At 56.8% G+C, this 57,671-nt stretch carries 52 protein-coding genes; 25 read left to right on the top strand and 27 right to left on the bottom strand.

What is annotated here, in order from left to right; genetic code table 11:
* Positions 1-458: 458 nt before the first annotated feature.
* Together moaC and NZ823_13905 are read right to left on the bottom strand one after the other, a co-directional pair.
* Positions 459-983, bottom strand: coding sequence for a cyclic pyranopterin monophosphate synthase MoaC (gene moaC, locus NZ823_13910; GenBank protein MCS6806221.1), 525 nt, complete (start codon positions 981-983; stop codon positions 459-461).
* A gap of 11 nt (positions 984-994) precedes the next feature.
* Positions 995-2,305 carry a molybdopterin molybdotransferase MoeA gene (locus tag NZ823_13905; protein ID MCS6806220.1) on the bottom strand — a complete coding sequence of 437 codons (1,311 nt, stop codon included), beginning with the start codon at positions 2,303-2,305 and terminating at the stop codon, positions 995-997.
* A 9-nt stretch (positions 2,306-2,314) separates the two neighbouring features.
* Here NZ823_13905 and hisE point away from each other — a divergent pair, with 9 nt between their 5' ends.
* The 3 genes from hisE (at position 2,315) to NZ823_13890 (ending at position 5,582) form a co-directional block, all read left to right on the top strand.
* Positions 2,315-3,022, top strand: a complete 708-nt coding sequence (gene hisE, locus NZ823_13900) for a phosphoribosyl-ATP diphosphatase (GenBank protein MCS6806219.1) — start codon at positions 2,315-2,317, stop codon at positions 3,020-3,022.
* Positions 3,023-3,045: 23 nt separating this feature from the next.
* Entirely contained in the window at positions 3,046-4,263 is a 1,218-nt protein-coding gene (locus NZ823_13895; protein MCS6806218.1) for a peptidylprolyl isomerase, read from the top strand.
* Positions 4,264-4,424: 161 nt separating this feature from the next.
* A complete protein-coding gene (locus NZ823_13890; protein MCS6806217.1) occupies positions 4,425-5,582 on the top strand; it encodes an AAA family ATPase in 1,158 nt (385 codons plus the stop codon).
* Between the two features lie 159 nt (positions 5,583-5,741).
* Here NZ823_13890 and NZ823_13885 read toward each other — a convergent pair whose 3' ends face one another.
* From NZ823_13885 to rplM, 7 genes are all read right to left on the bottom strand, one after another.
* The gene (locus NZ823_13885) at positions 5,742-5,975 is read right to left on the bottom strand and encodes a hypothetical protein (protein MCS6806216.1); all 234 of its coding nucleotides are present in this window, start codon (positions 5,973-5,975) and stop codon (positions 5,742-5,744) included.
* A 542-nt stretch (positions 5,976-6,517) separates the two neighbouring features.
* Complete coding sequence (gene frr / locus NZ823_13880; GenBank protein MCS6806215.1) at positions 6,518-7,078, bottom strand: ribosome recycling factor; 561 nt, start codon at positions 7,076-7,078, stop codon at positions 6,518-6,520.
* A gap of 16 nt (positions 7,079-7,094) precedes the next feature.
* Positions 7,095-7,835, bottom strand: a complete 741-nt coding sequence (gene pyrH / locus NZ823_13875) for a UMP kinase (protein MCS6806214.1) — start codon at positions 7,833-7,835, stop codon at positions 7,095-7,097.
* Positions 7,836-7,890: 55 nt separating this feature from the next.
* Complete coding sequence (tsf, locus tag NZ823_13870) at positions 7,891-8,541, bottom strand: translation elongation factor Ts (protein ID MCS6806213.1); 651 nt, start codon at positions 8,539-8,541, stop codon at positions 7,891-7,893.
* Positions 8,542-8,580: 39 nt separating this feature from the next.
* Positions 8,581-9,438, bottom strand: coding sequence for a 30S ribosomal protein S2 (gene rpsB, locus NZ823_13865; GenBank protein MCS6806212.1), 858 nt, complete (start codon positions 9,436-9,438; stop codon positions 8,581-8,583).
* Positions 9,439-9,628: 190 nt separating this feature from the next.
* Entirely contained in the window at positions 9,629-10,024 is a 396-nt protein-coding gene (gene rpsI / locus NZ823_13860; GenBank protein ID MCS6806211.1) for a 30S ribosomal protein S9, read from the bottom strand.
* Positions 10,025-10,032: 8 nt separating this feature from the next.
* The gene (gene rplM / locus NZ823_13855) at positions 10,033-10,479 is read right to left on the bottom strand and encodes a 50S ribosomal protein L13 (protein ID MCS6806210.1); all 447 of its coding nucleotides are present in this window, start codon (positions 10,477-10,479) and stop codon (positions 10,033-10,035) included.
* 354 nt (positions 10,480-10,833) lie between these two features.
* Between rplM and NZ823_13850 the strand changes: the two genes are divergently transcribed.
* The 14 genes from NZ823_13850 (at position 10,834) to NZ823_13785 (ending at position 27,606) form a co-directional block, all read left to right on the top strand.
* Complete coding sequence (locus NZ823_13850; protein MCS6806209.1) at positions 10,834-13,860, top strand: TonB-dependent receptor; 3,027 nt, start codon at positions 10,834-10,836, stop codon at positions 13,858-13,860.
* 107 nt (positions 13,861-13,967) lie between these two features.
* A complete protein-coding gene (locus NZ823_13845) occupies positions 13,968-14,099 on the top strand; it encodes a hypothetical protein (GenBank protein MCS6806208.1) in 132 nt (43 codons plus the stop codon).
* Positions 14,100-14,398: 299 nt separating this feature from the next.
* Complete coding sequence (locus tag NZ823_13840) at positions 14,399-15,565, top strand: acyl-CoA dehydrogenase family protein (protein MCS6806207.1); 1,167 nt, start codon at positions 14,399-14,401, stop codon at positions 15,563-15,565.
* 98 nt (positions 15,566-15,663) lie between these two features.
* A complete protein-coding gene (locus NZ823_13835; GenBank protein MCS6806206.1) occupies positions 15,664-16,086 on the top strand; it encodes a MaoC family dehydratase in 423 nt (140 codons plus the stop codon).
* A 39-nt stretch (positions 16,087-16,125) separates the two neighbouring features.
* Positions 16,126-17,880, top strand: coding sequence for an alpha/beta fold hydrolase (locus NZ823_13830; GenBank protein ID MCS6806205.1), 1,755 nt, complete (start codon positions 16,126-16,128; stop codon positions 17,878-17,880).
* A 66-nt stretch (positions 17,881-17,946) separates the two neighbouring features.
* Positions 17,947-18,651 carry an HAD family hydrolase gene (locus NZ823_13825; protein MCS6806204.1) on the top strand — a complete coding sequence of 235 codons (705 nt, stop codon included), beginning with the start codon at positions 17,947-17,949 and terminating at the stop codon, positions 18,649-18,651.
* A 137-nt stretch (positions 18,652-18,788) separates the two neighbouring features.
* Positions 18,789-20,006 carry an iron-containing alcohol dehydrogenase gene (locus NZ823_13820; protein MCS6806203.1) on the top strand — a complete coding sequence of 406 codons (1,218 nt, stop codon included), beginning with the start codon at positions 18,789-18,791 and terminating at the stop codon, positions 20,004-20,006.
* Positions 20,007-20,112: 106 nt separating this feature from the next.
* Positions 20,113-21,591, top strand: a complete 1,479-nt coding sequence (locus NZ823_13815; protein ID MCS6806202.1) for a CoA-acylating methylmalonate-semialdehyde dehydrogenase — start codon at positions 20,113-20,115, stop codon at positions 21,589-21,591.
* Between the two features lie 20 nt (positions 21,592-21,611).
* A complete protein-coding gene (locus NZ823_13810) occupies positions 21,612-22,949 on the top strand; it encodes an ABC transporter substrate-binding protein (protein MCS6806201.1) in 1,338 nt (445 codons plus the stop codon).
* An 8-nt stretch (positions 22,950-22,957) separates the two neighbouring features.
* Complete coding sequence (locus NZ823_13805) at positions 22,958-23,830, top strand: sugar ABC transporter permease (GenBank protein ID MCS6806200.1); 873 nt, start codon at positions 22,958-22,960, stop codon at positions 23,828-23,830.
* A gap of 31 nt (positions 23,831-23,861) precedes the next feature.
* Complete coding sequence (locus tag NZ823_13800) at positions 23,862-24,683, top strand: carbohydrate ABC transporter permease (GenBank protein MCS6806199.1); 822 nt, start codon at positions 23,862-23,864, stop codon at positions 24,681-24,683.
* A 5-nt stretch (positions 24,684-24,688) separates the two neighbouring features.
* Entirely contained in the window at positions 24,689-25,777 is a 1,089-nt protein-coding gene (locus tag NZ823_13795) for an ABC transporter ATP-binding protein (GenBank protein ID MCS6806198.1), read from the top strand.
* Positions 25,778-25,786: 9 nt separating this feature from the next.
* Positions 25,787-26,629 (top strand): sugar phosphate isomerase/epimerase, encoded by an 843-nt coding sequence (locus NZ823_13790; protein MCS6806197.1) that lies wholly within the window; start codon positions 25,787-25,789, stop codon positions 26,627-26,629.
* Positions 26,626-27,606 (top strand): Gfo/Idh/MocA family oxidoreductase, encoded by a 981-nt coding sequence (locus NZ823_13785; GenBank protein ID MCS6806196.1) that lies wholly within the window; start codon positions 26,626-26,628, stop codon positions 27,604-27,606. The genes NZ823_13790 and NZ823_13785 overlap by 4 nt, the downstream gene beginning before the upstream one ends.
* A 569-nt stretch (positions 27,607-28,175) precedes the next feature.
* Here the strand turns inward: NZ823_13785 and NZ823_13780 are convergent.
* The 10 genes from NZ823_13780 to NZ823_13735 form a co-directional block, all read right to left on the bottom strand.
* A complete protein-coding gene (locus tag NZ823_13780) occupies positions 28,176-29,273 on the bottom strand; it encodes a calcium/sodium antiporter (protein MCS6806195.1) in 1,098 nt (365 codons plus the stop codon).
* A 25-nt stretch (positions 29,274-29,298) separates the two neighbouring features.
* On the bottom strand, positions 29,299-30,855 hold the full coding sequence (locus tag NZ823_13775) for an AbgT family transporter (protein MCS6806194.1): 1,557 nt from the start codon (positions 30,853-30,855) through the stop codon (positions 29,299-29,301).
* A 26-nt stretch (positions 30,856-30,881) separates the two neighbouring features.
* Positions 30,882-31,259, bottom strand: coding sequence for a monovalent cation/H(+) antiporter subunit G (gene mnhG, locus NZ823_13770; protein MCS6806193.1), 378 nt, complete (start codon positions 31,257-31,259; stop codon positions 30,882-30,884).
* Positions 31,256-31,525, bottom strand: a complete 270-nt coding sequence (locus NZ823_13765) for a cation:proton antiporter (protein MCS6806192.1) — start codon at positions 31,523-31,525, stop codon at positions 31,256-31,258. Before NZ823_13765 ends, mnhG begins: the two co-directional genes overlap by 4 nt.
* Positions 31,522-31,995, bottom strand: a complete 474-nt coding sequence (locus NZ823_13760; GenBank protein MCS6806191.1) for a Na+/H+ antiporter subunit E — start codon at positions 31,993-31,995, stop codon at positions 31,522-31,524. The genes NZ823_13765 and NZ823_13760 overlap by 4 nt, the downstream gene beginning before the upstream one ends.
* Entirely contained in the window at positions 31,992-33,485 is a 1,494-nt protein-coding gene (locus NZ823_13755; protein ID MCS6806190.1) for a Na+/H+ antiporter subunit D, read from the bottom strand. The genes NZ823_13760 and NZ823_13755 overlap by 4 nt, the downstream gene beginning before the upstream one ends.
* Before the next feature lie 109 nt (positions 33,486-33,594).
* Entirely contained in the window at positions 33,595-33,942 is a 348-nt protein-coding gene (locus NZ823_13750; protein ID MCS6806189.1) for a Na+/H+ antiporter subunit C, read from the bottom strand.
* Positions 33,943-33,944: 2 nt separating this feature from the next.
* Positions 33,945-34,352, bottom strand: a complete 408-nt coding sequence (locus tag NZ823_13745; GenBank protein MCS6806188.1) for a Na+/H+ antiporter subunit B — start codon at positions 34,350-34,352, stop codon at positions 33,945-33,947.
* Between the two features lie 19 nt (positions 34,353-34,371).
* Positions 34,372-35,487 carry a site-2 protease family protein gene (locus NZ823_13740; protein ID MCS6806187.1) on the bottom strand — a complete coding sequence of 372 codons (1,116 nt, stop codon included), beginning with the start codon at positions 35,485-35,487 and terminating at the stop codon, positions 34,372-34,374.
* Positions 35,477-37,783: a putative monovalent cation/H+ antiporter subunit A gene (locus tag NZ823_13735; GenBank protein MCS6806186.1), complete on the bottom strand. Its 2,307-nt coding sequence runs from the start codon at positions 37,781-37,783 to the stop codon at positions 35,477-35,479. Before NZ823_13735 ends, NZ823_13740 begins: the two co-directional genes overlap by 11 nt.
* Before the next feature lie 478 nt (positions 37,784-38,261).
* On the opposite strand from NZ823_13735, the gene NZ823_13730 reads away from it, so the two are divergent.
* The 3 genes from NZ823_13730 (at position 38,262) to NZ823_13720 (ending at position 42,267) form a co-directional block, all read left to right on the top strand.
* Positions 38,262-39,887: a HAMP domain-containing histidine kinase gene (locus tag NZ823_13730; GenBank protein MCS6806185.1), complete on the top strand. Its 1,626-nt coding sequence runs from the start codon at positions 38,262-38,264 to the stop codon at positions 39,885-39,887.
* Between the two features lie 29 nt (positions 39,888-39,916).
* The gene (locus tag NZ823_13725) at positions 39,917-40,597 is read left to right on the top strand and encodes a response regulator transcription factor (protein ID MCS6806184.1); all 681 of its coding nucleotides are present in this window, start codon (positions 39,917-39,919) and stop codon (positions 40,595-40,597) included.
* A gap of 398 nt (positions 40,598-40,995) precedes the next feature.
* Positions 40,996-42,267 carry a SpoIIE family protein phosphatase gene (locus NZ823_13720; GenBank protein ID MCS6806183.1) on the top strand — a complete coding sequence of 424 codons (1,272 nt, stop codon included), beginning with the start codon at positions 40,996-40,998 and terminating at the stop codon, positions 42,265-42,267.
* A gap of 40 nt (positions 42,268-42,307) precedes the next feature.
* Here NZ823_13720 and NZ823_13715 read toward each other — a convergent pair whose 3' ends face one another.
* From NZ823_13715 to NZ823_13700, 4 genes are all read right to left on the bottom strand, one after another.
* The gene (locus tag NZ823_13715; protein MCS6806182.1) at positions 42,308-43,132 is read right to left on the bottom strand and encodes a VOC family protein; all 825 of its coding nucleotides are present in this window, start codon (positions 43,130-43,132) and stop codon (positions 42,308-42,310) included.
* A 79-nt stretch (positions 43,133-43,211) separates the two neighbouring features.
* Positions 43,212-44,801, bottom strand: coding sequence for a M20/M25/M40 family metallo-hydrolase (locus NZ823_13710; GenBank protein ID MCS6806181.1), 1,590 nt, complete (start codon positions 44,799-44,801; stop codon positions 43,212-43,214).
* Positions 44,798-45,697, bottom strand: a complete 900-nt coding sequence (locus NZ823_13705) for an EamA family transporter (GenBank protein ID MCS6806180.1) — start codon at positions 45,695-45,697, stop codon at positions 44,798-44,800. Before NZ823_13705 ends, NZ823_13710 begins: the two co-directional genes overlap by 4 nt.
* A gap of 1,137 nt (positions 45,698-46,834) precedes the next feature.
* The gene (locus NZ823_13700; protein MCS6806179.1) at positions 46,835-47,398 is read right to left on the bottom strand and encodes a winged helix-turn-helix domain-containing protein; all 564 of its coding nucleotides are present in this window, start codon (positions 47,396-47,398) and stop codon (positions 46,835-46,837) included.
* 692 nt (positions 47,399-48,090) lie between these two features.
* On the opposite strand from NZ823_13700, the gene NZ823_13695 reads away from it, so the two are divergent.
* A complete protein-coding gene (locus NZ823_13695) occupies positions 48,091-48,750 on the top strand; it encodes a Uma2 family endonuclease (GenBank protein MCS6806178.1) in 660 nt (219 codons plus the stop codon).
* A 905-nt stretch (positions 48,751-49,655) separates the two neighbouring features.
* On the opposite strand, the gene NZ823_13690 is transcribed toward NZ823_13695, so the two are convergent.
* Complete coding sequence (locus tag NZ823_13690) at positions 49,656-50,918, bottom strand: ATP-binding protein (protein ID MCS6806177.1); 1,263 nt, start codon at positions 50,916-50,918, stop codon at positions 49,656-49,658.
* A gap of 75 nt (positions 50,919-50,993) precedes the next feature.
* Complete coding sequence (locus tag NZ823_13685) at positions 50,994-51,557, bottom strand: FtsX-like permease family protein (GenBank protein ID MCS6806176.1); 564 nt, start codon at positions 51,555-51,557, stop codon at positions 50,994-50,996.
* A gap of 136 nt (positions 51,558-51,693) precedes the next feature.
* On the opposite strand from NZ823_13685, the gene NZ823_13680 reads away from it, so the two are divergent.
* Positions 51,694-51,990: an antitoxin family protein gene (locus NZ823_13680; GenBank protein ID MCS6806175.1), complete on the top strand. Its 297-nt coding sequence runs from the start codon at positions 51,694-51,696 to the stop codon at positions 51,988-51,990.
* A complete protein-coding gene (locus NZ823_13675; GenBank protein MCS6806174.1) occupies positions 51,991-52,395 on the top strand; it encodes a type II toxin-antitoxin system VapC family toxin in 405 nt (134 codons plus the stop codon).
* Positions 52,396-52,452: 57 nt separating this feature from the next.
* On the opposite strand, the gene NZ823_13670 is transcribed toward NZ823_13675, so the two are convergent.
* Positions 52,453-54,882, bottom strand: coding sequence for an ABC transporter permease (locus NZ823_13670; GenBank protein ID MCS6806173.1), 2,430 nt, complete (start codon positions 54,880-54,882; stop codon positions 52,453-52,455).
* Positions 54,883-54,958: 76 nt separating this feature from the next.
* Between NZ823_13670 and NZ823_13665 the strand changes: the two genes are divergently transcribed.
* Positions 54,959-55,348: an STAS/SEC14 domain-containing protein gene (locus NZ823_13665; protein MCS6806172.1), complete on the top strand. Its 390-nt coding sequence runs from the start codon at positions 54,959-54,961 to the stop codon at positions 55,346-55,348.
* Complete coding sequence (locus tag NZ823_13660; protein MCS6806171.1) at positions 55,341-55,781, top strand: HNH endonuclease; 441 nt, start codon at positions 55,341-55,343, stop codon at positions 55,779-55,781. Before NZ823_13665 ends, NZ823_13660 begins: the two co-directional genes overlap by 8 nt.
* Positions 55,782-55,784: 3 nt before the next feature.
* On the opposite strand, the gene NZ823_13655 is transcribed toward NZ823_13660, so the two are convergent.
* The coding region (locus NZ823_13655) for an ABC transporter permease (GenBank protein ID MCS6806170.1) at positions 55,785-57,671 on the bottom strand (1,887 nt) is incomplete at its 5' end.

Raw genomic sequence — 57,671 nt, 5'->3', positions numbered from 1 at the left:
TCCTGGCAAAAACGCGGGCCCACAGCCACCCTGTACGGGCGGCTCGCCGTGGCCGCCCGACTCCTCTGCTAATAACCATTTTCATGGTTCGTGGCGTGCGCGAAGCATAACGGCGATTCCTCTGAAAATAACCATTTTCATGATTCGTGGCGTGCGCGGAGCATAACGGCGATCCCTCTGCAAATAACCATTTGCATGGTTCGTGGCGTGCGCGGAGCTCATGAGCGATTCCCCTGAGAATGCGGCACAGGCGCTTCCGCCTTGTGATTCGTTCTCATCTTTTGCGTGCGTCGTCACCGACGGCATGAACAACTCCTCTGGTGGGGAAGAGACATTAACTCTGCCGTATCTGGAGCGGTTTGCCAATTCATTTACGCCGCGACGCCTGCTACCAGGCATCAACGCGCCCGTTTGTGGGCGCTCGCAGATAAAGGCAATTGAAAATGGCTATCAATGGATCAACCGACTTCAACTTCGGGTTCGTTCAAGGACGCAGCTCGGAGATATTCGCCTGACTGCCCGCCGGTTTTTTTCTCCAGCCGAATCTGGCCGATGACCATGTTCTTGTCTACAGCTTTGCACATGTCATAAAGCGTCAGCGCCGCCACCGCTACAGCGGTCAATGCTTCCATCTCAACGCCTGTTTGCGCCGATGTGCTGGCTTCTGCGGTAATGGCGATGCCGGTTTGCTGCAACTGTAATTGCACGTCAATGTGTGTCAGCATCAGCGGGTGACACAGTGGAATCAGCTCGGCTGTCCGTTTGGCTGCCATGATACCAGCTACTCGTGCTGTTTCCAGTGGGTCCCCTTTCGGCGTTTGGTGCGCTCGGATTGCCTCCAGCGTGTCAGCGCTCATGCGCACGAAGCCGCTGGCCACCGCTGTGCGCTCAGTGATTGGCTTCGATCCAACATTGACCATCTTGATTCGGCCTATTTCGTCGGCATGACTGAGTTGTTGCTTATCTGTCCTGCGTTGTCGCATGATCGCTTTTGTCACCTGATTGGTTGGCTCTCTTTGGCGGCGGCGCTCGCCCATGACATGTGAGGAATTAGGATGGTGTGACACAGTTGGCCGGCTTGAATGAGCGAAAGGCCTTCAGGCACGATGATCAAAGCGTTGGCGTGTCGGAAGGCAATGAGGTCCGAGGAGCCGCCCCATCTGAGCGGTGCGACCGTGAGCTGCCCCTCTCGGCTGGTCAAACGACCTGGCAAATAGCTGCGTCGGTCCGGCGCGTGCTTGGCGTCTGCTTCAAGGATTGCCCTGAAACTTGGCAGGAAGATGTCGCGGGCGCCCATCATCTTGTTGAGCGCCGGGTAGACAAAGTTAAGAAACGTCACAGCTACCGATACAGGATTACCCGGCAACGCAAAAACGGGCTTGTGCTCCAGCAGGGCGAAGACCGTTGGTTTACCCGGATGAATGCAGACGCGGTCGAACACAATATCGGCGCCAAGCCGTCGGAGCGCATGTTTGACCAGATCATAGTCGCCCATCGAAACGCCGCCGGAGAGGATCAAGACGTCACATTGTGGCAGCGCCGCCTTGATGCGCTGCAAGATCAGTTCTTCATCATCGGGCACGATGCCCAGGAAGCTACTGCGCGCGCCAAGTTGATCAAGGTAGCTGCGCAACGCATAGCCATTGGAGTTGCGGATTTGGGCGATGGAAGGCGTTTGGTTGACTTCAACCAATTCGTTGCCTGTTGATAATACGTTGACGGTTAGCGATTGGGAAACGCGCACCTGGGCATAGCCAAACGTCGCCATCACGGCGATGTCGGCAGGAGTAATGCGCTGGCCTGCGGCAATCAAGTGTTGGCCGCGTGTCGCTTCGCTGCCGCGAGGTGTGATGAACTGGCCGACCTTGACTGATTCGTAAATCGTGACCGTCTGTTGGTCGGTTGCCGTTGCTTCAACTTTCTGCACGGCGTCGGCGCCGTCTGGCACTGGCGCGCCGGTCATAATACGGACGGCTTGACCGGGTCCCACCTGACCGTCGAATTGCTGACCTGCTGCTAGTTGGCCAAGCACACGCAATCGAGCGGGCACAATGGCGAGGTCAGCAGCTCGCAGCGCATAACCATCCATGCGCGCGCGATCAAATGGCGGCATGTCCATGTCGGCGTAGATGTCTTGCCGCAGTATGCGACCTGTCGTCTCCGACAACGCAACGATCTCAGTCGGTAACACGGGGACGCGATCAAGAATCATGCGTTGAGCTTCGTCCACTGAAATCATCTTCAACACCTTAACAGATGCCCCAGCCCAACGGCAAGCGCGGCCATTGACGGTCTGTAGGGGCATCAATAATATATGGCCTCGTATCGAGGTATGGTGTTACAGAATCTCAAATTCGACGAGCGCGGATTGATTCCGACAATTGTGCAAGACCGCTTACATCGTCAGGTCCTCATGTTCTGTTACATGAACCAGGAAGCGTTGGCGCTGACGTTGCGAACCGGCATCGCGCACTTTTGGAACCCGGCTACGCAGGGCGTGCGACAACAGCCGGAGATCGCCGGTCAGCGGCAACGGGTCGTTGATGTGATTGCCGATGGGGATGGCGACGCGCTCATTATTCAAGTGGAAAGTTCGACGTCGGCCGCGCCGCTGCATGAAGAAGTGACCGTTCCTGCCAGTTGGATCAAGCCAGACACGCCGGCCAGCGATGTGTCCATCGTCAATATGCGCTCGATGGAAATCGGACTCATGCTCAGCGAGTTGTTTCAACTGATTGAACAACGCGAGCGAGAGCGACCGGCTAATTCCTATACAGCGCACCTGTTTCAAGGCGGCCTCGACCTGATCTTAAAGAAGCTCAACGAACACGTCACCGAGACGCTGATCGCTGCCAAGAACAATGCCCAGCAAAAACTCAGTGGCCATCTGGCCGATGTGCTCTATCACCTCCTCGTGCTCATGGTCCATCGTGGACTTGATTTGAAAAGCGTGCTCAATACGTTAAGGCAGCGAGCAGGATTAACCGGTCAATCGCTGCCGCAAGATATGCGCAGCCCTTGATGATGGCTGAGGAGAGAGTCATCATGAACACCGAGCATCGCCGTATCATTCCGATAGTCGGGTTGTACATCTGCTGTGGATTGATTGGAGCGTTGGTAAGTCAGAGCGTAGCTGGGGAGACGATCCAACGTGGCAAAGCGAAATCCAAGCAGAAGGCGGCGCCGACGGCCTCCTCGCCGCCGGCTGCATCCACGGCGGAACCGGCTGTGTCGGAGAACTATGAGAACCTTCAAGCTGTCATCGTCACCGACCAGGGTGAGATTGCCATTGAATTTTTTCCCCGGGATGCGCCTCAGCACGTCGCTCATTTTGTGCAGTTGGCCCGCCGGGGCTTGTATAACGGCACAACATTTCATCGCATACTCCCGCAAGCCCTCATTCAAGGCGGCGATCCGTTGAGCCGCGACCCGCGCACGCCACGTCACAAACTGGGGACAGGCGGCCTCGATCAACTGAAGGCCGAGTTCAATGACCGACTTTTCTTCCGCGGCACTGTCGGCGCTGTGTTGAGACCGAACGCTCCCAACAGCGCCGGATCACAGTTTTTCATCTGCGTCACCGATCAGTTGCACCTGACACGCGAATATACGGCGTTTGGTCGCGTCGTCCGCGGCATTGAAGTCGTCGAGGCGATTGCCCAGACCCCTGTTGACGCCAACCAGATCGCCAAGCAACGGGTTGAAATTAAGTCGGTCGTTATTCGCCCGACGCTTTCGGTCGCTGATATGAAACGCTGCCGCGTCATTGTACAGACAGATCGCGGCTCATTCACCATCGGGCTGTATCCGGAAGCTGCGCCCAATCATGTCAGGCGGTTTATTACGCTGGCCGGCGGCGGATTCTATGATGGCACGACGTTTCATATCATTATGCCGGGCTACATCCTGCAAGGAGGCGATCCGATGACGCGCCACGCAGATCGTCAGTATTGGGGGCGAGGTCGGTCCGGTGATTGGCTTGCGCCGGAGTTCAATCAGATTCCTTTCGAGCGCGGCACCGTTGGTATGATGCTTATGCGAGGGGAAAGCGAGCCTACCAGCGCCGATTCTCAATTTTTCATCTGCTTGGCGCCGGCTCCGCATCTGAACGGAAAGTTCACCGCATGGGGTCGCGTGCTGGAAGGCATGGAGGTGCTCGATCAGATTGCTGCCCTCAAGACCGACGCGGCGCACGCGCCGATTGAGCCGGTTGTATTGCGCCGATTTCAGGTCGTCACCGACGCGGACGCGCCACCTAAATAATCCTTGCCCTGAATGTAGCGTTTCCATAAAATCAGCCTTCCGGGCGAAATCATCGCCCGTAGGGTGTAGCCAACCGAAAACTCACATTGGTACGTCTAAGCGGGTGTGAAAACAGAGCGCACATGTGATGAGCAGCACTCAGTCACCGGAGGAAATGCCGTATGACGACGATGGCGACCCAGCAACTCGACCCTGAACGTAAGCACCCAGACGCTCTCCGATTTGGCGAGAAACTCTCAGAACTGATCGTCGGTCAAGACCGCGCTATTCGGCGCATGGTTGGTCTTTATCAAATCTATCTAGCCGGGTTGAATCCGCCGGGCCGCCCCATCGGAACGATGCTATTTCTCGGCCCAACCGGCTCCGGCAAAACGCGCGTCGTTGAGGCAGCAGCCGAAGTCTTGTTTGGTGACGCCAACGCGGTGGTCAAAATTGATTGTGGCGAATTCCAACACAGCCATGAAATTGCCAAACTCATCGGCTCGCCGCCTGGTTACTTAGGTCACCGAGAGACGACCCCGCTGCTGACACAGGAAAACCTCGACCGGTGTCATACCGATCAACTGAAGCTCACGTTTGTCCTGTTTGACGAAATTGAAAAAGCCTCTGATGCGTTGTGGCAGTTACTGTTGGGGATTTTGGATAAGGCGACGTTAACCTTGGGGGACAACCGGCGCGTTGATTTCTCGCGCTGCATGATCATCATGACTTCCAATCTCGGCACAAAGGAGATGAGCGAGTTGATCTCCGGCGGCATTGGATTTGCTCCCCAACAGGGGCAAGAGGATTCCGTGCTCGATCAGAAAATTTATCGCACAGCGTTGGACGCTGCTAAGCGCAAGTTCTCCCCGGAATTCATGAACCGGATTGATAAGGTCGTCGTGTTTCGTTCGCTCCGCGAGGAGCACTTGCAGCGCATTCTGGAGATTGAACTGCGACAGGTTCAGGAGCGGATTTTGAAGTCGAGCGCACCCAAATTTGTCTTCTCCTGCACCGACGCGGCCAAACAGTTGTTACTCGAAGAAGGCACTGACTACAAATACGGAGCTCGCCACCTGAAACGCTCGATTGAGCGGTTCCTCGTGTTCCCGCTTTCCAATCTGATTGCCACAGGACAAATCGAAATCGGCGACTTAGTCATCGTTGACCGCGATCCACACAATAACAATTTGATCTTTACCAAGCAGGTGCGCGGCGCATTGGTGGATGACTATGCAGGCCAGTACCCCGAACATTTCAAGTCAGCAGGCCAAGGCCTAGGCGCTCACCGCGAGCGGAGCAAAACGGCCATCTCCAGCACTAGCACGAATAAAAGTTAAGACCAGGGGCGTCCCTGTGTGGACGCCCTTTGTTCATGGTTTCCAATCGCTGGCCACAAATGCGCACATCTCGGCGCGCCGCAGACGCGCCACTATTGTTCGCTCGGTTGTTCCAGAGGTTGCACGTCTGGCTACCTTCACATGCGCCGCTTGCGCGGTTCACACATCTGACAACGTTGTCACAAGCCACTTGCGCGGCTCAGCAGAAATGAGCGTAGGATGAGGAATGCCAGGTGCCATCAGAAAATCGGAGGCTGCTGCTTGGGACGTTCGTGGTGAAGGTGTATTGATGGGCAATTCTTCGGTGTCCGAAGCCGGTGCAAAAACGCGCCGCAGCGCGGCAACCTGAATGTAGCTCGGCGTTTCAACGCCGAGAACGTTCCATCGGTCCATATCGGACGTCGCGTCAGCGACGATTGAACGGTGGCTGGAGAGAGACTCAGCCCTCGCTCACCTGACGATACACTGACGAGGCTGCCCACCGTGCACTGAAGTGCGTGGCTACAGTCAGTGATCCGCTCCGCGGCCATGGCATTTTCAAACTCACGGTTCATGCGCGCTCTCTCGTCAGCTCGTTCGAAAATAGCCCACGAAACACACGACGTTCACGAAAGAATCGCATTTTCATCCTTCGTAGCGTGATGTTGCATAGGGACGATCCCCTTGAGAATGTGGCACAGGCGTTCCCGCCTGTAATCCGTTTTCATGCATTGTGGTGTGATGTTGCATAGGGACGATTCCTTCGAGAATGTGGCACAGGCATTCCTGCCTGTGTGCTCCATTTTCATGCTTCGTGGCGTGATGTTGCATAGAGGGGATTCCCTGACGGATGGGCTAAGAGACGCTGCTCGCCGTTGTTTCAATCATGTGTGGTCTGATTCACGCAAGGGGACAGAACCAGAGCGAGTGTTTACTCGCTCGTCTGGCAGGCCGGATCATCCATGCATGATCTCCTGCTCTTTGGCTTTGGCCACCTCGTTGATTTTTTGGATGTGCGCATCCGTCAATTTCTGGATATCGTCTAAGGCGCGACGTTCTTCGTCTTCGGAGATGAGTTTCTCTTTGAGGAGTTTTTTGAGCTGGTCGTTGGCATCGCGGCGGATGTTGCGAATCGCCGTCCGGTGCTCTTCGGCAATTTCGCCGACCACTTTAGCCAGTTGCTTGCGCCGCTCTTCGGTCAGCGCCGGGATCGGCAAGCGAATGATGCGACCATCATTGGAAGGAGTCAACCCAAGGTCGGAACTGAGAATGGCGCGCTCGATCGCAGGGAGGACTGTGGGGTCGTAAGGTTGAATGGTCAGCAGTGAGGATTCTGGCGCGTGGATTTGGGCCACCTGATTCAGAGGTGTCGGCGTGCCGTAATATTCGACCTGAATATGATCGAGGATGGCGGGCGAAGCGCGCCCCGTGCGGAGCGAGGCCAGTTTCTTGCGCACGTCTTCGATGGCTGCATCCATGCGTTTCTTAGCGTCAGTGAGCACTTCAGCTTTAGTCATAGGGGCTCTCCTCCTATCAAGAAGCTGTTGCCGGGACGACGCGAGAACCCACCGGTTCGCCCATCACGACGCGGCGGATATTGCCCGGCACTCGCAGATTGAACACGATGATCGGCATGGCATGGTCCATGCACAACGAGATCGCCGATGTATCCATGATCTGCAAGCCGCGTTCGATCACATCGAAATACGAGAGTTGGTCAATCTTCAACGCATCCTTGACGACGACAGGATCGGCTTCATAGATGCCATCCACTTTCGTTGCTTTCAGCAGTGCGTCCGCCTTGAGTTCAAGTGCGCGCAGGGCTGCTGCGCTATCAGTGGTGAAGTACGGATTGCCTGTGCCTGCCGCCAACAGGACCACTCGCCCTTTTTCCAGATGTCGAATAGCGCGTCGCCGAATGAATGGTTCGGCCACTTGGCGAATTTCTATCGCTGTGAGCACGCGCGTAGGGACACCCAGATTTTCTAATGTGGATTGCAGGGCGAGTCCGTTAATCACGGTGGCCAACATGCCCATATAATCGGCTGAGGCGCGATCAATGCCGAAGTGAATCGCTTCTGAGCCCCGAATGATGTTGCCTCCGCCAATGACAATGGCGATTTGCACACCTAATGCATGCACGTCGCGGATCTCGTTGGCAATGGCCGTGGCAGTTTCCAGGTCAATACCGAATGGTTTGTCGCCGCGCAGGGCTTCGCCGCTGAGCTTGAGCAAGATGCGACGGTAGATGGGTTGCGGTGTTGTGTCTGTCATGAGCACAGGATGTCTGAAAAAACAAAGCCCCTCTCTGTCGAGGGGCTTGCCGAGCCTACGAACCGGCCGCCGATTCGGACGATGGGCCTGAGTTCAGGTCTTCGCCCAGCTTGTATCGCGTGAACCGCCGAATGCGGATGTTCTCGCCGGTCTTGGCAATCATACCTTTCACCAAGTCGCCAATCGTCGTTGTTTGATCCTTGATGAATGGTTGTTCTTCAAGCACCGTTTCAGCGAAAAACTTAGCCAGTCGGCCTTCGATGATTTTTTCGATCACTGCTTCCGGCTTACCCTGCATCTTGGGGTCAGACAAGGCTTGTTCGCGAGCAATCCGGCGCTCCCGTTCCAGCACGTCTGCCGGGATGTCTTCGCGGCGCACATAGAGCGGCTCGGCTGCGCAGATTTGCATAGCCACATCGTGGACAAACTGTTGGAACTCTTGATTGCGAGCGACAAAATCCGATTCGCAATTGACTTCTACCAGCACACCAAACTTGCCGCCGGTGTGAATGTACGAGCCGATCACACCTTCCGTTGTGGCGCGGCCTTCGCGCTTGCGCGCTTGGGCCAGGCCGCGCTTGCGCAAGATTTCGATCGCTTTCTCTTGGTCGCCGTTGGCTTCCATCAGCGCCGCCTTGCACTCCATGATGCTGACGCCCGTTTTATCGCGCAACGCTTTCACATCTTGAGCCGAGATTTCTGGCATGCAATGACCTCCAATCTAAAATCCCTTATCAGCCAACATCTAAAATCCCTTATCAGCCGACGCGATTTCTGAAGACGCCGTCTCCGAGGTTGGCGCAACGACGATGCTTTCCATATCGGCTGGTGTTGCTTCGATCGAAGCTGGTTCCGGCACCGCGCTAGCGGCAGGTTGCGCCGCCGCTTCCGCCAGCGCCGCTTCAGTAGCATCCTTGGCGGCGATTTGTTGACCCGCGATGATGGCATCGGCAATTTTCGAGACGAACAGTCGAACAGCCCGCAGCGCGTCGTCATTGCCCGGAATCAGGTAGGTGATGCCGTCTGGGTCGCAGTTCGTGTCCACGATGGCAACAATCGGGATGTTGAGCCGTCGCGCTTCACGCACCGCCGTTTCTTCTTTATCAGTGTCAATGACCACCAGCACATCAGGCAGCCGAGTCATATTCTTGATGCCGGCGAAATTCTTCTCCAGCGCTTCGCGTTTGCGTTCGTGCCGAATGACTTCTTTTTTGGGCAGCCGCGCGTAGCTGCCATCGGCTCTCTTTTGCTCCAGCTCGTGCAGTTTGTCAATAGATTTGCGGATGGTCTGAAAATTGGTTAACAATCCACCGAGCCATCGTTGATTCACATAGAACTGACCACAGCGTTGCGCCTCTTCGGCGACAGCGTCCTGCGCTTGGCGCTTGGTGCCGACAAAGAGAAACGTCTTTCCTTGACTGGCCGCCTCCGTTACAAAGTTCATCGCTTCGCGGAAGTATCGTTGCGTTTTTTGCAGATCAATAATGTGAATCCCGTTGCGCTCACCAAAGATGAACTCCTTCATCTTGGGATTCCAGCGGTGCGTCTGATGGCCGAAGTGAACGCCGGCTTCGAGCAATTCTTTCATGGAAATTTGTACCAAAGCGTATCCTCCTGATTGGTTTGGTTAATCGCTGGCTCGCGCCTCGAGCTGGAAAGCCAGAGGCAACCAATCCATGGAACCAGCAATGGATTGCGTAAAACAGATTGACATATCGCTTGGGCCGGCCAACGGCGGTGGAACGCGGCTTGGCAGCGCCTGGCAACAGATCATTCGCTCAACCCACATGGCGTTAACGTTTCGAGTACTGGAAGCGTTTGCGAGCGCCCGGTTGTCCGTATTTCTTGCGCTCTTTGACGCGCGGGTCCCGTGTGACGAATCCGGCCTCTTTCAGCTTCGGGCGTAAGTCAGAATTGAATTCGATAAGAGCGCGCGTGATGCCATGTCGAATCGCTTCGGCTTGACCTGTGATGCCGCCACCTTTGGCCGTAATGTAAACGTCGAACTTATTGAGCGTGTCCGTCAACATCAGCGGCTGACGCACCGCCGTTTGCAGACGTTTGACCGGGAAGTAGTCTTCCAACGGGTGTCGGTTGATGGTAATTTGCCCAGTTCCTTCGCGGAGAAAGACGCGGGCCACCGAGGTTTTTCGTCTTCCAGTTCCGTAATACTGAATCACATCTGCCATGAATAACCCTATTCGCTTGTGCGCCACGAAAGCGGCTGCGGCTTCTGCGCTTGATGCGGATGCTCGCTGCCGGCGTAGACCTTCAATTTTTTGAACATCTTCTCACCCAATTTGGTCTTCGGCAGCATACGCCGCACAGCATATTCAATGATTCGTTCCGGGTGGGTGGCCAGCAGCTTGCGGGCTGAAGTCTCTTTCAATCCACCGGGGTAACCTGAATGACGACGATAGAGCTTCTCATCCCATTTGTTGCCGGTGAACCGGACTTCGGCAGCGTTGATCACGATGACATGATCGCCGACATCCAAAAAGGGTGTATAAGAGGGCTTGTTCTTCCCCATCAAGATTGGGGCAATCCGAGAGGCCAACCGACCAACCGTGCATCCACGAGCGTCCACCAGATACCACACCCGCTGCGCTTCCAAATTCTTCCCTGATGGGAAATATGTACTCATAGGTCTTACACTCCGATCCCTTTTGCAGGGAGAAAGCGTGTAGGATAGCCAAGATCATTTTGAGTGTCAAGCTGGCAAAAATTCCGAAAATGCCATGTTTCATGGGGTTGAAACAGGTGCAGAAGTAATGTTGCAGTCCCCGTGGCAGTCAACGTCTTGGTTCACCTGCAGGGTGTCATTCTGAATGTGTGCCGCCTGCTCGTCGGCACGGCGCGCCGCGTTTCGTAGCACGCTAACAACTCTGTTGACCAAGCGGCCTGCCCCTCTAAGGACAAGTTGACAACCTCAGAGGAACTTGATTGAATTAAGGCGCACTCTGACCATGAGATTATTTTCAGACGAGGAGTGGTCGTGATGAAGCATCGTCGCTATTCATCTGCGTTGGCAATTTGGTTGAGCACGTTGCTCACGTTCATACTGCTGGGGAGCATGTGCGCAGTGACGTACGGTCAGTCCAGCGGCTCGACCACAGCCTCTGTGATTGGAGTCGTCAAGGACCAACAGGGCGACGTCGTGCCCAGCGTGAGTGTCACAGCAAAAAATACGGCCACTGGCCTGACTCGGCAGACCACCACTGATGGCGAGGGCGCCTTCTCGATTGTCCTGTTGCCGCCGGGCGTCTACGATGTGACGGCTGAACGCTCAGGCTTTGCTCCTCAGACGCTCAAAGGTATTCGACTGACGATCGGTCAGACGGTGGAATTGAATTTCACACTCATGGCCGGACGCCTTGAGGAAGCCGTGGACATCATCGGCGAAGCGCCGTTGATTGAGTTGACCCGCACGCAAACCAGCACCACGATTGATCAGCAGAAGATTGATAATCTGCCGATCAATCGCCGCAATTTCTTGGATTTCACGCTGACCACATCGGCGGTCACCGTTGATCGCATGCCGGCGCAAGGCGCAGCGGCCACCAGTGGGTTGAGTTTCAATGGCCAGAGCGCGCGGCAAAATAACATCACGATTGATGGCTTGGACAACAACGATTATGGTTCCAGTTCCGTTCGCGCTACGTTCAGCCAGGAAGCGGTCCAGGAATTTCAGGTGATCAATAACAGCTACTCTGCTGAATTTGGGCGGGCGCTGGGTGGCGTGATTAATATCGTGACGCGCGGCGGCACGAACGATCTGCGCGGCACGCTCTTTACCTTCATCCGCAACGATGCTCTCAATGCCCGCAATGCTTTTGCGCGCACAGTCCCGCCGTTTGAGCAATACCAGTACGGAGGCACGTTGGGCGGCCCGATCAAGAAAGACCATCATTTTTTCTTCGGTTCGTTTGAGCGGTTGAGCTTGAAAGATACCAACGTAGTGACGATCAGCGATGCCGTCGTAGCAGCCGGTCGGCGCATCGGCTTTTCACCAGGTACGTTGCGCAATGGCGAGATTCCGTTCAGCGAAGGATTAGCTTCTGTGCTCGGTCGCAGCGATTTCAAGGTGACTGATAGCGATATGCTCTGGGTGAGGTACACCTATGCGGGTCACATCAACGGCAATCTGGAGCCATGGGGTGGGTTGTTTGCCGAATCATCCGGCGGACGCGGACGATTACGTGACCATAATCTTGGCGCCTCCAATACGTGGATCATTCGGCCTTCGCTGGTGAATGAGACGCGGTTTCTCTACGGTTACCGCCGACAAGTGGTAGATGACCTTGATCCGGCGCGTGGACCAAACGTGAGGATTTTTGCCGGCACTGACCAGATTGTCTTTGGTCGCGCCGAGTTGCTGCCGCAGCCGCGCACCGAGCACATCTTGCAGGTTGTTAACAATGTCTCGTGGACTCGCGGCAAGCATGCGTTGAAGGTCGGCTTCGACTATTATTTTGCCGAAGCGCCCAAAGGCACAACCGGCATCCCGGTGCTACTGGGCGGGCAGGTCAGGTTCAGTGATCTGGATTTTACCGCCTTGGGTGGTCCGCTATTCACAGCCCTGCAAACGTTCGATCCATCGTTGCGCACGCCCGAGCAGGCCGGCTTTCTTGATCTGATCGGCGCGAATTTGCCGTTGCTGTTTTGTCCGCCGGAGACGCCCGACTGCTTGCCGTCGTTGCCGAACCTGAGTCGCTTGCCGATTCCCCAGGCATTCATTCAAGGCTTCGGCAACGATGAAGTGTTTTTGAGCGCCACTATTTTCTCAGCGTATGGTCAGGATGATATTCGCCTGTGGCCGAACTTCACGTTGAAACTCGGACTTCGCTACGAAGTCACTACGCTGCCTAAGCCGTTTCCATCCACAGGTGGACATGGACTGGGCCCACGCTTTGCGTTCGCCTGGGACCCTACCAAGCAGGGCAAGATGTTGGTGCGCGGCGCCTACGGCATTTTCTACGGATCAACCCAACTGGGTCCAATCATCGCCGTCAAGATTGTTGATGGCGTTACCATCAAAACGCCTGTATTGCCGTTTCCGTTTTCGCTGATTGGATTTTTGCAGCCAGGATTCCGGTTTCCCGAAACGCCTCGACCGCCGAGCACGCTGCCTGACTTCGGTCCGCTCGGACGCATCTTCCAAGCTGACCCTAATTTCAAAGTTGGATATTCGCATCAGACGAGCTTCGGCATTGATTACTTGCTCACGTCGAGCGTGTCGGTGTCGGCCAATTATCAAATGGTGCGCGGCTTGCACTTGTTCTTGAGCCGGAATATCAATCCGGTGATTAATCCGACCTGCGGCCCAATTCCGGCGCTGTGTGGCCGGATCAATCCGACGCGCCCGGAAATCTTTCAGTTTGAGAGTTCCGGCGATTCTTATTATCACGGCGTCACCTTCTCGCTGACGAGCCGCGTGGCCGACCGTTTGACCTTGTTGGCCCACTACACCTTCTCCAAGGCGATTGACAACTTTGTGGACTGGCGCGTGGAGAACCAAGAAACAGGCGATCCACTCAACCTGCGGGGCGAGCGGGCGCTCTCTTTGCAAGACGCTCGTCATCGCTTTGTGGCCAGTTCTGTGTGGGAGTTGAATTATTGGAAGCACTGGCTGGCGCGTGGATTCGCATTATCAACCATTGTTACGCTCAACAGCGGTCGGCCGTATAACCTGCTGGCCGGCGTTGATCTGAACGGCAATGGCGACAATCCGCCGGGTGATCGGCCACACGGCCTCGGTCGCAATGCTGGCATCTCACCGGGCTTCGCCAATTTTGATCTGCGTGTGACCCGCGACATCAATTTCGGCGAGCAACGCAAAATTCAACTCTTCTTCGAGGCGTTCAATTTGTTCAATCGTGTCAATGTGACTGACTTTGGGCGCGTCTTCTTGCCAGGCACGCCACTGCCACGAAAAAAGAACGGATTGTATATTGTCACGCCAGACCGCTATCGTTCGTCGAGCAATGCTCGGCAGATTCAACTGGGATTTCGCTTGCAGTTTTAGTGGACGGTGGGAAGTGAACAATGGGCCATGGAGAGTGGACAGTGGACGGCGGTTCGTGAAAGTGGGCGGCGGAGCGTGCTCGGTTTGCAGTATCTGTTTAATTCGTGATGAGTGAATCAAAGAAAGAACTGACAGCGTGGCAAAAGTCGGTTCAACTTGTCGGCGTTGTTGAGGCAACGATGAGTGATTTTCTTCCTCAAACAGGAGAAGACAGCAGAATTGATGATGCAGATAAGTGAGATTCAGCAGATGTTGAATGAATTGATGAATGCTTTATATTGATCACTGTGGACTGATCGTGGCGCACTGATCACTGTTCACTGATGGGGCACTGATCACTGTTCTCTGATCGTTATGCAGGAATTGGGCACTGATCGCTATGCAGGAGTTGAGCACGGATCACCATGCAGGAGTTGGGCACTGATCGCTGTCCACGACTCACTGTCCACTTGGCTACGTGTGGCTTTTTAGAAAAACGGGGGAAGTTGGGCACTGATCGCTGTCCACGACTCACTGTCCACTGTCCACTAATAATTTTATGGATTTCGCAATACCAGAAGAGTACATTCACTTTCGCAATTCAGTTTATCAATTCGCCAAGGATCGGATTGCGCCGCGCGCTGAAGAACTTGACCTGAAGGGTGAGTTTGGTTGGCAGAACTGGCGCGACATGGCTCAGATGGGGCTGCTTGGTTTGCCGTTCCCGGAAGAGTATGGTGGCAGCAATGCTTCGCCGCTGGCTACGTGTTTGGCGATGGAGGCGATGGCGCATGCTGGAGTTGATTCGGGAACAACGTTGTCGTGGGGAGCGCATACGATTTTATGCGGTGTGCCGATTTGGTTGTTGGGGACGGCTGAGCAAAAGCAGAAGTACCTGCCCAAGATTGCCTCTGGCGAGTGGATTGGCGGATTTGGTTTGACTGAGCCGGATGCTGGTTCTGATGCCGCCTCGCTCAAGACGACTGCCGTCAAGCAGGGAGACCGCTGGGTGCTGAACGGGTCGAAGATGTTCATCACCAACGGACCGATTGGCCACGTGTTTGTGGTGTTTGCTTCGACTGACAAAAGTCAGGGCAATAAAGGCATCAGCGCCTTCATCGTGGAGAAAGGCTTTCCCGGCTTCAGCGTCGGCAAGGAACTGAAGAAAATGGGCAATAGGACTTCGCCAACGTCAGAACTGGTGTTCGATAATTGCGAAGTGCCGGAAGAAAATTTGCTCGGCCCGCTGCATCGCGGCTTTCTTGCCGTCGGCAAAGAAACATTGGAGTGGGAGCGCAGTTGCATGATTGCGCCGATTGTCGGTGGGATGGAATTCCTGTTGGAGCAATGTGTCGAGTATGCCAAGAACCGGCGCCAATTCGGCCAGCCGATTGCCAACTTTCAGGCCATTCAGCATAAGTTGGCTGACATGAAAGTCGCGTTGGAAGCATCGCGGCTGCTGATTTATCGCGTCGCCTGGATGAAAGAGCGTGGCCAGTCGGCGATGCTCGAAGCTTCGATTGCCAAGCTATTCGTTACTGAGCAGATGTTGAAAGTGGCCAATGACGCGGTGCAAATTTTCGGCGGCTATGGCTATATCCATGAGTATCCGGTTGAGCGCGCCTACCGCGATGCCAAGTTAGGCACGCTCGGCGCGGGCACATCGGAAGTGCAGAAGATGGTTATTATCAGCGAGCTGTTAAAGCGTTATGTGAACCGCGTGTGAGTAAAGCACCGAGACCGCCCAGTTCATAGAGGATGCAAAAGAATCAGCGGCGCCTCACTTGCCTCGGTGATCTTTGTGATTCAGTTTGAGGAGAGCAGATGCAGCGAGGGAAAACGATTCATGAAATTGCAATCGGCGAGACGGCGTCGTTTGCCAAGACAATGTCTGAAACGGACGTCTATCTGTTTGCCGGCATCATTGGCGATTTGAATCCGCTTCACGTGAATGAACAGTATGCGCGGCAAACGCGTTTTGGCAGTCGCATTGTGCATGGCACGCTGACGGCGTCGTTAATTTCGTCGGTATTGGGGATGATGTTGCCCGGCTTGGGTACGATCTTGGTGGAACTCAAGCAGCGGTTCAAGCGGCCCGTCTACATTGGCGACACGATCACGGCGACGGTCGAAGCTATCGAAAAACACGAAGACCGCAACATCGTCGTCTTCAAGTGTACGTGGACCAATCAAGACGGTATAATCGTGAGCGAGGGCAGGGCAAAGGTGATGCCACCCGAAGAATGAATGTCAGCCCGGAATTTTCAAATTTGAGGAGGCTTAATCATGAAAGCGAACACAACGATTCTCATGCTAATCGTGCTTGGCGTAGCGCTGCTGTTGCCGGCGCGCCCACACGCCCAGGGAGGCGTTGAGGTCGGTCGTGAACGGCATGTTATTCCCGGCTATATGGAGCCGAACACACCGGGGGCGCCGGGCGTGACGATTGATCCGGCGCTGGCCGCCGCCATCAAAGACCCGGCCGCTTTTGAGCCGGACGGCTCGGTCAATTTGAACAAGGCAATCTATCTGCGGTTTTTCGATCGTAATCGCACGGCTCCTCCGGAGGCGATTATCATCCTGATTCCGGGTGTTGTGGCCGGCGCTAATAGTTTCAAGATTATCGGCTCGGAAATTGTGAAACTCTCCAATGGCCGATTCGAGGTGTGGGCTATTGATCGTCGTTCGAATTTGCTCGAAGACATCACGGGCATGATTGAAGCGGAAAACGTGGGCACAAGAGCGAGTGCCCTTGGCGCGGCCAATTACTACTTGAACCACCCGGCGGGCGCTGGCGGCTATATTGCTGCCAATCCGTTTTCGGTGAGCCGATTCATGGCCGAATGGGGATTGGATGTACACTTGCGTGACCTCAAGGTTGTGGTCGAGCGCGCGCGCACGGTGACATCGAACGTGTTCCTTGGTGGTCACTCACTCGGCGCGTTCTTGACGCAGATGTTTGCCGGTTACAACTTCGAGGGAACGGCGGGCTTTCAGTTGATCAAAGGCATTATCTTGATAGATGGAACGACAGCGCCGGGCGCGCCCAGCGCCAGTGCGCGGCCGATTTCTGACGAGACGTATTTGAATGGCGGTCCAGGGCCGCTGGGCGTTGTGGCTGGCATCAATCAGTTGCGAAATCCAACGCGACGATTTGATCCGGCCACGCCGAATCAAGCTGGTCACGAGCCGTTCCTGGTGACGCCATTCCGCCCAGTGCTGTTTCAACTGGCTGAAATTGGCGCGTTGTTAGCCTTGGTTGATCCGGATGGCCCGGCGGTGTTGCGACAATTTGTGCCTGAATTAGTGCCCGTGCCGATGACGAATGCAGCGGCATTAGCGCATAATCTGGACGATGAGTTTCAAGAGAATCCGACTGTGCGATTTTCCATCGGCGCGCCGGTCATTCCGGCGGGTGGAAACTTAGATACGGTTGTGACGCGGGTGACGCCTGATCCGGCTGGGTCCAATCCCAATGGTCTCTGGCGCATGAGAGACCTGAGCCCGCAGTTGCAGCGGTGGAATCCAACCAAAGACCTATCCGGTCTTGGCGCAGCCATTCGCTCACCATTTGATCCGTCGGACTTCAACACCGTGATGCGGGCCTTCTTGACTGGCGAGGGCAACGGCACAGCCACCCTCAATGATGTCAACTTCATCGAATGGTACTTCGTCAATCGCATGGTACTGGATATATTCGAGGCGATTGATCTGGTGCCGCCATCGCCGGCTGTGGCTGCTGCTCAGCGGCTCAATGGAGGCAATCCGGTGACGTTGAGTGAGAACCGCCGCGTCAATGTTCCAGCGTTGGCTATTCGCGCGACCGAAGGGATTATTCAGGGCACCGGCGGGCTCAGCGGCAATCTGGCGTTTGTCATCTATCGGAACACGACGAGCATTCCCGGCAATGCGTTTTTGATTCGGGAGATGAACAATTACTCGCACAGCGATGTGTTGACCTCGCTCGAGAAACGTTCACGTGAAGGCCGGAACGTGCCTGAGTTCGTCGTCGAGTTTGTGCAGAGCTATCGCACGCCCTAATCTTGGCCAGCGCTGCCACAGTCTCGGCGATGATGTTGGAATCCAGGAAAGGGCGACCATGAACGGATGCTGAGTGTCAAATGTGGCTGTGGCTTCGGCGATGTGTTGAATCCAGTGAAAGGGCGACCGATTCAAGCTGTTCTCTTTGATCTGGACGGAACGCTGATTGACGCGCTCGAACGATTGGCCGTCAGTTTCTATCATGCGTTCCGTCAGTTAAACATTGCTGAACCTGATGAACAAACCTTTTGGCGTGCTTTCGCCGATTACCAGATGGGGCGGCTCGTGCCAGTCCATCTGCGAGACCGTTTCTTTTCACTGATGCTCCAGCATTACGGGAACTATGCCGGAGAGGTGAGACTGATTCCCGGCGCGATTGAGACGCTCCAATTTTGCCACCAACAGGGCTATGGCATGGCAGTCATTACCAGTCGGCTGAGCTCGCCTGAGCAGGTGCGAGCCGAGTTGGCCAGGGCTGGCATTGATGGCTACATCCCTGTCATCAAGACGCATCAGCATGTTCCTATCTCGTCGGTCTTGGCCAAAGAGCAGCGGCTTCTTGAAGCCGTGCAGGAATTAGGCGCAGCACCGGAGCGCAGTCTCTACATCGGCGATCTGCCTGAAGATGTCAGCAGCGCACGCCGGGCCGGACTTGGCCTCAGCGTAGCGGTGTTAACCGGTGGCATTAAGCGAGAGATACTGGCCAATCGTCAGCCGGACATCATTTTGAATTCTGTGAGCGAATTGCCAGGGTATCTTCGTGGCTCGTGATTCGTGGCTCGTGGTTCGTGATTCGTGGCTGGTGGCTCGCAAGTTGAATCACAGATCACGGACGCCGGATCACAGATCACGAATCACGGATCACAATCACGGATCACAATCACGGACCCACAAATCACGAGGAGTTTATGGGATTCATAACGAAAAACGTGCCGTTTCATCAAACCGATATGTCATCATACTTGCCCACACAGATCAAATTCGGTTTGGGCAAAGTAGAGAAGTTGGGCATTGAATTGCAGATTGAGCCAGATTTGGCCGATCGTCATCATGTCATCATAGTAACTGACCAAGGGATTCTTGCCGCCGGCTTGCTTGACAAAGTGAAAGCTGGATTGGTTGATTCGCCGTATGAGGTAAGGGCTGTCTTCGATACTGTGCCGTCCGATTCTGATATGGAGACGGTTGAACGGTTGACACAACTGATCCGCGATCATGGCGCTGATTTGATCATTGCGCTCGGTGGCGGCAGCGTGATGGATACGGCCAAAGCCGGCTCGTTGATGGCCACGTATGGCGGCGAGGTTCGCCAGTATGAAGGTGGTTTCATGGTGCCGGGGCCGTGCATCCCGGTGGTCGCCATTCCCACGACGACCGGCACAGGCAGCGAGGTTTCGATGGGCGCGATCATCAAGGACCGCGAGGCCAAAGTGAAAATCACTATTGCGAGTCCGTTTCTCTTTCCGCGCATGGCGGTGCTTGATCCTGAGATGGTCAGAACGTTGCCGCCCAAGCTGGTTGCTTGGACGGGCATGGACGCGCTCACCCATGCCGTTGAGTCATACGTCTCGGATTTGCATGAGCCGATTTCGGAAGCGTTGGCTTTCCGCGTTGTTGAGATGATCTTCGACAATTTACCCTTGGCAGTCTTTGAGCCTGACAACATTGATGCGCGTGCGAAGATGCAGATGGCAGCAACGATGGCCGGATTGGCGTTCTGCAATGCGGCGCTTGGCGCCACGCATCCGATTGCGCATGCTGTTGGCGGTATGTTTGGCGTGCACCATGGACTGAGCAATGCTGTTGCTTTGCCTGTCGTGATGGAGTTTAACTTGCCAGTGTGCCCCGAACGGTACGCCACACTGGCTCGCGCGATGGGCGTGAGTCGCACGGATTTGTCCGACCACGAGTTGGGAGAATTGGCGATTGAGCATGTCCGCGAGTTACGGCGGCTGTTGGGCATCCCGGCGCGATATAGCGAGCTGGGCGTGCCGACCGATGATGCGACCATCCAGGCGCTCGCTGAAGCAGCAATGAACGATCCGTTGCTCGCCTTCAATCCGCGCAAGATGGAATTAGAAGAGATGATCACACTGGTGGCCAAGGCCGTCAGGAATGGTCGCTGACCGATTGCTGCTATTGCTCTCGTTGGTTCATGGCAAACATTGCTAGTTCATTCATCAATCATTTCAAACGTGCCCGTTCTGTGGCGCGATTTAGGGGGAAACGATGATGGCAACGAATGAGCGATTGCCGAATTACATCAATGGTCAATGGATTCACTCAACGGCCAATGAAGCAGTAGACGTCTACAATCCAGCGACCGGTGAGCGCATTGCGCGAACGCCGCTCAGCACACAAGCGGACGTGGCAGCAGCCGTAGCGGCAGCGGCAGCCGCGTTTCCGCAATGGCGCCGCACGCCGCCCTCGGAGCGGGTTCAATATCTATTCAAGCTCAAGCAGATGTTTGAAGACCGCCTTGAGGAACTGGCACGGCTCATCACCATGGAGAACGGTAAGACCATTATTGAATCGCGAGCCGAGCTGCGTCGAGCGATTGAAAATATCGAGGTGGCTTGTGGCATTCCCACGCTGATGCAAGGGTACAATTTGGAAGATGTCGCTTCCGGCATTGATGAGATCATGATCCGTCAGCCGCTTGGAGTCGTGGCGGCGGTCACGCCGTTCAATTTTCCGGTGATGGTTCCGTTTTGGTTTATCCCGTATGCGGTGGCCTGTGGCAATACGTTTGTGGCTAAGCCATCGGAGCGGGTGCCACTCTCCATACAGCGCGCGTTTGAGTTGATGGATGAAGTTGGTTTGCCGCCAGGCGTGGTCAATTTGGTTCATGGCGCGCGCGCGGCTGTGGATGCGTTGCTTGAGCATCCAGATGTGCGGGCTATCAGTTTTGTCGGTTCGACGCCAGTTGCCCGATACATCTACGCGCAGGCTGCGGCCAACGGCAAGCGCGTGCAATGTCAAGGTGGGGCGAAGAATCACGTTCTGATTTTGCCCGATGCAGACATGCAGATGACCACGCAGATCGTCAGTGATAGCGCCTTTGGTTGCGCTGGGCAACGGTGCTTGGCGGTGTCGGTGGCCGTGACTGTCGCGGAGGCGCGGCAGACGTTTACCGACGCCATCGTTCAGATGGCCAACGCGATCAATGTCGGGTACGGCTTGGATGAAGCGGTGCAGATGGGCCCGGTCATCACCCGCGAGAGCAAGGCGCGCATCGAAGGCCTAATTGCCAAGAGCGTGGCCGAAGGCGCGCGCGTGATCCTCGATGGCCGGCATCCGCACATCCCACGCTATGAGCAAGGGAATTTCATCAAACCGACGATCCTGGAGAATGTGTCTCCGGAAGGAGAAGTCTGGCGCACGGAAATCTTCGGGCCGGTGCTCAGCCTCATTCACGCCGACTCGATTGATGAAGCGATCGAGATTTTGTCGCGTAGTCCGTATGGGAATGCCGCCTCTATCTTCACCAGCAGCGGCGCCGCTGCGCGCAAGTTTCGCTATGAAGCGCCGGCTGGCAATATCGGCGTCAACATCGGTGTGGCCGCGCCGATGGCGTACTTTCCGTTTAGCGGTTGGAAAGATAGTTTCCTGGGCGTGCTGCATGGGCAGGGCCGCGATGGCGTCGAATTTTACACGGAGAAGAAAGTTGTCATCGAGCGGTGGCCAAAGCAGTGGTCGCGGAAATTTTGAAGAGAACGCGGATGACGCGGATGAAGCGGATCAGCGCGGGTGAGCTATCGGCCAGCATTCGCCACAGTGGTGTGATGCGTGTGCGATCGTTCGTGATGAAAATTTCTCTTGCTTTGTTGACGATGGCGGCGCTGCTTGGCGCAAGCATGGCATGCCATGAAAACCCTGGCCGAACTGGTCTCACCATCGCTGTGAATGCCGGCGTCGAAGGCGATGCGCTCAGGGCTGCTGCCAACGATTACCAAGCTCAACACGGCGTCGCCATCACCATCGCCGAGTTTCCCTATGCCAACCTGTTTGAGAAAATACTGATTGATCTGACCAGTCGCACCGGCGCGTATGACCTGATCATGCTCGATGATCCGTGGTTTCCCCGGTTTGCTTCAATTGAGCAGGCGCTTACCCCTTTGATGCCGTTGTATCAGGAGCGGGGACTCAGCGGTCCGGACGACGATTTTGTTAGCACGTCGCTAGCCTTGTGTCGTCATCCATACGAGACCGGCACACTGTACGCGCTGCCCTACGTGGGCAATTCGCAGCTTTACTTTTACCGCAAAGACTTGTTTGACAAACACGGCCTCAAACCGCCCGAACGGTGGGATGATGTCCTGGCTGCCGCGCGTGTGATCCAGGAACGGGAAAACATCTACGGCTATGTGATGCGGGCTGCGCAAGGCAACGCCGTGGTGGCTGACTTCATGCCGTTGTTTTGGGCGTTTGGCGCTGAGATGTTTGATGCGGCAGGACGGCCGACGGTCAACAGCGCAGAAGCCGTTGCCGCGCTGAAATTCATGTTGCAGTTGGGCGAGTACGCGCCGCCCGGTTACGTCAATTTCAATGCCGATGAGGTGTCCAATCATTTGCTGCAAGGGACGGCCGCGCAAAGTATCAACTGGCCGGCGTGGTTATCGGCGTTCCGTGATCCGGCGCGCTCAAAGGTGATTGGTCGAATCGAAGTGACCACCGTGCCGGGGCAGGTGAGACCTGGACAAGCTGAGATTGGGAATTGGCTGTTGGCGATTCCAGCGGCATCGCGTCAGCGGGCGGCCGCATTCGATTTTCTTCTGTGGGTGACTGCCCCTGAGCAAATGCGTAAGTCCGCCTGGCGCGGCAATCCGCCGACGCGCATCAGTGTGTTCAATGATCCCCAGTTGCAGGCCGCGTTTCCGACCTATCCTGTTCAGTTGAAGTCGCTCCAGACGTCGCGTCCGCGTCCACGCACGCCGTTGTGGAATGAGATTGAGAACGCATTTGGCATCTTCCTCTCCAAAGCCAACAGCAGGGAGTTGTCGCCTGAGGATGCGTTGAATCAAGCCAATGAAGAAATCGGTCGCATCCTGGCGCGCAGCAAGCTGTGATTGATGTGATGAGCAGCCGTGACAGACTCATCGAGCGCGCATTGCCCTACTTGCTGATTGCGCCGGCCATCCTGGTGCTGCTGTTGCTGACCCTTTATCCACTGATCTATGCCGTCAAAGTCAGTCTGCAAACGGCCGACGGCGCGTGGACAACGGCGCACTTTGCCCGGCTGGTGGAAGATCGTTTTTTCAGAACGGCGCTCTGGCAAACGCTGATCTATGCCGCCGTCGCGCTCGTTAGCGAATTTCTATTGGGACTTGGGTTGGCGTTGCTGCTAGAGAGCCGGCTCCGCGCGCGCCATCTGTTTCGTTCATTGCTGTTGGTTCCGATGATGTTGCCGACAGTGGTGGTGGGTGTTGTCTGGCGGCTGCTCTACAATCCTCAGTTCGGCGCGATCAATGGCACATTGGCCCGGTGGGGGATTGACACGTCGAACTTCACCTGGGTGGCCAGCCCGACATGGGCGCTGCCATCGGTCATACTAGTGGACATCTGGCAGTGGACGCCGTTCATGTTTCTCATTTTGCTCGCCGGATTGCAGGCGATTCCCCAAGAACCCTACGAGGCGGCCATGCTCGATGGCGCATCGGCGTGGCAAACGTTTTGGCATATCACGTGGCCGCTGTTAAGACCGGCTGTCTTAGTTGCGTTGTTGTTGCGCACGATGGACCTGCTGCGCGTGTTTGATCAAATTTTCATCCTGACGCAAGGTGGGCCTGGCTTTGCCACAGAAACAGTGAGTCTGTACATTTACAAAACAGCATTTCGCTTTTTCGATATGGGGTATGCCGCCGCCATGTCGTTTGTGCTGCTGATGCTGACCACCCTCGTCAGTCTCGGATTCATGCGGTTGATCGGGCGACAGAGGGCGAGCGGATGAGAAAAGCAAGGATGGAGCGACGAGAAACCCGATGAAGGACATTGCCAAGTATGCAGCGTTGGCCGTGGCCGTGAGCGCCGCGCTGTTGCCGGTGTATTGGTTGGTAACAATTTCACTGAAGACGGAGGCGGAGCAATTCGCGGTGCCGCCGCCGTGGGTCTCATTCGAGCTGACGTGGCAACATTATCATGACATATTGATTCAGCGTCCATTCGGGCGCTACTTGCTCACGAGCGCGGTAGTGGCGGTCGTATCAACCGCTTTGGCGCTGCTGCTGGGCACCTGGGCAGCCTATAGTCTGGCGCGATTGAGCATCAATAAACGCTTGCGCGAGCACGTCTCTTTGTGGATGATTTCCACCCGTATGTTTCCACCGATCGTCACCATCATTCCGTTGTTCATGCTGATGCGTGGACTCGGCTTGTTGAATACCATGCCGGCGTTGATTATCGTTTATACCGGACTGAATCTGCCATTTGTGGTGTGGATGATGCGCGGTTTTTTTGAGGAAGTGCCGCATGAGTTAGAGGAAGCGGCGCTCGTAGATGGTGATTCGCGATTAGGCGCGTTACGGCGCGTGTTGTTGCCGTTGGTGGCGCCTGGTTTGGCGGCGACGGCTGTGTTTTGTTTGATGACCTGTTGGAACGAATTCCTATTCGCGTTGATTCTGACGCAGACTGACAGGGCGATGACGTTGCCAGTTGGGATTGCCGGTCAGGTGACGCAGTACGAGATCAAGTGGGGCGCGATGAGCGCCGCGGCGGTGGTGGCGATGGTTCCGATGTTCGTGTTTGCGCTGGCTGTTCAGCGATACCTCGTTCGCGGTTTGTCATTGGGCGCGGTCAAAGGATAGCAGCGATGAAGCAGGCTCAGGCGAGCGTTAAGTTTGATGCTGTCACCAAACGATATGGGTCGGTGGTGGCAGTTGATCAACTCACGTTGCAGGTGGAGCCGGGCGAGTTTGTCGTGTTGCTGGGGCCGTCCGGCTGCGGCAAGACAACAACGCTGCGAATAGTTGCCGGCTTGGAGGAGATGAGTGGCGGACGCCTCTATATCGGCGAGACCTGTGTCAACGGCATCCAGCCGCGTCATCGGGATGTGGCGATGGTCTTTCAGAGTTACGCGCTCTATCCACACATGACGGTGGAAGAGAACATTGCCTATCCGCTGCGGGTACGCCGTATGAACCATCAGGAGATTCGCCGACGCGTGAATCACGTGGCCGAACTGCTCGGCATTGCTGATGCGCTCAGGCGAAGACCTAGGGAATTATCCGGCGGCCAGCGCCAGCGCGTCGCACTGGCTCGCGCGATGGTACGCGAACCGCGTGTTTATTTGATGGACGAGCCGCTCTCCAATCTGGATGCCCAACTGCGCGTGCAGATGCGCGGTGAGTTGAAGCGGTGGCAGTACGAATTGGGCACGACGACCCTCTACGTCACACATGACCAGGCTGAGGCGATGACGCTGGCTCATCGCATTGCAATCATCAAGGACGGACGGCTGCAGCAGTTTGATACGCCGTTGAACATCTATGAGCGCCCGGTCAATCAATTCGTCGCCGGCTTCGTGGGCAGTCCGAGTATGAATTTTCTTCGTGGCCGGATTGACGTAGCCGGAGGCAAGTTCGTCAGTGCCCATCTGAGCGTCCCGCTTCCATCGTCTCTGTTGACGCGCCGGCTGGAGCAACAGCCCGTCGTCCTGGGCGTACGTCCCGAAGATGTGCATTTGACGGCGCACCCGCGTGAAGGCGCCATTCCCGCGACGGTCTATGTGAGCGAGGTGATGGGAAACGAAACGGTGGTCGTGGTCAAAGTCGGCGCTGAGCAGATCATAGCGCGGACGCAACCTGACGTGCGATGGGAGATCGAAACGCCCGTCTGGGTGTCATTCAACGAGCGCAAGCAACACTGGTTTGACGCCGCATCCGGCGAGCGGATCACTTGAGGAGGGCTTATGCAATTAGCATTGAATGGAGCGACAACCATGAAAGCTGATTTGTTGACTGACATTCGCGCCGCTCATCATGCTGGGTTTGATCTACTCGAAATTTGGGCGAGCAAGCTGCGCGATTACTTGAAAAACCATAGTACGCAACAGCTCAGGCGCGAACTGGAACGGCATCACCTGCGAGCCTACAGCATTAATTCTATTGAGCAAATTACCTTCCGTTCATCGGATGCGCACGTGGCGTTGCTCGCTGAGTGCGAACAGTTGTGCCACATCGCGCAGGAGATCGGTTGCGAACACATCGTGGTCGTTCCCAGTCCTCGACCTGCCGGCGTCAGCGATGAAGAAGTCATCACCGAATCAGTGCTGGTGTTGCACGACTTGAGCGATGTAGCCGCTCGCTATGGGGTGAAACTGGCGTTCGAGTTTCTCGGATTTGCCGAGTGCAGCGTGCGAACGCTGGATGCGTCCCTTGAGGTGGTCAGCCGTTTAGCGCGGCCTGATGTTGGCCTCGTGCTTGATAGCTTTCATTTCTATGTAGGTGGTTCCAGACTTGAATCGGTCGCTCGGCTCAGGCCGGAGCAGCTTTTCATTTTTCACATCAATGGCGCGGAAGACCGCCCACGGGACCAACTGCGCGACGCTCACCGACTGCTGCCCGACGAAGGGATTTTGCCGCTGAAAGAGCTTTGGTCAGCGTTGCAGGCGATTGGTTACAACAAGATGGCGAGCGTTGAGATTTTTCGCCCGGAGTACTGGGAGCGCGACCCCATCGAGCTGGCCGTTGCGGCTAAACGCGCAGCAGAACGGGCGCTGGGACTCAATTCACATCAGATGGAGCCGCAATGACTGCGATCAAAATTGGGATTGTCGGCGCGGGCTACATCGGCAACGTGCATGCCAAAATCCTATCGCGTGACGAGCGGGTGCGCCTCACCGCCGTATATGATCTTGTGCCGGAACGCGCACAGGCCTGCGCCGATGCCTATGGCGCGCGTGCTGTGCAGAGCGTTGAAGCGCTGATCGAGATGGTGGATGCAGTCTATGTCACGACGCCAAACACGCAGCACGTGGACATAGCGCTCAAAGCGATAGCCGCTCGGCGACATGTGTTCTGTGAAAAACCGTTGGCTACCTCACTTGATGAAGCTCGCTGCCTGCTCCAAGCGAGTCGGCAGCATCGGCAAGTGTTTCAGGTCGGCCACAACCGACGGTTTGCGCCGGTTTATCAGCATGTCAAAAGATTGATCGGTCAAGCCCCACTGCGACCTCATTCCGTGCATGCCAAAATGAATCGCGGCGAACTCCTCAATCCTGCATGGACGGGCGATCCATCGGTCACTGGTGGGTATCTCTACGAAACGCCGGTTCATATATTTGATATGCTGCGTTGGTTGTTTGGCGACGTCGAGAGCATGATCGTCCATGCAACGTCTCACGAGTACCCGGAGATGGACGATTTTTCACTGCTGCTTCGTTTCCGTAGCGGCTTGCATGCCACGCTGGCGACAGCGGCTGACGCAAGTTGGCATTTTCCGTTCGAGCGGCTGGAAGTCTTCTGCCATCATGCTACGATTGAAACGCAGCAGATGGAGCGCGTGCTGTACACCGCGAGCCTTGACGCGCAAACCATCACTCACGGCTTTGAGCATCTGGATAAAGAAGAACGTTGGGGCTACATCCAGGAAGACCGTGCATTCGTGGATGCCATCATCGGCGGCCACGAAGCGCCGGTGACGGCGCTAGATGGCTACAAGGCGGTCGAACTCGTAGATGCGTGCTATCGGGCGGCTCGCACCGGCGAGCGTGTCCAGCTCGCAGCCTGATTCATGATCGCTTCCTCGTCGGGTTCGATCGTCACCTGAGGATGTTCTCAGGCATTGTACCAATTGTGAAGGGAAAGACCACGTTCTTTGTAGGGGCATCGTTGTATGGAGGCCTGGTGACGTGTGGTGTTTTTTGTGTTATGGCGACGCACGTTTGTAGGGGCATCGTTGTATGGAGGCCTGCTGACGTGTGGTGTTTTTGAATCGAGCGAGCTTCAAGCAGTGGCGGTAGCCGCCGCCACATAGAGTCGCTTCAGCGGAGGCGGCAGACGTTCGTTTGCGCCGGAGGCGCAAGCAGAAGGTAGCCAGACGTGAAACGTCTGGAAGCGCGTTATCCCCCAATCTATTGCGCCCTGGAGGGGCGCCAGCCGTTCTCCATCGGCCGGTTCATGCTGATGACTAGCAGGCCGCTGGCGCAGCTCGACGGCTGACCAACCGTCATGATGGTGTCATACAAATGCGTACAGAACATCGGAGACGGTTTTGCTTGAGACGTTCTGTTGCTGCTCTGCATGTCACTTCGTCGAACATGGTTTTCTCTGGACTATTGGTATTACATCTGAGCGCCGTCATTCGGTTGATGGCTTTCGATGTTGCTGGTGTAGCGCCCGCGCTGCCAGGATCAGCAACGTGACGGCGGTCAACGGCACAACGAACACCATCATGATGCGATTGAACGTGGGAAGCATCGCATGCTGCATCGCGCCGAGGATCAAGTAGAGCGTGTAGGCAATGTAGTAGCCGAGAAACAACGCTCCTTCCCAACGCGCAATCGCATGGCCGGTGAAGAAAATGGGCAGGCAGGCAACAGCGACGGCGATCATCACCGGCATATCGAAGTGGAGCGCCGCCGGCGCCACAGCGACACCGTCGGGCGCAACCACGCTGGCCGCGCCAAGAATTGCCAGCAGGTTATAGATATTGCTGCCGACGACATTGCCAACGGCAATATCCCGTTCATCACGGATCGCTGCCATCACAGAGGTCGCCACTTCAGGCAATGACGTGCCGGCCGCCACAATGGTCAGCCCGATGATCAGATCGCTCACCCCTAATGCTTTGGCCATTGCGGCGGCGCTGTCCACCAGCCAGTTCGAGCCCACCACTAACGCGGTGAGTCCGATGATGACCAGACCCACTTGAACGGCCCAGTGCCCCTCTTCGCTTTGAGCCTCGCCGAATTCCTGCGCATATTCCTCTTTGATCTGTTGTGATTCCCGGCGACTCTGTCGAATGAGGAAAACGATGTAGCTCACAATGCCGGCCAACAGCAGTGCCCCCTCTAGCCGACTCAACTTGCCATCCAGTGAGATTAGATACACGAAAATAGAAATCCCGATCATCAGCGGCACGTCCAATCGAACGAGGCGTTGATGAACCGCCAGCGGCGTGATCAGCGCTGAGACACCCAGGATCAGAAGGATGTTGAAAATGTTACTGCCCACTACATTCCCCACACCGATGTTAGCCTGACCAGCAAGCGCCGCTTTCACACTTACGGCTAATTCGGGCGAACTCGTGCCAAACGCCACAACGGTGAGTCCAATCACCAGTGGAGAGACGCCGACAGCAGCCGCCAGCCGCGAAGCCCCTCGCACCAGCCATTCGGCGCCGATTGTCAATACAGCAAGTCCTGCAATGAAAAGGAGAATGGTCATGAGGTTCATGGAGTTTTTTCCTGTATGCTGGCGTCTAGGTGGTTTTCAGATACAATTCGGCGCCCGGTCCCACCGGCAGGCCAGCGGCTATCCACAGCGTGAACATGATCGTCCAGACAATCAAGAACGTGATTGAGTAAGGCAGCATGGTGGCAATGACCGTGCCGATGCCGGCGCTTTTGTCGTAGCGTTGCACAAAGGCGATAATCAACGCGAAGTATGACATCATCGGAGAAATCACGTTGGTCACACTGTCACCGATGCGGTAGGCGGCCTGCGTCAATTCCGGCGTGTAACCGAGCAGCATGAACATCGGCACGAAGACCGGCGCCATGATCGCCCATTTGGCCGATGCGCTGCCCATGATCATGTTGATGCTGGCTGAAACCAGAATGAAGCCGATCATCAATGGGATATCGCCCAAGCCAGATGCGCGCAGAATCTCAGCGCCTTTGATGGCCGTGATGATGCCCAGATTCGTCCAGTTGAAGAAGGCGACGAATTGCGCAGCGAAGAAGACGAGCACCAGATAGGCGCCGAGTGTCTCCATGGATTTGGCCATCGCCTTCATCACGTCGCTATCGCTGCGAATGGTACGCGCGCCAATACCGTAAGCCAGTCCGGCCAGCACGCCGCCGAAAAAGATCAGCGTGACGATGCCAGACATGAACGGTGAATGCAGCAAACTGCCCGTCTTGGCATCTCGAAGGAACCCGCCAGCGGGAACCGTGCCCCACAATAAGATGGCTGTTAGCAGCAACAGCGTGACCATCGCCCACTTGAGTCCTTGTCGTTCTTCCGGCGTCAGTGGTTGCATCTCTGCTGCTTTCTCGTCGCCGGTATATGCGCCCAGTCGTGGCACGATGACTTTCTCGGTGATCCACGTGCCGGCCAGGGCGATGACGAATGTTGATGCTGCCATGAAGTAATAATTGCATGCCGGATTGACTTGATATGCCGGGTTGACGATGCGAGCCGCCTCCTGCGAAAGGCCGGCCAGCAGCGGGTCTACCGTGCCCAGCAACAAATTGGCGCTGTAGCCGCCTGACACGCCCGCAAACGCGGCAGCCAGTCCGGCCACGGGATGTCGCCCGACGGCTAAGAAGATGACCGCAGCCAGCGGGACGAGCAAGACGTACCCAACTTCACTGGCCGCGTTGGACATCACGCCAGCGAAGACAATGACGAATGTGAGCAAGCGCCTCGGCGCTGACAACACGAGCAGCCGCAACGCCGCAGCAATCAACCCGCTACCTTCAGCCACACCGATGCCCAACAGCGCCACCAACACCGTGCCCAGCGGCGCGAAGTTGGTGAAGTTAGTGACCGTCGAGGTCAAGATGCGGTGTAGCCCTTCGACGCTCATCAGATTGACTACTGAAACAGGTTGCTTCGTTCCGGGGTGGGTCACTGTCAGGTTGAAGCTGGCGGCAACTGCTGATGCTACCATCACAATCAGCGCCAAGAGAGCAAACAACGTTGCCGGATGCGGCAGCGCATTGCCAGCTCGCTCGATGACGCTGAGAAATCGAGCCAACCAATTCGTCTTCGTCACTTCCTTTTGCTTGCGCGACTGTACAGTTTTTTCCATGCGTGTGTCCTTTGCCAGGTGATCATTCAAGAATGAGGTTCAGGCTCATCAGCGCCGGCCAGCTCATGCGTCTGCACATTGTAGCGTCCGCGCAGCTCATCTACGACCGTGGTACTGGCGAGCGGGACGCCGATGAAGTAAGCAGCGCGGCCAATCATGTGCGCGGCAACCGGCGCGGTCAAAAAAATGAATGCGATTGTCGTCAGCGCGCGTGTCGTGATGCTCAGTTCGTCGAAGAACACAGCGACGGCCAGCAGCAGGCAACCGGCGCCAAGTGTGGCTGCCTTGGACGTAGCTGAAGAGCGGGTGAACACGTCCGGCAGCCGCACAATCCCGATGCCGGCCATGAGCATGACCAACGCGCCGACCACCATCAAGACGCCGCTGAGCACCTGTTGCCTCATCGCCGGCTCCATTCCACGTAGCGGGCAAAAGCCACCGTTCCCAGAAATGAGAGCAAAGCCACCACAATCGCCACGTCTAAATAAACTGGTTGTCCCGTGGCGATGCTATAGACGGCCATGATACCGATGCCGAACGTCGCCATCAGGTCAAGCGCCACAATCCGATCAGGCAAACTCGGCCCGCGCATCAGCCGCACAAACGCCAACAACACGGCCACGGTTAACACCGGCAACACAACATGCAGCGCCAGCGTGGATAAGCTCATTGAAAAACCTCCTGAATACGTCGTTCAAATCCCTCTTTGATGTCGCGCCGAACTTGGTCGGCATTATCCAGGTCAATCACGTGAACATACAGCACGCGACGGTCTGTGGAGACGTCCAGCGTGAGCGTCCCTGGCGTGAGCGTGATCATGTTGGCCAGCAGGGCAATCTCCACATCGGAGGTCACATCAAGCGGCACCGCGACGATGCCCGGCGTCAAATGTTTCAGCGGCGAGAGCACGTGGATGGCCACTTTCAGATTGGCCAGCAGCAATTCCCTCAAGAAAAAAGCTATTAGCCCGATCACGCGCGGCAGCTTCACGAAATAATTGGATGCCCCCATGATCCGTCGCGCCGGCCACAGCACAGCCGAGCCAAGCGCAAACCCAACCACCACGTTCAATGGCGTGAAGTGACCGGTCAACGCCGCCCATGCCAGGGCCAACAGGATGTTCAGCACAAACATAGCTATCGCGTTTTCCCCAGCACCGCCTCAGTGTATTGCGCAGGATTCATCAATTGCTCAGCGGCACGCCACGATAGTACGAAGACTGGCTCTGCGACAAGCCCAATCAGTACCGTTAACCCCGCAAGCGCGCCAATGGGAAGCAGCAGCGTCAATGACGCAGGCTCAGCCGCTGTGCGCTGGCCGTTGTTGGCTGATGGTTTCCAAAACGCTTCAGCCCAAATTTTGGTCATTGAAAAGAGCGTCAACAGACTCACGGCCAACGCTGTCGCCACGATCACGTATTGCTCACTTTCCAGACCGGCTCTGACCAACACGAATTTAGCCCAGAAGCCAGACAGCGGCGGAATGCCAGCCAGTGACGACGCCGGAATGAGAAACAGCAACGCCAGCAACGGCGCAGCCTGATAAAGTCCGCCAAGCTGCGCCAGCAGGTAGGTTCCTCGCAGTCTGTGCATGACGCCGCTAATCAAAAACAGGTTTGTCTTCACGATGATGTGATGGATGAGGTAGAACACGGACCCGGCCAATGCCATCGGCGTTAGCAGGCCCAGCCCCATGATCATGTAGCCGATTTGACTGACAATGTGAAACGAAAGGATGCGCCGAACCTCACGTTGTGCGGCAGCGCCCAGCACGCCCGTCACCATCGTCAAGCCGGCGATGACGAGAATCACGCTGTGCGTATAGCCGACATCCTGCACAAACAACAACGTGAAGACGCGAATCAACGCATAGACGCCAACTTTCGTCAGCAGGCCGGCAAAGATCGCTGAGATGGCAACAGGTGGCGTGTGATAGGAAGCTGGCAGCCAGGTGAAGAAAGGAAACACCGCTGCTTTGATCCCAAACGAGATCAAAAACAAGATGGCCAGCGTCGTCGCCAGTCCGGGCGACGACACCGTGTTCAATTGTCGAGCCAGGTCGGCCATGTTCAGTGTGCCGACCGCGCCATACAGGATGCCGATAGCCGCCAGGAACAGCGCCGACGACATCAGGTTCAGCGTGACATATTTGATCGCGCCTTCAAGCTGCGCGCGCTCGCCGCCCAACGTCATCAACACAAAGGAGGCGATCAACATCACTTCAAACCAGACATACAGATTGAAGATGTCGCCCGTGAGAAACGAACCGCAAACGCCCATCAACAAGATGTGCAACAGCCAGTGATAGCCGAATGATTCGCGTCGCGCGTCTATGCTGACCAGCGAATAGACAACGACGACAAGACCCACCAGCCCGGCCAGTACAACCATCGTCGCGCTCAGCAGATCAGCCACCAGCGTGATGCCAAACGGAGCGGGCCAATTTCCTATCTGCGAGACGTGAATGCCATGCCGCCAGACTGATGAGAGCAATCCGAGCGATGAGCCGAGCAGCGCCGTCGCTCCCACTACGCTGAGGAATCGTTGGGCGCGCCGATAGCGCCAGCTCAACAACAGCGCCGTCGCTGTCGCCAGCGGAATCAGCAGAGGCAGCGTCAACAACAGGTTCATCGGCGTGTGCTCATCCTCACAGATTTCAAAGTGCTGATCGGTTGTTCATAACTTCATGCAGAGACGCCTGCCGGTTCCGAGCCTGATTGAGCTGAGCGGGCGCCTCGGCTCATGTGTCCGTCGTGTTCATCTGATCGAGGTCGTCTGTCCCGATCACTTGATGAGCGCGTTTCAGGAGCACGATGGCGAATGCTTGCACGCCAAAGCCTATGACGATCGCCGTCAACACCAGCGCCTGCGGCACAGGGTCAGCGAATGGCGCGACCAGCGTCGTTTGGTCGGGCGGCACAATCGGTGATTGCCCGCGCGTCAACCGGCTGACGGTGAAGATCAACAAGTTGGCCGCGTGTCCGAGCAGCACTAAGCCCAGAATCAATTTGACCATGCTCCGCCGCATCATCAAGTAAAGGCCGGCTCCGTAGAGTCCGCCAATGACGAGCGCCAACAACGTTTCCATCGTTACTCCTCAGCCAGCGTGAAGATGATCGTCATGGTGACGCCGAGCACGACCAAATAAACGCCAACGTCAAACAACAACGGCGTTCCCACTTTGCCCAGCAGCGGCACCGGCTGGGCGTACCATCGTCCGGTCATAAACGGGTATCCGCTCAAAAGTCCAAGCAAGCCGCTACCCGTCGCGGTGAGCAATCCTATCCCGATGAGCGCGCCCCACCGCAATCGAATCGCTCGGCGCACCTCGGCGGTTCCTTGCGCAATGGCATAGAGCGATAAAGCGGCGGCTGCTACGAGTCCGCCAACAAATCCACCGCCCGGTTGGTTGTGTCCACGAATCAGCAAAAAGATGGAGAACAACAACAGCAACGGTAGCAGGTAGTAGGTCGCTGTGGAGAGAATCAGTGATTTCATGAGCGACGATCCTCCGGGGTTATATGCCTAATTCAGCCCGCGTGCGAATGTAGTGCAAGACGTGTTCGCGTGAGAGCACGCCGACGATTTGGTCATCCTCAACGACGGGGACTTGGGCGACGTTGGCGTCGTCCATCGTTTGGAGAGCGGTTTGCAGCTCCATGTTCGGCGTGATGCGTGTCAACCGATCCCACGGCACCATCACCTGTTCGGCTGATGTTTGGCTCCACTGCGCCCTGGGCACGCGGGTGACTTCGCGAAGCGTGACCATGCCGCGCGGCCGGCCGGCCTCCGCGACAAAGAAATATCGCTGCCCGCTGCCCATCACATGGTCTTCGACGAGTTGATCGAGCAACGTTTGACCGCTCACCTGCGGATAGCCGGGCGCCATGACACGGGCTACACGAACGCCGCGTAGCACCTGCTGAAGGTTGACAGCCGCATACGTGGCTGCTGCCGCATTCTGCAAGAACCAGCCAATGAAGGCTAACCACAGACCTTCAAACAAGCCGCCTCGAAACATCGTGAACATGCCCCAGCCGATGAACCCAAAGGCGATGACTTGACCGCTGAATGAAGCGATTTGCGTGGCGCGTTGCAGGCTGCCGGTGAAATGCCAGAGAATCGCTCGCAGCACGCGACCGCCATCCAGCGGGAATCCGGGGATCATGTTAAACACGGCCAGGATGAAATTGATTCGCGCCAGCCACAGGCTCGGCGCAGCCAGATAGACGATGGCTTGATCAAGTTGGTACAGCAGAGCAAACAGACCGGCCAGTGCCAGACTGGTCAACGGCCCGGCAATCGAGATGCGGAACTCCGACGCCGGCGTGCGCGGCTCTTGGCCAAGTTGCGCCACGCCACCGAAGAGGAAGAGCGTGATGGCACGAACTGGCAGTCCGTCGCGCAAGGCAAAGTAGGTGTGTCCCAGTTCGTGAATCAGCACCGAGGCGAAGAATAGCACGCTGGTAATCGCTCCTAACACCCAATAAGCTGGCGGAGGCAGTCCCGGATGTTCTCGCGGGAAAAAACCGAGCGCCAGCGACCAGGTCACCAGTCCAAAGATCAAAAACCAACTCCAGTGCAATCCAATCGGAATACCCCAGATGCGACCCAGATGTAAGCTAGCTGTCATAGTCCGATGACTCCTTGGCAGTCTCCAATCGCAGCCGGAGCAGAGCGTAAACACCGATAGCGGCGACAGCCAGCACGGTGATCTCGCCCAACGTGTCCAAACTGCGAAAATCCACCAGTATGACATTCACGACATTGCGTCCATGTGCCAGCAACAAGCTGTTCTGGGCGAAGTACTCTGTCAATGGCGCTGGCCGCCAGACGCCGCTGGCTGCCACGACGAGCATGGTCATCAATCCGCCTGCGGCTAATGCGACCACGGCGTCGCGAACCCGCGCTGCCGAACTAGACAACGCAGCTAACCGTGGCAGCCGATAAAGCACCAACACGAAGAGAATAACAGCCAGCGTTTCGATGGTGAATTGTGTGATTGCGAGGTCTGGCGCGCCAAACAGCATGAAAATCACGGCCACGCCATAGCCAATCACGCCCAGCGCAGCCACCGCAACCAACCGAGACGAAGCCCGCACAACCATCACAGTCGCCGTCAGTATCATGATCGCAATCATCCATTCATGAGCGCGAATGTCTGACCAGCCGCTCTGCTGGTTCAATTCCACGCGATCTATCAGTGTGTATCCACCTAAACCGACAGTCGTGACAATCAGCATTAGCAGATAGAATCGCAGGTAGCCGGTTTGCACAGCGCGCGTCTGAACGCGAGCGACCGCGTTCAGCAGATCGAGGCTCAGCTTGTAGACGTTGGCGCCGGTGAACATCCGCGGCCAGGGCATGCGCCGCATCTGATGGCGCACGGCAAACACCACCAGGCCACAAACAACGGTCTGCACGCTCAAGGCGAGCACCGGATTGATGCCGTGCCATAACGCGAGTTTGATTTCGGTTGGCTCACCGCGGACCGCGCCAGCCGCCGGCGACAGAAGCGCCTGACCAAGGACATCAGGCAGTAACCCCAGAATAAAACTCAACCCGGCCAGTATCACCGGCCCAAGCCAGAGTGAGAATGGCGCTTCATGTGGCTGGTTCGGTGTCTTCGCCGCTGAACCGAGAAATGGACGAATGCCGACGGTGATGGCGACGGCCACGATCCAGATGTTGGCGATGACGCCTGCCAGCGTGATGAGCCAGCCGGCCTGTGGCGCTTGCAGCTTGGCTTCGTAGATCAGTTCTTTGCTGATGAACCCCAGCATGGGGGGCAATCCAGCCATCGAGAGCGCCGCTAGCATGCCGGCCACAGCCGTGATCGGCATCATCAGCCGCAAGCCGCCCAGTTGCCTGACATCCCGCGTTCCTGTTTCATGATCCACAGCGCCGGCGATCAAAAACAGCGCGCCCTTATACAGCGCGTGAACCACCAGAAAGACCATCGCTGCTTTGATCGAAAGTATCGTGCCCAGTCCCAGCAGCAGCATCAACATGCCCAGCGCGCTGACTGTTGAATAGGCAAGCAACTGTTTCATATCATGCTGCCGCAGCGCGATGATTGCGCCAACCAGCATCGTCATGGCGCCGGCCAACGTAACAGCGTAGTGCCAATCATCAGTGCCGCCCAGCGCCGGATGGAGCCGCGCCAGCAGATAGACGCCCGCTTTCACCATCGTGGCCGAATGCAAGTAGCTGCTCACGGGCGTCGGCGCTTCCATCGCTGCCGGCAACCAGAAATGAAAGGGAAATTGCGCTGATTTGGTGAACGCGCCAATCAAGATCAGGAGGAGGATCGGTTGATACAATGAATGTGAACGGATTGCCTCGCCTCGACCGAGCAGCACGGAAAGTTCCCAACTGCCGCCAACGTGGCCAAGCAAGACCAGTCCGGCCAGCAACGCCAGACCACCCAGGCCGGTCACCAACAGGGCTTGCAAGGCCGCTGCGCGCGCCGCTTCACGTTCGTGATCAAATCCGATCAACAGGTAGGAGCTGACGCTGGTCAGTTCCCAGAAGACAAACAACGTGATCACATTGTCGGCCAGCACCACGCCTAGCATGGACGCCATGAACATCAGTATGTAGGCGTAGAATCGGCCAAGGTGTGGATGCCCCTTCAGGTATGCACCGGCATAGATCAGCACCAACGCGCCAATGCCGCTAATCAGCAGGGCGAACAGCAGACTGAGTCCATCCAAGTGAAACGACAAATTGATACCGAGACTCGGAAGCCACCGATCCGATGTAACCAGTGTTGTACCGTCGGTCAGCGGTCCGAGGAACTGCGCAAAGTAAATCACCAGCCCCACTGGCAAGACGGCTAATAACCAGCCTGAGGCAGCTCGCCCAATGCGCTGCCACCAGGGCGCTGTCAACGATACAACAAATCCTGAGAGGACGGCTTCCAGCATGATTGTCTCTCACCAGCAGAACCACGACTTCAAGCCCATCTTCTGCCCGCGTGATATTATGCTATAAAAACCTCGGCATCAACTGCTCGGTTGTAATTTGTTCCGTGCGATGCGCGTCAACACGTTGACAAGCGCATTACAGTGGTTTTCAGATGGATGTTCAGGATCAAATGCCCGTCGGTGGCGGGCAGAATGAGCGTCAGGATTCAGCACGCAAGCGAGACCCGCTGTTTTGAGCACGAGGCGGCTGCCAAGCGGCAATGATGCACTCGTTGGTGATTTCTTTTCCGTTGGTCATCATGCAGCAGAAGCGATCCGCTCAAGCGCCCGTGAATCAGCTTGCACGTATCGCTCAACGATAGCTTTCTGCAAAGCTCGAGCCGTCGCTGTAAAAACCCGTAAAAAGTGATTGTCCGCTCTTCCAATGCGACGCGCATCAACTGACCGCTGACGCTGAATCTATGTATAATGACCGGGCATGGCAACGCTCAGAACATTTCTGCGACGACATCTGCTCTGGGTCGGTTTTCTGGCCGTTGTCATCCCACTGCTGGTCCTGCTTGGCGTGCAGTATCAGTCGCTGAAAGAGTTGGAGAGGACTTCGCCGCTGGCCCGCCGGGCGATGTTGACCAACTATCTGCAGGCGGTCGTCAAAGAGATCGAGACGATCTACCGAATGGATGCCGAACGGGTCCTCAACATCCCACCGGAGACGTGCTCGGAAGAACGGATTCACAGGGTGAGCTATCATTTCAAAAAGAAGCTCAGTTGTGGCGCGCGTGAATTATTCGTCATGCTGTTTGCGCCCAATGGAGAATCGCGCACGTTTTTCTACGATGCGACCGATCGTGGCATGAAACTGCGATCCGATTGCCCACAAGCGCGGGCCGTCACCCTCGCCTGCACGCCGTGGAGACTGGTGCGGTTACAGAACGCCGGTGTTGAGACGACAACGCTCAGCTTCAGCGATCACGATCCGCAGAACCCGATTATCCTCAATCCAATTGTTGACGAAGCGTCGCGCGTGATCGGCGTCGCCGGGATGATTGTAGACGTAGCCCATTTCCAGGACAAAGTTCTGCCTCGCGTGATTCAAGAGACATTAGCGCGCAGTTTCTCCAACAACGAGGGAGAGAACCTGATCGTCATGGCCTACGATAGCTCAGGCCGAAAGGTCTATACAAGTCAACCGAGCGAAGGCAGAGGTGAGGTGGTATGGCTCTCCTTGCCGTTTGTGTTTGAGAAATGGCGCTTGGGCATCCAGAGCCGCGACGAGACGCCGGAACAATGGGCGCGGCGCTACATGATGATCAATCTCTCGCTTTCAGTGTTGATGACGATCATGCTCATTGGTGGCATTGTCTTAGCGTTGCGCACCGCCTCGCGTGAGATGAAATTGTCGCAGATGAAGACCGACTTCGTCTCAAACGTCTCACACGAACTGCGCACGCCGCTGGCCTCGATTCGTGTGTTTGGCGAACTGCTCAAGATGGGGCGCGTCACGCAGCCCGATAAGGTGGCTGAATACGGTCAATACATCGAGACAGAAAGTCAGCGGTTGACCCAGTTGATCAACAACATTCTGGATTTTTCCAAGATCGAGTCTGGGCAGAAGACCTACCACTTCGAGCTGACCGACTTGACTGAGCTGGTCAGCGAAACCCTCAAGACGGTCGAAGTCCAACTCAAGCAACGCGGGTTCTCGATTGATTTTCAGCGACCGCATGAGCCATTGCCGCCGGCGCTGATTGACCCTCAGGCGATTGCGCAGGCGCTGATGAACCTCTTGGATAATGCTGTCAAGTATTCCGGCTCGGCCAGACAGATTCATGTCCGTGTGGGTCACATCAAGGCAGAAGCCACCGTGTCGGTCACCGATCACGGGCTGGGCATTCCACGCGAAGAACAAACGAAAATCTTCGAGCGATTCCACCGCGTCAGCACCGGCCTGGTGCACGACGTCAAAGGAAGCGGGCTCGGCTTATCCATCGTCAAGCATATCGTGGAAGCTCATCGCGGGCGGGTCACCGTCGAAAGTGAATTGGGCAAAGGGAGCACATTCACCATCCATCTGCCGCTTCAACCGGCAAGCCGCCAGCCGTGACCGTCCTCCGATTATGGCAGAGCACGATCATGAAACGAGTGTTGATCATCGAAGATGACCCTACGATGGCTGTCGCGCTGCGCGATGGTTTTCGATTCGAAGGGTACGATGTGCTGGAAGCCTCGGATGGCGTCCTGGGATTGCAACTGGCCGCCGAACAGCAACCCGACTTGATTATCCTGGACATCATGCTGCCCCAACTGAGCGGGTTGGATGTGTGTCAACGGCTTCGCAGCCAAGGCTATGGCATGCCCATCATCATGCTGACGGCGCGCGGGCAGGAGATGGACAAGGTGCGCGGCCTCAGGCTCGGCGCCGATGATTACGTCACCAAACCATTCAGCTTCGTCGAGCTGATGGCCCGCGTCGAAGCCGTTCTGCGACGCGCCTCCAAGCCTGCGGAAAAGATCGAAATCTATCGTTTCGGCAATATCACGTTGGACTTCAAACGAGTTCGAGCAACCAAAGGTGAGGAGGCGCTCGAGCTGTCGCCACGTGAGTTTGACATCATGCGCTACTTCATCGAGCATCGTGGCGAAGTAGTCACGCGCGATCAGTTGCTCGATGCCGTCTGGGGTTACCAGAATTTCCCGTTCACCCGCACCGTTGACATGCACATCGCCAAACTCAGAAAAAAAATCGAAGACACGCCAAGCGATCCCCGTTACATCATTACCGTCCACCGCATCGGTTACAAGTTTGTGGGCTAGAGCAATTTTCCATTGCCTTTGGCCTGTGGGCACCCCATCTTGCCGGCTAATAAACGCGCGTGCGCTTCCGGGATAAGCTCACTTGCAAACCGCTCTAAGACGAATCAGGTTACCTGTGGCTCTGCTCGGTTGCTGTTTCCTGAAACAACCGTATAATGTGCCCTTATGATCGCAACTCGTCCGTGAGTTATGTGCGTCACCAAAGCTCAACGTAAACTCGTTCGCCGGTGTTGTGGCCTGTGGTTGACGGAGACGCCTCTGTGTGGTCACATACCGCAGGAGATGAACAAGCATGGGACGTGGATGATGCTCCGTGAACGAGCATCCACCGATAGTTATTCTGCGTTGATCCGCCGGGCCTGCGCCATCGGCGTTCCAGGTTGCGAGGAGGAGAAGCTGTGGCTGTTGTCGAAGAGCAGTTGAAGAATGAATCGCGATTGCGGACGATGCTGGAGATCAATCGCCGCATCAACTCATCATTGGAGCTGGAAGAAGTATTGGACTTCATTCTGGAATCGGCTCGGATTTTGATTCCCTATGACGCTGCCGAAATCTATTTACTCGACCCCAATACGCAGACCGTCGAGCATGTTGTCAGTCGTGGTTACCATGAATCGGAGTGCGTTGAGGTGCCGCTGGCTCACATGCGTGGCATTGTCGGGCGCGTCATCACAACCGGTGAAAGCGTGCTGGCCCCTGTGGTTGAGCAAAATCCTTACTACATGAGGAGTCGCCCCACAACGCAGAGCCAGTTAACCGTGCCCATCATCAGCAATGGGAAAATTATCGGCGCGTTCAATCTGGAAAGTGATCGGCCCGGCCACTTCACCGACGAAGATTTACAGTGGCTCACTGTGCTGGCGACGCAAGCGGCCATCTCGCTTGAGAAGGCGCTGCTGCATCGTGAACGGCTCGAAAAGAAGCGCCTGGAAGAACAGCTCCGCATCGCCCGCGAAGTACAACTCAGTTTGCTGCCTGCGGCGGCGCCCCACGTGGATGGATTTGATATTGCCGGCCTCAATGTGCCCTCAGAAGACATCGGCGGTGATTATTACGATTTCATTCCCATCGTGCCGGGCCATCTGGGCATTGTCATTGCTGATGTCGCCGGCAAAGGCATTCCAGCGTCGCTGATCATGTCTGCGTTCCGCGCCTTTCTCCGAGCTGAGATCAGAAACAATTATTCGATTCGGACGATCTTTGCCAAAGTGAACAAGCTGCTTTGTGAAAGCCTGGCTGGCTACCAATTTGTTACCGCCGTTTATGGTGTGCTGGACGTGGCCAATCGCCGGTTCACCTTTAGCAACGCTGGTCATCATCCGCCTGTGGTGCTACGCGCCGATGGCAGTGTGCGATACTTGAGAAGCGGCGGCATGGTACTCGGGCTGATTGAGGATCAGACCTACAATGAGCGAACCATTGATTTGCTTCCGGGTGATGTGCTGCTGATGTACACCGATGGTCTGGTCGAGGCCGAAAACGCTGCCCATCAGATGTTCGACCGCGGACGGATCGAGCAAGTCGCTCGCGCTAACGCCCATCTGAGCGCGTCCGCTTTGTGCCAGACGCTCTATGCTGACATGAAACAATTCACCGGTGACAGCCAGCTTCGCGACGATACTACGATTGTCGTCGTCAAGGTCTTGCCGATGGAGGCGCAGCGAGCATAAACGGCGTTCAATCTCAGCGTGCCACGGGCAGGCCACCGCTTCACTCGTTTGGTTGCTTTTCATCGGGGGCTGGGCCGAGCGTCTTTCGCACCGGCTTGGAAGCGTCTGCTTCCGCTGGCGGCTCCGCCGTTGGCGGAGCCGCCTGATTCATCGCCTGTTTGTAACGCTCTAAGATGTGTTGAGCCTCTTTCTTTTTCTCTTCCTGCTCGTCGTGGTCTTCAACCGCAATCGTCACCTTTTCGGTGATCTCGCTCATGCGCTGGAGAACTTTCTGCTTCATCTCATCGAGTGTCGCCGCAAGATCGGCTGGAGAAAATGAAGTGCTCAAGCTGGCCACTTCTTCTTTGATCTTGGCCAGCAGGGCTTGCGATTCGAGCGCGTAGCGTTCGGCGCGTGACGGGCGAGCTGCGGATGAACTCGGCCGAGTTGCTGGTGGTGAAGCCGACGCTTGCGCCGACGGCTGTGCAGGCGTGCTTTCTGCCACGACTTGGCCAGAGGAGGGCATTGGCTGGGTCATGATTTCAATGATGTGTTCGTCAGGGGCAACGAACGAAAATATCAGTGAACCATCAGCATGCTCGTGGATCTCCTCCAGTACCGTCAAGTTCAAGCGTCTGACCTGATCCAGCAGCTCTTTGAGCTGATCTCGGTCAGCCAATGTGAGTCGTAATTGCGCTGATTGAGGATGATGTGTCGCGCCCGGCTCGGCCACGACCAGCCCCAGTCGAAAATCGCCTCTGGCCAAAATCGCTTGCCGAGCGGTTTGGCTCTCGCGGCGAAAACCGAGAACGTCAATGTAAAACGCTGCGGCAGCCGCGACATCACGCGTCGGAAGCGTCACCTGGATATTTTTCAGTCGGATCATTGCACGCTCAATGCTAATGGACTGATTATGAACATTCAAGACGCGGAACAGAAAGTTGTTGTGTAGCGCCTCGTCATGCTCATTGCCAGTGAACGCCCAGTCGAGCAAGTAAATGAGCAAAAACCTCAATGCCGTCCCACAGGTTTTGCAAGCGGATGTTTTCATTGGCTGCATGTTGATTGTTGTCGTGGTTGGCAATGGGCAGTCCGATGACCGGCGTGTTCAGCAGGTCGGCGAACAAATACATCGGCACGCTGCCGCCAAGCGTCGGCAACTTGATGATCGTTGAGGTGGTCGCTTCCTCGATCGTTTGGATGACAGCCCGCGCTGCCGGCGCATCCATCGGTGTGCGCGCGGGTGGGTATCCGTCTGACCACCGCACTCTGATGAGCTTGGCGTGTTTTTGTCGGGTTGCCGCGTCTGGTGTATCGCCAACAATAAAGAATCCCTGCTGCCTGATGTGCGCCTCGACTCGTGCGCGAACTTTTTCCGGTGTCTGGTTAGGCACCAACCGGAAATCAATCGAAGCGTGAGCTTCGGTCTGGATCGCGTTAGTGGCTTTGTCGCCGACCTGTCCGAAGCGAATGCCACGCAGGTTCAACGCCGGTAACATGATTTGATCCACTAGTCGCGCGCCGTGATTTTCTGTGCGAGCCAAGCCCAGTTCGCGTCGGAGGGCATCGTCTATGTCGGGCGCTTCGGCCAGCGCGCGTTGTTCAGATGGTGTGGTTGGTCGGACATCGTCATAGAAGCCGGCAATCTGAATACGGCCTTCCATATCGCGCATGCTGGCCAGCAGATGCGCTAACACCATGCCTGGGTTTGGCGCCCAGTTTCCATAGTGTCCGCTGTGCAGCGGCCGCGTCGGGCCGTAGACCGTCAGCTCCACGCCGGTTATACCACGCGCGCCGAAAAAGAGTTGTAGGCGCCGCGTTTGGTGCACCGGACCGTCGCAAAGGAGCCAAACATCAGCTCTTAACAAATCAGCATATTTCTCCATGATGGCCCGCAGATGCGGTGAACCCACTTCCTCTTCGCCTTCAAAGAAGAACTTGAGGTTGATGGAGGGCGCAATCGCTGCGGCACGCAACGCGTCCAGGGCGACCAGCCAGGCGATGATCGGCGCTTTATCGTCGCTGGTTGAGCGCCCGTACAGACGCCACTGGCCATCCAGCGACGTTGAGCTGACCGGCCAAGCAATTTCCTTTCCGCCCTGATCCAGCGGCTTGTCTCGCAATATCGGTTTCCACGGATCCCCCGCCCACTCGCTGGGATCAACCGGTTGCCCGTCATAATGTGCGTAGACGGCCACGGTCCGCTGGGCGCCGGGCGCCGGCAACTCTCCATAAACGACAGGCGGAGACCCGTCAACCTGAAGCAGCCGCGTTCGGACGCCTCGCCGTTGCAACATCGCAACGAGCACCTCGGCATTTCTGGCGATGTTCACCCGGTCTGTTGCGATGTTGGGGATTGACAGCAACTGAATAAATTCGTCAACAATGGCGCGTTCATGAGCAAGCCGATAAGCGCGGACGTGGCGACTGACCGTCTGTGGATCGCGCCCTTGTGGATCGCGCCCTTGATGATTGAAAGCGAATCCACTGCATACACAAAGCGCAAGTAAGACCGGTAAGCTGATGCGTCGAATTATCGGTAGCGGTTGTTTCATATTGCCTCTTTCTCCTTCGTCATTGTACTCTGCGCTGTAGCCTTGGCCAGCGTGTTCAGTATTGTGCCCAGCAGAATGATCCCGCCTCCGATCAGTGACCAGCCGCTCGGCACCTCTCGATGCACGATCCATGTTGCCAGGGGATTGAGCACCGGCTCGATCAACAACAGCAAAGAGACTTCCAAGGCCGGCAGATGACGAATGGCGCTTGTCAAAAAGACATACGCCAAGCCGATTTGGAAAATGCCAAGATAAGCAACGATCAGCCAGTCGCTAGTGGTGCTGGAAGAAACGGGTAATGCAAAAGGAAGACAAACGACAAACGCGATCACGTTGCCGACGACGACGGCTGTGGCTGCGATGCCTGCGTTCTGGCTGTTGCGTCGCGTGAGCCATCGCAGACCCGTCAGCGTTATAGCCCAACAGATGCCACTGCCAACCGCCAACACATTACCCCGCGCCGGATCGGGCGCCGTCACCACTGGCGGTTCAATACCGATGAAACACAGTCCCAGCCCCACCCCCATGATGAGCATGAGCGCCAGATCACGCCGATGTATCGGTTCTTTCAGGAGCCAGGGCGAAAGCAACAGCACATACAGCGGAGACGTGGACTGAAGAAAGATCGTATTGGCTGCCGTGGTCAGTTTGGTGGCCGAGACAAAGAGAATGAGCGTCGCCGCGTAGGCTGAACCGAGAAACAACATTGGCCATGTCCATCGTCCACGCGCTGTCGGCATCAGCGCAAAGAGCATCAGCGCGGCAATCGCTGAGCGGAACCCGGCCACTTGCCAGTTCGACAATGTTGTTGCCTTCACGGCTGCGCCGCCTGTGGAAAATAAGACAGCAGCAGCCAGAATCAAAAGTCGAGATGTTGTGGGCGTGCTGATTGTCACCGGCTGACCGTGCGTTGTATCGAATCACCTGACGGGCGGCAATTCTATGGCTGGCGCAGAGAGCGCGTCAAGCCGACCGGCATCCTGCTATGCTTCGCGAAAGAAGTTCGCCCAGTTCATTGAACAGCAAGTGGCCGTGGCGCCTGCTCGAGGTGATGAGGATTGACGGGGCATGGCTGACCGAAAGATCACAGACAGGCTGAGTCACGCCGCCGGCCGCTATCTCCATTGAGAGAATAGATGTGGCGCAAGTTGCCAACTTGCGCTAGGTCATTTTCCGTCTATGGGCCTGCCATTACATTCCGACTGATGTAAAGTCTCTCGCTTAGAGCAATTTCCGATTACCCTTAGCCTGGAGGCCTCGCATCTTGTGGGCTAATGCATGCGTGCGCTCCTGGGATAAACTTATTCGCAAACCGCTCTAGGGATTCACCGCCCCCGCCGGTCGTGGCGTCTGGATGCTTCACCTGGGCCGCGCTGGCGCAGCAGGGGAAAGCCTACATGGCACGGGCTTTTTTGGAGATTGTCGGCGAGATTCCTGGGCTGAGGCCGTTGAGCGGGGTCCCAGGGCCCGTGCCAGGTAGGCCGGAGGGTCTGTAGTAGGTCTACCGGTTTATGTTTTGGTTGTTGTGCTCATGATATGAATGACGGAAATTCGTTAAAAAAATCCTTCACCCCCGGAAAATTTTTTGGAAATTTTTCAGGCGCCCAGGTCAGCTCGCCCACTTGCCTCAGGGATGCTTCCAGTATGAGGCGTCCAATGAAGCTACGTTTGTTGGTCTACCAATCGCTTTTGAAAACGTCCTACTCAGTTACCCGTAGTCGCTTTTTAATCTGATACCAATAGTGTGTAGGAAAGCCGTGTTTAATGAGGCGGAATGGAAAGCAGGGCAGAACTGCCCTTGATATTGTTCATGCTACGCTCGTTTCTACTGAGCTGCACAGGCGGCCCGTGATAACGTTCATCAATATCAGGTCCTGCCGAGCGCGCGCGTTTGAGCTAAGTAGGTGAACAATAGTTCTGGGAGATTTTGGGGGACGGGACGTTTTGGCGTGCGGTGACGTGTCACCGCTTTCCGGCCAAAGCTGCGACACGTCGCAGCACTCTAAAAACGCCACGAACTTTTGTCACGTGACTTAGGCGCCGGTCGCTCGTTGGACGGGCACGTCACGGATGACAAGATCAAAGGTGGAAGGAGCCACTTTGCGGAATCGCTTGCAGCGGTTGAGGCTCACTGCCAGTGAGATGGTCGGATGATCGCCGCGGAATTCAAAACCATTCTCAAGCAGCTTATTGAAGATTGCATTGACGTGGAGCGGCCCGCCGGCTTCACGCAACACGATGGTGGCTGCCTGAGTGATCGTCAGGTCGCGGAAGCGAAAGCTCGTCGGCTCGATATTCGTTTGAAGCGGAGGCTTTTCGTAGTGCCGGCGCGGCATGAGAACTTGTTCGTAAGGTTGTTGCGCCGTTGAGACCGATGTTGATTCCGTTGGCTCAGCGGCATGGGACTCAGCCTGGTCGGTTGGGGAACGCAGCGCGGCTTGAGTATGCTCAATGATTCTGTCTACTTCCACCGCGCGACGACGCAAGGCGCGAAGTTCATTTTCTGCTTCGGCAATCCTAGCGCGCAGCGTCCGGCGCAGCGTCAGCGCTTGCTGCAACGTTTTTTCTAAAGCAAGTTCTAAGTCGTTTCTTGGCACGGCCAGTAGCTTAGCACGGGTTGAGCGCGAAGCTCAAGCCACCTTCCACTCCATGCAAGTGCGACTTTATGTCCAGCACTTGCGAAGTGCTACGCGACCTTTGCTGTTGTTAAGTAGGGGCGGTGCATGACTGGTGCATTATCCGTCATTGCACGTCCGCTCGGGTTGGTCCGATTTGAGTTGAAGCAGCGCGCGCCTGCTCGTGCACCCCTCTCTGCGGCGATTTCCAATGTGTGGTGCATGGCGGTCGAAGCGGTCAGGCCGTAACTCCCGATGGCTGCCAACAACAGTCCAACCTTGGCGAAGCGACTGAGCAGCGACATGAAGCGACTGAGCAGCGACAGATTGAATCGCTGCGGCGCGACCAAGCATGAGAGCACGTCTTCTGTGGGCTACACGTGTTTCGTGTGGCAGCGCCCATCTGTCTTCAACATGGCCTGCTTCACCGCTGCGAGTCTGGACCTCAGGGCAATATCCTCATGCTGTACAGCACGTCTTGCCACAAGTTTTCCATCATTCCATTTCTGAGCCCAGTTATCGCTGATCGTGCTCCGGCGCATCTTCAATGCACGTCGCTTCCATTCTCATTCAGAAAGTGTGAGGCGCCTCGTTTGAGAGGAGCGTCGTTGCTGGTTGGATTGACGCAGGATATAATGACGCTGCGTCAGAGCAATTTCAGAGAGTTCTCAGTTATGGCAACACAGACCGCGAGCTATTATGACATCGTCAGCCGATTGCCTGCCGACACGGTGGTGACTTTTCATGATGTCAGTTGGCAAGAGTACGAAGAACTGCTTGAGCAAGTCAGCGAAGCCAGCGGGCTGCGCATTAGTTACGATGATGGAATGTTGACCGTTATGACCCTCTCGACGGAACATGAAAATTACGCGCGGTTTATTGAACGCTTGGTTAATGTCATTAGCCTCCGTCGCCGCATCAATATCCGCTTCTTCGGTTCGGCGACGATGAAGACGGCGAAGGGACACAAAGGACTGGAGCCAGATGCCTGCTTCTATGTGCAGACGGCTGACCGACTGGGCACTCGGCTGGAGCTGGACTTCGAGGTGGATCCGCCGCCGGACATTGCTGTGGAAATTGATGTGCATCACGATTCCACGTTCAAGCTGCCGATCTATGCGGCATTGGGTGTGCCGGAAGTTTGGCGCTACGATGGGAAGGAGCTGACGATCTACCTGCTCCGCGGGGAGGGCTATGAGGTTTCGGCGCAGAGTCAGGCCTTGGCGCTTTTGACGAGCCAGGTGTTGACCGAGTTTCTCGCTCGCCTCCGCGAAGAAGGCGAACTCCAGGCCCTGCTCGCTTTCGATGAGTGGCTGCAATCTGGCCAACTGTAATCATCCCACTCCTCCGAAAATCGCCCACGAAACACACGAACCTCACGGAAGAATTGTCTTTATCATCGTTCGTGGCGAGCGCAGAGCTCATGGGCGATTCGCTTGAAAATAACATTTGAGCGTTTCCTCGGAAACACCACTATGGACACAGAGTAATACCAATTGCGGGTTGAAGAATTCGGTCCTACCCACTCACACGCATTCTACGCGGGGGCCCACAGCGAGGCCCCCATACAGGCCTGCCCGCTTTCCGGGCAAAAACGCGGGCCCACAGCCACCCTGTACGGGCGGCTCGCCGTGGCCGCCCGACTCCTCTGCACATAACCATTTTCATCCTTCGTGGTGAACGTAAGTTCATGGGCGATTCCTGTGAAAATAGAATTTTCACTGTTGGTGGCGTGCTGTTGCACATGGGCGATCCTTCGAAAATCCCTGGGAGCGCACGCTCCAGCATGCTGGAGCCAGCAAGATGCGGGCGCTCCCTGGTTTTCATCCTTCGTGGCGAGCTATGGCTCATGGGCGGTTCCTGAGAGATTGAGGTCGGAACCGATGGCCTGCACGGCCGCCATCGCTTCAAGTGATTGTGATCGCGCCAGAAGAGGAACTTCGGTTCGCTCGCCGGGTAGACTTCGCTGCCGGTGTACGTCCGCCCGATCACCATCAACCGTTGCGGCTGCGGGCGCACGAGCAACGCGCTGACGACGCTGAAAATGGCCGTGTTGGCTCCGATACCCAAGCCGAGCGTCAACACCGCCACCACGGTGAAGCCGGGATTCTTCACGAGCAGCCGAAAACCACAGCGAGGGTCGTGCCACAATGCTTCTACCCTGCCCCCTTTCAAGGGCAGAGTCCGAATCTAAGAAAATGGCCCATAGCTCTCAGTCGGCCATCCGCTCTTGGCTTGATCACTTGTGTTTCCTCTTGGAGGCGGGTGCGCGCTGCCACAGGTGCGGTATCGGTAGCGCCATCAGGTTCGGGCCGAAGGGCACAGACTCTGATCCGGTGTAGAGAACTACGCCGCGCAGAAACCGCCGACCCGCTAGCTCACCGAGCGCACGCAATCCCTTGAAATCGTCCGCCGTGACACCGGCGCTCGATTTGACTTCCACGCCGACCAGCTTGCCCGCCGCATTCTCCAGGACGAGGTCAACCTCGTACCCGGTCGGCGTGCGAAAGTGGAAAAGGCGTGGCTCGATTGCATTCCAGCTCGCTTGTTTGCGCAATTCCATCACGACGAAATTCTCCAACAATCCACCGAGCAGCATCCTGTCCTCTGTCACCCGCTGCTCATTCACTCCCAAGAGATATGCCAGCAATCCCGTGTCGTTGAGCACAAGCTTCGGCGCCTTGACCAGTCGTTTGCCCAGATGCGCCGACCAAGCCGGTAGCGGCTGGACAAGAAAAGTCGCTTCCAGCAAAGTCATATAGCGTTTGAGCGTCGTCTGGGGGATCACAATACTGCGCGAGAGGTCCGCCAGATTCAGAAGCGAACTCGCACGCGTGGCCAAGAGCGCCAACAGGCGTGGCAGATCGGTCAGCCCTTCGATATTGGCGATCTCGCGCACGTCGCGCTGCAAGATCGTCGTCAGGTAGGCGCCAAACCAGGCGCGTCGCCGGTCCTCTGTCTTCCGCTGAAGGACTTCCGGGTAGCCGCCCCGGAGCACCCGTTCAATCAACTCGGTGCGGTTGAGCGCCGCCGTGGTGGGCCATCTCATCTCCTTGTCAAAGAGGCGATCAATGAAGTCTTCTTGAGCGCCCTCAATCTCTCCCTGCGACAGTGGCCACAATGTGAGGATTTCCATCCTTCCGGCTAGCGCGTCGGCCAGGCGCGGCAAGAGCATCACGTTGGCTGATCCGGTCAGCAGGAACCGCCCCGGCTGCCGTTGGCGATCCACCGACGACTTGATGGCGAGAAATAATTCCGGCGCGCGTTGAACTTCATCAATGATGACCGGGCCCTCCAGCCCCGCCAGAAAACCGGTCGGATCATGCCGGGCTGCCGCCAGCGTCGTGGCATCATCGAGGGTGAGATAGCGCGCCGGATAGACGCTGTCGGCGAGATGGCGAACCAGCGTGCTCTTGCCGGTCTGGCGTGCACCGATGAGCAAAACCACCGGCGTATCGGCCAGTGCCTTGAGCAACCGAGCCTGAATGTGCCGTTTGAACATGCCGATAAATTAGCCCATGGACGGTTGAGAATCAACCATTCAATGGTGGATTTTCCACCATTTTATTCAGCGCGGCTACTCGTACCGCAGCGCCACCTTTGGATCCACCCGCGTTGCCCACCATGCGGGGATGGAACTGGCCAGCAGCGACACGCCCACGAGCAGCAGTGACACGCTGGCGAAGGTCACCGGGTCGGTCGCTGTCACGCCAAAGAGCAAGTTCCGAAGCAGACGCGTCAAGCCGAGCGACGCAGCTAAGCCCAGCCCGACACCCACAAGTGTTAACACCATTCCTTGCCCCAGCACCAGCTTGAGGATGTCGCTCCGCTGAGCACCCAATGCCATGCGAATGCCGATCTCGTGCGTCCGCTGGCTGACCGAATAGGAAACGACGCCATAAATTCCCACTGCTGCCAGCGCCAGGGCCGCGCCTGCGAAGACACCCATGAGAATCGTGGCGAAGCGGCGTTGCGCCACCGAAGCGGCCAGGTGCTCTTCCATCGTCTTGAAGTCGTAGACGGCTTCCTTGCGGGTCAGTTCCGCCACACTGGCGCGTATCGCGCCAATCAGCAGGCGAGGATCGCCGCTCGTGCGCAGGGCAAAGGCGAAGAAGGGCCAGGTCTGCTGACGGTACGGCACGTATAGATGCGGCTTGGCTTCCGTGTCCAGGCCGCGCTCGTGGACATTACCGATTCTCTGTAACCCGATGCTTCTTCGTGGGCGAGGAACGGTTGTAGCGATTCTGGTTGCGAGGTATACTGCATCTCTCTACGTCATGTCGCGAACGATTGAAGCAATTTACGAAAACGGGGTATTGAAGCCGCTCGACCCGGTTGATCTGCCGGATGGCATACGAGTACATATCGCCGTTGAGCCTTCGACTTCGGATCTTGAGGAGCAGGTCCGGCAGCAGCTTCTGTCCGAAGGTGCCTTGCCTCAATCCATCGAAAAGGCTTTGGCGACGCTCCGTCAGCTCCGGCAGTGCTTTGAAGGGTTAACTGAGGAGCAATCGCGAATATTGGAAGAGGCCCGACTCGATCAGATCAATTTCTTCAACCGGCCTGAGGATTGAATGCGTGCTCTCCTTGACACGGATACGGTCAGCCTGATCTGGCGTCACAAACATCCTGCTGTGTGGTTGAATGTGTCGCGCTACCTGACTCAGTATGGGCATCTGACGTTCACGGAACTGACCTACTATGAGGTGGCGCGCGGACTGCGCACAGCTCAGGCGACTAAACAACTGACCGACTTTGAGGTGTTTTGCCAGCAGCATGAGCTGCTGCCTCTCACACATGCCGCTGTTGTCCGTGCTGCCGACATCTGGGCTGATTTGAAACACCGAGGCCAACTGATTGGCGAGGTAGATGTGCTGATTGCTGGGATTGCCATGAGCGAAGGGGTGGCTATTGTCTCGCGCAATATTCGCCACTTCGGGCGGATTGCCGGACTTACTGTAATTGATTGGACACAATGAGCGGGGTTTCTTTCTCATACAGCCACCTCCTCTCACCTTAAGCCTGACACCTGAAACCTACTCGTACCTGAGCGCGACCATCGGGTCCACCCGCGTCGCCCGCCGCGCCGGGATGTAGCACGCCAGCAGCGCCACAGCCACAAGCAGCAGCGAGACGCTGGCGAAGGTCATCGGATCGGTCGGCGTCACGCCAAACAACAAGCTCGACAGCAGGCGGGTCAGCATCAGAGCCGCAACCAGTCCTATTCCCACTCCAATCACAGCCAGGATCATTCCCTGTCCGAGAACCAGCTTTAACACGTCCCACCGCTGTGCACCCAGCGCCATTCGGATGGCAATCTCATGCGTGCGCTGGCTCACCGAATAAGAAACGACGCCGTAAGTCCCGATGGCTACCAGCAGCAGTCCAATTCCGGCGAAGAGGCCGAGCAGCGACATGTTGAATTCCTCCAGTGCGAGCGAGTGTGAGAGCAACTGTTCCATCGTCCGCACATTTCTGAGTGGCAGCGCCGGATCGATCTTCAGCATCTCTTGCTTCACCACTCCGCTCAGTTGGAGTGGTTCTCCAGCAGTGCGGATGACAAAGTTCGTGGCCGTGAACTGCCGGAGCAGCAACATCAATGCGTCCGGCACTTGCGCCACCGGCACGTAAACCGTCGGCGGCGACGGCGCTCCTAAATTGAATTGCTTGGTGTCACTGACCACTCCGACGATGGTTCGCATGGCCGGATCACCAAAGCCACAGCCAACACACATTCGCTGACCAAGCGGCGTGGTATTCGGGAAATGCTGCCGCGCGAAAGCTTCGTTGACGATGATCACGCTCTCAGCGCCAGCCGTATCGCCCTCCTCAAAAGCGCGTCCCTGTCGCACCGCCGTCTTCATCACGCGGAAATAATCCGGCGAGATCATCCGATACTGAACGGCACCTGTCACCTCTGCGCTTCCGCCAATGGAATACGGCAGATTGAGCTGCGCCTCTAGCGGTAAGGTACTCGCGACAGCGACGGCTTCGACTCCGGGCAGACTGCGGAATCTTTCCAACACGCGACGATAAAAGTCCGAGACCTTGGCGGTCGTATCGTACGACGGGCCGCTCAACGAGACCTGAAAAGTCAATACATGGCGCGGATCAAATCCCGGCTCGATGCCGCGCAAATTGGCGAACGTCCGAACGAGCAGCGCCGCGCCAATGAGCAGCACCAGCGACACCGCCAGTTCGGCAATAACCAACACGCTTCTCAAGCGACCGCGCACCGGACTGAGGCGGCCCGAGGTGGAACCTTCTTTTAACGATTGATTCACATCCACGCGCCCAGCGTGAAGCGCAGGAGCCAGACTGAAGATCAAACCCGTGGCGACGGCAGCGGCCAAGGTGAAAGCCAGCACGCGCCCATCAAAACTGATCTCGCCCAGCAGCGGGAGCATCCCGTCAGGCATCAACGCTGTGAGCGCATCTACTGCCCACACGGCTAGCAGCAGGCCCGCTGCTGCTCCGGCCAGCGCCAGCAGTACGCCTTCGGTCAACAATTGCCGCGCCAGGCGCCACCCGCCGGCGCCCACGGCCAGCCGGATCGCCATCTCTTTCTGGCGTGCGCTGGCACGGGCCAGTTGCAGATGAGCCACGTTGGCGCAGGCAATCAACAGCACGAAGCTGACGGCGCCGAGCAATATGAGCAGCAACGGACGAATCTCCTGCACCAGATTGTTCTGCCAGCCCATCAGGTTGACGCTCTCATTCGGCGCCATTGCCTGTGGATACGCCGCCCGAAACTTTTCGCCGACCAATTTCATTTCGGCCCGCGCCTGCACCTCGGTCACACCGGGCTTGAGTCGCCCAATGACCATGAAGTTATGCGCCTCAGATCGGCTTGCCGGATTGAGCCGCAACGGCACGAGCACATCGAAGGGTGCAGTGAATTGAAAGCCTGGCGGCAGAACGCCGACGACAGTATAACTCTCGCTGTTGAGCGTCACCGTCTTGCCGATGAGTCCAGCATCCTGGCCGAAGCGCCGCCGCCACAAGCCATCGCTCAGAATCACGACGCGCTCACCCTGAGGACTATCTTCTTCCTTTGTGAAGCCGCGACCCAGAGCTGGACTCACGCCCAGCACGCGAAAGAAATCGGCTGAGACCTGGATCCCGGTGACGTATTCCGGCTCAGCCTCACCCGACAGATTGAGGCCGGAACCGATGCCCTGCACGGCCGCCATTGCTTCAAAGGATTGATTGTGGTCACGCCAGAAGAGGAATTTGGGTTCGCTCGCCGGATAGACGTCGCTGCCGGTGTACGTCCGCCCAATCACCATCAGCCGTTCCGGCTGCGGATAGGGCAGCGGGCGCAGCAGAACGGCATTGACTACACTGAAAATCGCCGTGTTCGCGCCGATGCCGAGCGCGAGCGTCACGACAGCCACCGCCGTGAAGCCAGGGTTCTTCAAAAGCATTCGCGCGCCATAGCGTAGGTCTTGCCAGAGTGTTTGCATAGTTCACCTCATTTCACTAGCCCATACCGTCAATCATGTTTATCATTGGTGTCTCTCGACAAAAGGAGCAAGCGTTATGCCAACCATCCAAATTGAAACTGACCAGTTGTTGCAGGCCGCGTTGCAGCTTCCGCGCGAGGAACTCGAGCGATTTGCCGCCAGGCTTTTCGCGCTCAAGGCACGACAGGAGACGCCCAGCCTCTCGGAACGAGAGGCTGAACTCCTGATACAGATCAATCGGGGGCTGCCTGCGGCCATGCAAGAACGGCTCAACGAACTGATTGACAAGCGCCGGGCTGGAACTATCAAAGCGAAGGAGCTGCGAGAGCTGAAAAAACTGACCGATCAGGTCGAAAAGCTCGATGCCGAGCGACTGAAGCTGTTGACTGAACTGGCGCATCTGCGTGCTGTCCCCCTGCGAAAGCTAATCAAGCAGCTCGGCCTCCGACCTGTGCCCCATGACTAGGAAGCGGATTCCGGCCAAGCGGCGACGATGGGTCAGGCAACGCGCGTTGGGCTATTGTGAATACTGCCTCTGCCCGGAGTTCTGCGCGACGCAATTGCACTCGATCGAACATATCATCCCTGAGAGCCAGGGTGGTCAAAGCACCGAGGATAATCTGGCCCTGGCCTGTCAGGGATGCAATGGTTCCAAACATAACAAGACTCAGGCCCTCGATCCCGCCACTGGCCGCCGAGTTCCGCTCTTTCATCCACGACGGGACAACTGGCACGAGCATTTTGCCTGGAGCCCTGACCAACTTTACCTGATCGGACTGACGCCAACAGGCCGCGCAACCATCCGAGAGCTGGAGTTGAATCGCGAAGGCGTCATCCATCTTCGTCGTCTCCTGCTGCTTAATCATGAACATCCTCCTCCGCATCGCTCGGCTTCGTAACGCTCACTCATACCGCAGCGCCACCATCGGGTCCACTCGCGTCGCCCGCCGCGCCGGAACGTAGCAAGCTACCAACGCCACGTTGGTTAGCAAGAAAGCAACCACAACAAATGTCAGCGGATCAGTCGGGCTCACGCCAAACAACAAGCTCGACAGCAGGCGGGTTAGCATCAGAGCCGCAACCAGTCCTATTCCCACTCCAATCACAGCCAGGATCATTCCCTGTCCGAGAACCAGCTTTAACACGTCCCACCGCTGTGCACCCAGCGCCATTCGGATGGCAATCTCATGCGTGCGCTGGCTGGTCGAGTGAGAAATAACGCCGTAAATTCCTATCGCTGCCAGCACCAGCGCCAGGCCCGCGAAGAGGCCCAGCAGGACCGTGGCGAAGCGGCGTCGCGCCACTGATGCGGCTAGGTGCTCTTCCATCGTCTTGAAGTCGTAGACGGCTTCCTTGCGGGTCAGTTCCGCCACGCTGGCGCGTATCGCGCCAATCAGCAGGCGAGGATCGCCGCTCGTGCGCAGGGCAAAGGCGAAGAAGGGCCAGGTCTGCTGACGGTACGGCACGTATAGATGCGGCTTGGCTTCCGTGTCCAGGCCGCGCTCGTGGACATCGCCGACAACACCGACAATTTCATACGATTCTGGTTCTCCTGGCTCGCCGAAGCTGATGGCCAGGCGGATGCGTTGCCCTAGTGGGTTTTCCTCCCGCCAGTAGCGCCGCGCCATAGCCTCGTTGATGATGACGGCGCCGGGCCGGCCTCGTTGATCTTGCTCGGTGAAGAGCCGTCCCTGGCGCAGCAGGATGCCCATCGTACGGAAGTAGTCTGGTGTGACCGAGTCGTAGGCAGCGCTTTGTGAGTCTTCTCCTGGTCGGAGCGGACGGCCGAGGATTTCAAAACCAATCTCCATGTGGTTCACGCCGCTCACCGGAATAGAGGTCGCGCCGCCTACAGACTGGACGCCGGGCAAGGCCTGGAGCCGCGCCAGGATGTCGCTGTAAAAGTTGGCTCGTTGGTCGGCATCACTCTGCTCAAAAGGACCCGCCATCTGGAACGTGAGTACGTTCTCAGGCCGGAACCCTGGATCTACCCGCAGGAGATTGACAAAACTTCGGACGAGCAATCCACCGCCGATCAGCAGCACAACCGCCAGAGCAGTCTCGGTCACGGCGAGCAAGCGGCGCAGGCGAAGCCTCCCCGAGACGCCTGATGTCCGGCTGCCTTCTTTCAGCGACTCAGTCAGAGGAATCCGGCTGGTGGACAGCGCCGGCGCTAGCCCGAAGATCAGGCCGGTCAGCACCGACAGCCCCAGCGCAAAACCGAGCACGCCCCGGTCCAGACCAACGTGCTCCATCCGTGGGATGTCTCGTGGAGCGATTGCCACAAGCGCCTCGGTGGTCCACAGTGCCAGCAGCAGCCCCAGCCCTCCCCCTATCACTGCCAGGATCACGCTCTCGGTCAACAACTGTCGAACCAACCGCCACCGCCCGGCGCCTAGAGCCAGGCGAACGGCGACCTCTTTTTCGCGGGCAGCGCCGCGCACCAACAGCAGGTTGGCCACATTAGCGCAAGCGACGAGCAGCACCAGGCCAACAGCTCCCCACAAAATCAGCAGCGCGGGACGCACCTCACCCACCACCTGTTGATGCAATGGAACCAGATTGACTCCGCGACCGGCCATGTAATCGGGATGCTCTGCTTCAAGCTGCCGGGCGATGGCGTTCATCTCCGCTTGCGCTTGTTCCCGGTTGATGCCCGGCTTGAGTCGGGCGAGCGCGTGCAAGATCAGGGCGCCCCGTTGCGCGAAGAAGCCAGCGTCTCGCGCCGTCGGTGTCCAGACCTCCGCCTTTGAGATGCCAAGGGGAAACTGGAAGCCGGGCGGCAGAAC

The sequence above is a fragment of the Blastocatellia bacterium genome (assembly GCA_025054955.1).
In the GTDB taxonomy this organism is placed as follows: domain Bacteria; phylum Acidobacteriota; class Blastocatellia; order HR10; family J050; genus JANWZE01.
Note: the sequence above shows the minus strand (reverse complement) of the source record. Positions and strands in the feature narration are given on the sequence as shown.

Bases quoted from the DNA above. Each gene is read 5' to 3' on its own strand.
- NZ823_13730 (MCS6806185.1), top strand. From the start codon at position 38,262: ATGGCAACGCTCAGAACATTTCTGCGACGACATCTGCTCTGGGTCGGT.
- NZ823_13885 (MCS6806216.1), bottom strand. From the start codon at position 5,975: ATGGACCGATGGAACGTTCTCGGCGTTGAAACGCCGAGCTACATTCAG.
- moaC (MCS6806221.1), bottom strand. From the start codon at position 983: ATGCGACAACGCAGGACAGATAAGCAACAACTCAGTCATGCCGACGAA.
- NZ823_13710 (MCS6806181.1), bottom strand. From the start codon at position 44,801: ATGAAACAACCGCTACCGATAATTCGACGCATCAGCTTACCGGTCTTA.
- NZ823_13850 (MCS6806209.1), top strand. From the start codon at position 10,834: ATGAAGCATCGTCGCTATTCATCTGCGTTGGCAATTTGGTTGAGCACG.
- NZ823_13750 (MCS6806189.1), bottom strand. From the start codon at position 33,942: ATGGAAACGTTGTTGGCGCTCGTCATTGGCGGACTCTACGGAGCCGGC.
- NZ823_13800 (MCS6806199.1), top strand. From the start codon at position 23,862: ATGAAGGACATTGCCAAGTATGCAGCGTTGGCCGTGGCCGTGAGCGCC.
- NZ823_13810 (MCS6806201.1), top strand. From the start codon at position 21,612: ATGAAGCGGATCAGCGCGGGTGAGCTATCGGCCAGCATTCGCCACAGT.
- mnhG (MCS6806193.1), bottom strand. From the start codon at position 31,259: ATGAGGCAACAGGTGCTCAGCGGCGTCTTGATGGTGGTCGGCGCGTTG.
- NZ823_13755 (MCS6806190.1), bottom strand. From the start codon at position 33,485: ATGAACCTGTTGTTGACGCTGCCTCTGCTGATTCCGCTGGCGACAGCG.
- NZ823_13775 (MCS6806194.1), bottom strand. From the start codon at position 30,855: ATGGAAAAAACTGTACAGTCGCGCAAGCAAAAGGAAGTGACGAAGACG.
- frr (MCS6806215.1), bottom strand. From the start codon at position 7,078: ATGACTAAAGCTGAAGTGCTCACTGACGCTAAGAAACGCATGGATGCA.
- NZ823_13715 (MCS6806182.1), bottom strand. From the start codon at position 43,132: ATGATCCGACTGAAAAATATCCAGGTGACGCTTCCGACGCGTGATGTC.
- NZ823_13785 (MCS6806196.1), top strand. From the start codon at position 26,626: ATGACTGCGATCAAAATTGGGATTGTCGGCGCGGGCTACATCGGCAAC.
- NZ823_13670 (MCS6806173.1), bottom strand. From the start codon at position 54,882: ATGCAAACACTCTGGCAAGACCTACGCTATGGCGCGCGAATGCTTTTG.
- tsf (MCS6806213.1), bottom strand. From the start codon at position 8,541: ATGCCAGAAATCTCGGCTCAAGATGTGAAAGCGTTGCGCGATAAAACG.
- hisE (MCS6806219.1), top strand. From the start codon at position 2,315: ATGGCCTCGTATCGAGGTATGGTGTTACAGAATCTCAAATTCGACGAG.
- rpsI (MCS6806211.1), bottom strand. From the start codon at position 10,024: ATGGCAGATGTGATTCAGTATTACGGAACTGGAAGACGAAAAACCTCG.
- NZ823_13695 (MCS6806178.1), top strand. From the start codon at position 48,091: ATGGCAACACAGACCGCGAGCTATTATGACATCGTCAGCCGATTGCCT.
- NZ823_13905 (MCS6806220.1), bottom strand. From the start codon at position 2,305: ATGCCCCTACAGACCGTCAATGGCCGCGCTTGCCGTTGGGCTGGGGCA.
- NZ823_13840 (MCS6806207.1), top strand. From the start codon at position 14,399: ATGGATTTCGCAATACCAGAAGAGTACATTCACTTTCGCAATTCAGTT.
- NZ823_13830 (MCS6806205.1), top strand. From the start codon at position 16,126: ATGAAAGCGAACACAACGATTCTCATGCTAATCGTGCTTGGCGTAGCG.
- NZ823_13675 (MCS6806174.1), top strand. From the start codon at position 51,991: ATGCGTGCTCTCCTTGACACGGATACGGTCAGCCTGATCTGGCGTCAC.
- NZ823_13765 (MCS6806192.1), bottom strand. From the start codon at position 31,525: ATGAGCTTATCCACGCTGGCGCTGCATGTTGTGTTGCCGGTGTTAACC.
- rplM (MCS6806210.1), bottom strand. From the start codon at position 10,479: ATGAGTACATATTTCCCATCAGGGAAGAATTTGGAAGCGCAGCGGGTG.
- NZ823_13725 (MCS6806184.1), top strand. From the start codon at position 39,917: ATGAAACGAGTGTTGATCATCGAAGATGACCCTACGATGGCTGTCGCG.
- NZ823_13660 (MCS6806171.1), top strand. From the start codon at position 55,341: ATGACTAGGAAGCGGATTCCGGCCAAGCGGCGACGATGGGTCAGGCAA.
- NZ823_13665 (MCS6806172.1), top strand. From the start codon at position 54,959: ATGCCAACCATCCAAATTGAAACTGACCAGTTGTTGCAGGCCGCGTTG.
- NZ823_13805 (MCS6806200.1), top strand. From the start codon at position 22,958: ATGAGCAGCCGTGACAGACTCATCGAGCGCGCATTGCCCTACTTGCTG.
- NZ823_13820 (MCS6806203.1), top strand. From the start codon at position 18,789: ATGGGATTCATAACGAAAAACGTGCCGTTTCATCAAACCGATATGTCA.
- NZ823_13780 (MCS6806195.1), bottom strand. From the start codon at position 29,273: ATGAACCTCATGACCATTCTCCTTTTCATTGCAGGACTTGCTGTATTG.
- NZ823_13790 (MCS6806197.1), top strand. From the start codon at position 25,787: ATGCAATTAGCATTGAATGGAGCGACAACCATGAAAGCTGATTTGTTG.
- NZ823_13845 (MCS6806208.1), top strand. From the start codon at position 13,968: ATGAGTGAATCAAAGAAAGAACTGACAGCGTGGCAAAAGTCGGTTCAA.
- NZ823_13680 (MCS6806175.1), top strand. From the start codon at position 51,694: ATGTCGCGAACGATTGAAGCAATTTACGAAAACGGGGTATTGAAGCCG.
- NZ823_13690 (MCS6806177.1), bottom strand. From the start codon at position 50,918: ATGTTCAAACGGCACATTCAGGCTCGGTTGCTCAAGGCACTGGCCGAT.
- NZ823_13740 (MCS6806187.1), bottom strand. From the start codon at position 35,487: ATGACAGCTAGCTTACATCTGGGTCGCATCTGGGGTATTCCGATTGGA.
- NZ823_13835 (MCS6806206.1), top strand. From the start codon at position 15,664: ATGCAGCGAGGGAAAACGATTCATGAAATTGCAATCGGCGAGACGGCG.
- pyrH (MCS6806214.1), bottom strand. From the start codon at position 7,835: ATGACAGACACAACACCGCAACCCATCTACCGTCGCATCTTGCTCAAG.
- NZ823_13890 (MCS6806217.1), top strand. From the start codon at position 4,425: ATGACGACGATGGCGACCCAGCAACTCGACCCTGAACGTAAGCACCCA.
- NZ823_13825 (MCS6806204.1), top strand. From the start codon at position 17,947: ATGCTGAGTGTCAAATGTGGCTGTGGCTTCGGCGATGTGTTGAATCCA.
- NZ823_13795 (MCS6806198.1), top strand. From the start codon at position 24,689: ATGAAGCAGGCTCAGGCGAGCGTTAAGTTTGATGCTGTCACCAAACGA.
- NZ823_13815 (MCS6806202.1), top strand. From the start codon at position 20,113: ATGGCAACGAATGAGCGATTGCCGAATTACATCAATGGTCAATGGATT.
- NZ823_13895 (MCS6806218.1), top strand. From the start codon at position 3,046: ATGAACACCGAGCATCGCCGTATCATTCCGATAGTCGGGTTGTACATC.
- NZ823_13735 (MCS6806186.1), bottom strand. From the start codon at position 37,783: ATGCTGGAAGCCGTCCTCTCAGGATTTGTTGTATCGTTGACAGCGCCC.
- NZ823_13745 (MCS6806188.1), bottom strand. From the start codon at position 34,352: ATGAAATCACTGATTCTCTCCACAGCGACCTACTACCTGCTACCGTTG.